Source organism: Aminobacter sp. 01T433 (assembly GCF_056398585.1).
Genome location: NZ_JBFTPR010000020.1, coordinates 1 through 56,031 on the forward strand (window position 1 = coordinate 1; position 56,031 = coordinate 56,031).

At 62.1% G+C, this 56,031-nt stretch carries 54 protein-coding genes (1 of these 54 only partly in view); 22 read left to right on the forward strand and 32 right to left on the reverse strand.

The features are described 5' to 3' along the window. Positions 1–2: 2 nt before the first annotated feature. The 10 genes from AC1DLV_RS25510 to AC1DLV_RS25555 form a co-directional block, all read right to left on the reverse strand. Positions 3–1,400: an NAD(P)(+) transhydrogenase (Re/Si-specific) subunit beta gene (locus AC1DLV_RS25510; RefSeq protein WP_476836280.1), complete on the reverse strand. Its 1,398-nt coding sequence runs from the start codon at positions 1,398–1,400 to the stop codon at positions 3–5. A gap of 1 nt (position 1,401) precedes the next feature. Then, entirely contained in the window at positions 1,402–1,827 is a 426-nt protein-coding gene (locus AC1DLV_RS25515; protein WP_476803558.1) for a proton-translocating transhydrogenase family protein, read from the reverse strand. After that, entirely contained in the window at positions 1,824–3,095 is a 1,272-nt protein-coding gene (locus AC1DLV_RS25520; protein WP_476802841.1) for a Re/Si-specific NAD(P)(+) transhydrogenase subunit alpha, read from the reverse strand. The genes AC1DLV_RS25515 and AC1DLV_RS25520 overlap by 4 nt, the downstream gene beginning before the upstream one ends. A 287-nt stretch (positions 3,096–3,382) precedes the next feature. Next, a complete protein-coding gene (locus tag AC1DLV_RS25525; RefSeq protein ID WP_476802842.1) occupies positions 3,383–3,631 on the reverse strand; it encodes an aa3-type cytochrome c oxidase subunit IV in 249 nt (82 codons plus the stop codon). A 166-nt stretch (positions 3,632–3,797) separates the two neighbouring features. After that, positions 3,798–5,108, reverse strand: coding sequence for an ABC transporter substrate-binding protein (locus tag AC1DLV_RS25530; protein ID WP_476802843.1), 1,311 nt, complete (start codon positions 5,106–5,108; stop codon positions 3,798–3,800). 47 nt (positions 5,109–5,155) lie between these two features. Beyond that, positions 5,156–5,935 (reverse strand): N-acyl amino acid synthase FeeM domain-containing protein, encoded by a 780-nt coding sequence (locus AC1DLV_RS25535; protein ID WP_476802844.1) that lies wholly within the window; start codon positions 5,933–5,935, stop codon positions 5,156–5,158. Between the two features lie 154 nt (positions 5,936–6,089). Further along, complete coding sequence (locus AC1DLV_RS25540) at positions 6,090–8,399, reverse strand: putative bifunctional diguanylate cyclase/phosphodiesterase (protein WP_476802845.1); 2,310 nt, start codon at positions 8,397–8,399, stop codon at positions 6,090–6,092. 139 nt (positions 8,400–8,538) lie between these two features. Beyond that, the gene (locus AC1DLV_RS25545) at positions 8,539–12,015 is read right to left on the reverse strand and encodes an indolepyruvate ferredoxin oxidoreductase family protein (RefSeq protein ID WP_476802846.1); all 3,477 of its coding nucleotides are present in this window, start codon (positions 12,013–12,015) and stop codon (positions 8,539–8,541) included. A 152-nt stretch (positions 12,016–12,167) separates the two neighbouring features. After that, complete coding sequence (locus tag AC1DLV_RS25550; protein WP_476802847.1) at positions 12,168–12,701, reverse strand: hypothetical protein; 534 nt, start codon at positions 12,699–12,701, stop codon at positions 12,168–12,170. Then, positions 12,694–13,293, reverse strand: coding sequence for a CGNR zinc finger domain-containing protein (locus tag AC1DLV_RS25555; protein WP_476802848.1), 600 nt, complete (start codon positions 13,291–13,293; stop codon positions 12,694–12,696). Before AC1DLV_RS25555 ends, AC1DLV_RS25550 begins: the two co-directional genes overlap by 8 nt. Before the next feature lie 95 nt (positions 13,294–13,388). Here AC1DLV_RS25555 and AC1DLV_RS25560 point away from each other — a divergent pair, with 95 nt between their 5' ends. The 3 genes from AC1DLV_RS25560 (at position 13,389) to AC1DLV_RS25570 (ending at position 16,797) form a co-directional block, all read left to right on the forward strand. Next, on the forward strand, positions 13,389–14,294 hold the full coding sequence (locus AC1DLV_RS25560) for a branched-chain amino acid ABC transporter permease (protein ID WP_476802849.1): 906 nt from the start codon (positions 13,389–13,391) through the stop codon (positions 14,292–14,294). 206 nt (positions 14,295–14,500) lie between these two features. Next, entirely contained in the window at positions 14,501–15,085 is a 585-nt protein-coding gene (locus AC1DLV_RS25565) for a TRAP transporter small permease subunit (RefSeq protein WP_476802850.1), read from the forward strand. Next, the gene (locus AC1DLV_RS25570; RefSeq protein ID WP_476802923.1) at positions 15,085–16,797 is read left to right on the forward strand and encodes a TRAP transporter large permease; all 1,713 of its coding nucleotides are present in this window, start codon (positions 15,085–15,087) and stop codon (positions 16,795–16,797) included. The genes AC1DLV_RS25565 and AC1DLV_RS25570 overlap by 1 nt, the downstream gene beginning before the upstream one ends. Positions 16,798–16,932: 135 nt before the next feature. Here AC1DLV_RS25570 and AC1DLV_RS25575 read toward each other — a convergent pair whose 3' ends face one another. Further along, complete coding sequence (locus AC1DLV_RS25575) at positions 16,933–18,042, reverse strand: TRAP transporter substrate-binding protein (protein ID WP_476802851.1); 1,110 nt, start codon at positions 18,040–18,042, stop codon at positions 16,933–16,935. 300 nt (positions 18,043–18,342) lie between these two features. Between AC1DLV_RS25575 and AC1DLV_RS25580 the strand changes: the two genes are divergently transcribed. Then, positions 18,343–19,116 (forward strand): gamma-glutamyl-gamma-aminobutyrate hydrolase family protein, encoded by a 774-nt coding sequence (locus AC1DLV_RS25580; protein WP_476802852.1) that lies wholly within the window; start codon positions 18,343–18,345, stop codon positions 19,114–19,116. A gap of 8 nt (positions 19,117–19,124) precedes the next feature. Here AC1DLV_RS25580 and AC1DLV_RS25585 read toward each other — a convergent pair whose 3' ends face one another. The 3 genes from AC1DLV_RS25585 to AC1DLV_RS25595 all read right to left on the reverse strand — a co-directional run bounded on the left by AC1DLV_RS25585 (position 19,125) and on the right by AC1DLV_RS25595 (position 22,084). Further along, positions 19,125–20,105, reverse strand: coding sequence for a 2-hydroxyacid dehydrogenase (locus AC1DLV_RS25585; protein WP_476836281.1), 981 nt, complete (start codon positions 20,103–20,105; stop codon positions 19,125–19,127). Further along, positions 20,102–21,136, reverse strand: coding sequence for a LacI family DNA-binding transcriptional regulator (locus AC1DLV_RS25590; RefSeq protein ID WP_476802924.1), 1,035 nt, complete (start codon positions 21,134–21,136; stop codon positions 20,102–20,104). The genes AC1DLV_RS25585 and AC1DLV_RS25590 overlap by 4 nt, the downstream gene beginning before the upstream one ends. A 63-nt stretch (positions 21,137–21,199) precedes the next feature. After that, complete coding sequence (locus tag AC1DLV_RS25595; protein ID WP_476836288.1) at positions 21,200–22,084, reverse strand: DMT family transporter; 885 nt, start codon at positions 22,082–22,084, stop codon at positions 21,200–21,202. Between AC1DLV_RS25595 and AC1DLV_RS25600 the strand changes: the two genes are divergently transcribed. Further along, positions 22,017–22,238: a hypothetical protein gene (locus AC1DLV_RS25600; RefSeq protein WP_476802928.1), complete on the forward strand. Its 222-nt coding sequence runs from the start codon at positions 22,017–22,019 to the stop codon at positions 22,236–22,238. The genes AC1DLV_RS25595 and AC1DLV_RS25600 overlap by 68 nt on opposite strands. On the opposite strand, the gene AC1DLV_RS25605 is transcribed toward AC1DLV_RS25600, so the two are convergent. Then, positions 22,239–22,736, reverse strand: a complete 498-nt coding sequence (locus AC1DLV_RS25605) for a MarR family winged helix-turn-helix transcriptional regulator (RefSeq protein ID WP_476802854.1) — start codon at positions 22,734–22,736, stop codon at positions 22,239–22,241. It abuts the gene before it with no gap. Positions 22,737–22,935: 199 nt separating this feature from the next. After that, positions 22,936–23,667 (reverse strand): intradiol ring-cleavage dioxygenase, encoded by a 732-nt coding sequence (locus tag AC1DLV_RS25610; protein WP_476802855.1) that lies wholly within the window; start codon positions 23,665–23,667, stop codon positions 22,936–22,938. Positions 23,668–23,848: 181 nt separating this feature from the next. Here AC1DLV_RS25610 and AC1DLV_RS25615 point away from each other — a divergent pair, with 181 nt between their 5' ends. Both AC1DLV_RS25615 and AC1DLV_RS25620 read left to right on the forward strand, forming a co-directional pair. Then, positions 23,849–24,937: a CobW family GTP-binding protein gene (locus AC1DLV_RS25615; protein ID WP_476802856.1), complete on the forward strand. Its 1,089-nt coding sequence runs from the start codon at positions 23,849–23,851 to the stop codon at positions 24,935–24,937. Positions 24,938–25,086: 149 nt separating this feature from the next. Continuing rightward, positions 25,087–26,061, forward strand: coding sequence for a WD40 repeat domain-containing protein (locus AC1DLV_RS25620; RefSeq protein ID WP_476802857.1), 975 nt, complete (start codon positions 25,087–25,089; stop codon positions 26,059–26,061). A gap of 2 nt (positions 26,062–26,063) precedes the next feature. Here AC1DLV_RS25620 and AC1DLV_RS25625 read toward each other — a convergent pair whose 3' ends face one another. After that, a complete protein-coding gene (locus AC1DLV_RS25625; RefSeq protein WP_476802858.1) occupies positions 26,064–26,516 on the reverse strand; it encodes a hypothetical protein in 453 nt (150 codons plus the stop codon). 74 nt (positions 26,517–26,590) lie between these two features. Here AC1DLV_RS25625 and AC1DLV_RS25630 point away from each other — a divergent pair, with 74 nt between their 5' ends. The 3 genes from AC1DLV_RS25630 to AC1DLV_RS25640 all read left to right on the forward strand — a co-directional run bounded on the left by AC1DLV_RS25630 (position 26,591) and on the right by AC1DLV_RS25640 (position 29,926). Then, on the forward strand, positions 26,591–27,022 hold the full coding sequence (locus tag AC1DLV_RS25630; RefSeq protein WP_476836282.1) for a MarR family winged helix-turn-helix transcriptional regulator: 432 nt from the start codon (positions 26,591–26,593) through the stop codon (positions 27,020–27,022). Between the two features lie 99 nt (positions 27,023–27,121). Beyond that, entirely contained in the window at positions 27,122–28,507 is a 1,386-nt protein-coding gene (locus AC1DLV_RS25635; protein ID WP_476802860.1) for an aspartate aminotransferase family protein, read from the forward strand. A gap of 30 nt (positions 28,508–28,537) precedes the next feature. Beyond that, complete coding sequence (locus tag AC1DLV_RS25640; RefSeq protein WP_476802861.1) at positions 28,538–29,926, forward strand: glutamine synthetase family protein; 1,389 nt, start codon at positions 28,538–28,540, stop codon at positions 29,924–29,926. 17 nt (positions 29,927–29,943) lie between these two features. On the opposite strand, the gene AC1DLV_RS25645 is transcribed toward AC1DLV_RS25640, so the two are convergent. The 6 genes from AC1DLV_RS25645 to AC1DLV_RS25670 form a co-directional block, all read right to left on the reverse strand. Then, on the reverse strand, positions 29,944–30,237 hold the full coding sequence (locus AC1DLV_RS25645) for an addiction module antidote protein (RefSeq protein ID WP_476802862.1): 294 nt from the start codon (positions 30,235–30,237) through the stop codon (positions 29,944–29,946). Between the two features lie 2 nt (positions 30,238–30,239). Further along, the gene (locus AC1DLV_RS25650) at positions 30,240–30,527 is read right to left on the reverse strand and encodes a type II toxin-antitoxin system RelE/ParE family toxin (protein ID WP_476802863.1); all 288 of its coding nucleotides are present in this window, start codon (positions 30,525–30,527) and stop codon (positions 30,240–30,242) included. Positions 30,528–30,602: 75 nt separating this feature from the next. Beyond that, positions 30,603–31,868, reverse strand: coding sequence for a glycerate kinase type-2 family protein (locus tag AC1DLV_RS25655; protein ID WP_476802864.1), 1,266 nt, complete (start codon positions 31,866–31,868; stop codon positions 30,603–30,605). Positions 31,869–31,886: 18 nt separating this feature from the next. Then, complete coding sequence (locus AC1DLV_RS25660) at positions 31,887–32,393, reverse strand: heme-degrading domain-containing protein (RefSeq protein ID WP_476802865.1); 507 nt, start codon at positions 32,391–32,393, stop codon at positions 31,887–31,889. A 60-nt stretch (positions 32,394–32,453) separates the two neighbouring features. After that, positions 32,454–33,773, reverse strand: a complete 1,320-nt coding sequence (gene guaD / locus AC1DLV_RS25665) for a guanine deaminase (protein ID WP_476802866.1) — start codon at positions 33,771–33,773, stop codon at positions 32,454–32,456. A gap of 106 nt (positions 33,774–33,879) precedes the next feature. Then, on the reverse strand, positions 33,880–35,100 hold the full coding sequence (locus tag AC1DLV_RS25670) for a urate hydroxylase PuuD (RefSeq protein ID WP_476802867.1): 1,221 nt from the start codon (positions 35,098–35,100) through the stop codon (positions 33,880–33,882). Between the two features lie 148 nt (positions 35,101–35,248). Between AC1DLV_RS25670 and AC1DLV_RS25675 the strand changes: the two genes are divergently transcribed. Beyond that, positions 35,249–36,169, forward strand: coding sequence for a LysR family transcriptional regulator (locus AC1DLV_RS25675; RefSeq protein ID WP_476802868.1), 921 nt, complete (start codon positions 35,249–35,251; stop codon positions 36,167–36,169). Positions 36,170–36,194: 25 nt separating this feature from the next. On the opposite strand, the gene AC1DLV_RS25680 is transcribed toward AC1DLV_RS25675, so the two are convergent. Both AC1DLV_RS25680 and AC1DLV_RS25685 read right to left on the reverse strand, forming a co-directional pair. Beyond that, the gene (locus tag AC1DLV_RS25680; RefSeq protein ID WP_476802869.1) at positions 36,195–37,394 is read right to left on the reverse strand and encodes a serine hydrolase domain-containing protein; all 1,200 of its coding nucleotides are present in this window, start codon (positions 37,392–37,394) and stop codon (positions 36,195–36,197) included. 180 nt (positions 37,395–37,574) lie between these two features. Beyond that, positions 37,575–38,048, reverse strand: a complete 474-nt coding sequence (locus tag AC1DLV_RS25685) for an SRPBCC family protein (protein WP_476802870.1) — start codon at positions 38,046–38,048, stop codon at positions 37,575–37,577. Between the two features lie 123 nt (positions 38,049–38,171). Between AC1DLV_RS25685 and AC1DLV_RS25690 the strand changes: the two genes are divergently transcribed. Beyond that, positions 38,172–38,684 (forward strand): winged helix-turn-helix transcriptional regulator, encoded by a 513-nt coding sequence (locus AC1DLV_RS25690; protein ID WP_476802871.1) that lies wholly within the window; start codon positions 38,172–38,174, stop codon positions 38,682–38,684. A 111-nt stretch (positions 38,685–38,795) separates the two neighbouring features. After that, positions 38,796–39,284 (forward strand): DNA starvation/stationary phase protection protein Dps, encoded by a 489-nt coding sequence (gene dps, locus AC1DLV_RS25695; RefSeq protein ID WP_476802872.1) that lies wholly within the window; start codon positions 38,796–38,798, stop codon positions 39,282–39,284. Positions 39,285–39,293: 9 nt separating this feature from the next. Here the strand turns inward: dps and xdhC are convergent, their stop codons facing one another. From xdhC to uraH, 4 genes are read right to left on the reverse strand one after another with little or no spacing between them, the layout of a single operon-like run. Continuing rightward, positions 39,294–40,187, reverse strand: coding sequence for a xanthine dehydrogenase accessory protein XdhC (gene xdhC / locus AC1DLV_RS25700; RefSeq protein WP_476802873.1), 894 nt, complete (start codon positions 40,185–40,187; stop codon positions 39,294–39,296). After that, positions 40,184–42,544: a xanthine dehydrogenase molybdopterin binding subunit gene (xdhB, locus tag AC1DLV_RS25705; RefSeq protein WP_476802874.1), complete on the reverse strand. Its 2,361-nt coding sequence runs from the start codon at positions 42,542–42,544 to the stop codon at positions 40,184–40,186. Before xdhB ends, xdhC begins: the two co-directional genes overlap by 4 nt. Before the next feature lies 1 nt (position 42,545). After that, positions 42,546–44,027 (reverse strand): xanthine dehydrogenase small subunit, encoded by a 1,482-nt coding sequence (gene xdhA / locus AC1DLV_RS25710; RefSeq protein WP_476802875.1) that lies wholly within the window; start codon positions 44,025–44,027, stop codon positions 42,546–42,548. A gap of 3 nt (positions 44,028–44,030) precedes the next feature. Next, positions 44,031–44,396, reverse strand: a complete 366-nt coding sequence (uraH, locus tag AC1DLV_RS25715) for a hydroxyisourate hydrolase (protein WP_476802876.1) — start codon at positions 44,394–44,396, stop codon at positions 44,031–44,033. Between the two features lie 181 nt (positions 44,397–44,577). On the opposite strand from uraH, the gene puuE reads away from it, so the two are divergent. The 4 genes from puuE to AC1DLV_RS25735 are packed head-to-tail and all read left to right on the forward strand — an operon-like array spanning position 44,578 to position 47,984. Further along, entirely contained in the window at positions 44,578–46,011 is a 1,434-nt protein-coding gene (puuE, locus tag AC1DLV_RS25720) for an allantoinase PuuE (RefSeq protein ID WP_476802877.1), read from the forward strand. Between the two features lie 6 nt (positions 46,012–46,017). Beyond that, a complete protein-coding gene (locus AC1DLV_RS25725; protein WP_476802878.1) occupies positions 46,018–46,863 on the forward strand; it encodes a bifunctional allantoicase/(S)-ureidoglycine aminohydrolase in 846 nt (281 codons plus the stop codon). Positions 46,864–46,885: 22 nt separating this feature from the next. Beyond that, positions 46,886–47,386 (forward strand): ureidoglycolate lyase, encoded by a 501-nt coding sequence (locus tag AC1DLV_RS25730; protein WP_476802926.1) that lies wholly within the window; start codon positions 46,886–46,888, stop codon positions 47,384–47,386. 4 nt (positions 47,387–47,390) lie between these two features. Further along, positions 47,391–47,984: a nucleoside deaminase gene (locus tag AC1DLV_RS25735; RefSeq protein ID WP_476802879.1), complete on the forward strand. Its 594-nt coding sequence runs from the start codon at positions 47,391–47,393 to the stop codon at positions 47,982–47,984. A 4-nt stretch (positions 47,985–47,988) separates the two neighbouring features. Here AC1DLV_RS25735 and AC1DLV_RS25740 read toward each other — a convergent pair whose 3' ends face one another. Together AC1DLV_RS25740 and AC1DLV_RS25745 are read right to left on the reverse strand one after the other, a co-directional pair. Then, positions 47,989–48,270, reverse strand: a complete 282-nt coding sequence (locus tag AC1DLV_RS25740; protein ID WP_476802880.1) for a type II toxin-antitoxin system RelE family toxin — start codon at positions 48,268–48,270, stop codon at positions 47,989–47,991. After that, entirely contained in the window at positions 48,260–48,508 is a 249-nt protein-coding gene (locus tag AC1DLV_RS25745) for a type II toxin-antitoxin system Phd/YefM family antitoxin (RefSeq protein WP_476802881.1), read from the reverse strand. The genes AC1DLV_RS25740 and AC1DLV_RS25745 overlap by 11 nt, the downstream gene beginning before the upstream one ends. 151 nt (positions 48,509–48,659) lie before the next feature. Between AC1DLV_RS25745 and AC1DLV_RS25750 the strand changes: the two genes are divergently transcribed. The 5 genes from AC1DLV_RS25750 (at position 48,660) to AC1DLV_RS25770 (ending at position 55,859) form a co-directional block, all read left to right on the forward strand. Beyond that, positions 48,660–50,666 (forward strand): CocE/NonD family hydrolase, encoded by a 2,007-nt coding sequence (locus AC1DLV_RS25750; protein WP_476802882.1) that lies wholly within the window; start codon positions 48,660–48,662, stop codon positions 50,664–50,666. A 141-nt stretch (positions 50,667–50,807) separates the two neighbouring features. Next, positions 50,808–52,391, forward strand: a complete 1,584-nt coding sequence (locus tag AC1DLV_RS25755; protein ID WP_476836283.1) for an ABC transporter substrate-binding protein — start codon at positions 50,808–50,810, stop codon at positions 52,389–52,391. 16 nt (positions 52,392–52,407) lie between these two features. Beyond that, on the forward strand, positions 52,408–53,367 hold the full coding sequence (locus AC1DLV_RS25760) for an ABC transporter permease (protein WP_476802884.1): 960 nt from the start codon (positions 52,408–52,410) through the stop codon (positions 53,365–53,367). Positions 53,368–53,377: 10 nt separating this feature from the next. Next, positions 53,378–54,208 carry an ABC transporter permease gene (locus AC1DLV_RS25765; RefSeq protein ID WP_476802885.1) on the forward strand — a complete coding sequence of 277 codons (831 nt, stop codon included), beginning with the start codon at positions 53,378–53,380 and terminating at the stop codon, positions 54,206–54,208. Continuing rightward, positions 54,201–55,859: an ABC transporter ATP-binding protein gene (locus AC1DLV_RS25770; RefSeq protein ID WP_476802886.1), complete on the forward strand. Its 1,659-nt coding sequence runs from the start codon at positions 54,201–54,203 to the stop codon at positions 55,857–55,859. The genes AC1DLV_RS25765 and AC1DLV_RS25770 overlap by 8 nt, the downstream gene beginning before the upstream one ends. 146 nt (positions 55,860–56,005) lie before the next feature. Here the strand turns inward: AC1DLV_RS25770 and AC1DLV_RS25775 are convergent, their stop codons facing one another. Continuing rightward, a protein-coding gene (locus AC1DLV_RS25775; RefSeq protein ID WP_476802887.1) for an alpha/beta hydrolase crosses the window boundary here: on the reverse strand, positions 56,006–56,031 show its 3' end. 916 nt of this gene lie beyond the right edge of the window; the window shows 26 of its 942 coding nt (coding positions 917–942); its start codon lies beyond the right edge, outside the window; its stop codon occupies positions 56,006–56,008.

The following is a 56,031-nucleotide window of genomic DNA, read 5'->3' on the forward strand; positions in this document are numbered from 1 at the left end:
GCTCAGTGATCCATGGCCTTGACGATTTCTTCCGTCATCTTCTTGGCGTCGCCGAGCAGCATCATGGTGCCGTCCTTGTAAAACAGCGTGTTGTCGATGCCGGCATAGCCGGAGCCGAGCGAGCGCTTGACGAACAGGCAGGTGCGGGCTTTGTCGACGTCGAGGATCGGCATGCCGTAGATCGGCGAGTTCTTGTCGTCGCGCGCCGAGGGGTTGGTGACGTCGTTGGCGCCGATGACGTAGGCAACGTCAGCCTGGGCGAACTCGGAGTTGATGTCTTCGAGTTCGAAGACCTCGTCGTAAGGCACGTTGGCTTCGGCCAGCAGCACGTTCATGTGACCGGGCATGCGGCCGGCCACCGGGTGGATGGCGTATTTGACCTCGACGCCATTGGCCTTGAGCTTGTCGGTCATCTCGCGCAGCGCATGCTGGGCCTGCGCCACCGCCATGCCGTAGCCCGGCACGATGATGACCTTTTGCGCGTTCATCATCAAGAAGGCGGCGTCGTCGGCCGAACCCTGCTTGACCGTGCGCTCGATGCCGTCGTCGGCAACAGCCGCCGTCTCGCCGCCGAAGCCGCCGAGGATGACCGAGATGAACGAGCGGTTCATGCCCTTGCACATGATGTAGCTGAGGATCGCGCCCGAGGAGCCGACGAGTGCACCGGTGATGATCAGCGCCAGATTGCCGAGCGTGAAGCCGAGTGCTGCTGCTGCCCAACCCGAATAGGAGTTGAGCATCGACACCACCACCGGCATGTCGGCGCCGCCGATCGGCACGATCAGCAACACGCCGAGCACCAAAGACACCACAACGATTAGCCAGAACACCGTCGTCGACTGGGTCGTCACCAGCATGACGATGAGCACCACAAGGGCGATGCCRAGCGCTGCGTTGATGAAGTGGCGGCCGGGCAGCATGATCGGCTTGCCCGACATGCGRCCGTCGAGCTTGAGGAAGGCGATGACCGAGCCGGTGAAGGTGATGGCACCGATGGCGACACCCAGGCTCATCTCGACCAGCGCCTGGGCGTGGATGGCACCGACAGCGCCGATGCCAAAGCTTTCCGGCGCATAGACCGCCGCTGCCGCGACCATCACGGCGGCCATGCCAACGAGGCTGTGGAAGGCTGCGACCAGCTGCGGCATCGAGGTCATGGCGATGCGGCGTGCGGTGACCGCACCAATGCCGCCGCCAATGGCGATGCCGAGCACGATCAGGCCAAGGCCGGCGGCCGAAGGCTTGGCCAGCGCCAGCGTCGTCACGATGGCAATGCCCATGCCGATCATGCCGTAGGTGTTGCCCTGGCGGGAGGTGGTCGGATGCGACAGGCCACGCAGCGCCAGGATGAACAGGATGCCGGAGACCAGATAGAGGAAGGAAGCGAGGTTGAGGGTCACGTCACTTGTCCTTCTTCTTGTACATCGCCAGCATGCGCTGGGTGACGAGGAAGCCGCCGAAGATGTTGACCGAGGCCAGCACCAGGGCGATGAAGCCAAAGCCGGTGGCAAGCCCGGAAGCCGCGATGCCGACGGCAAGCAGCGCCCCGACGACGATCACCGAGGAGATCGCGTTGGTCACCGCCATCAACGGCGTGTGCAAAGCCGGCGTCACCTGCCAGACGACGTAATAGCCAACGAAGATGGCGAGCACGAAGATGGCRAAGCGGAAGACGAACGGGTCGATCGCTCCRCCCGACAGTGCGTGCGCCGCACCACCGGCGGCCTCGGCCGCATTTTGGGCGGTGGCGAGATCCTGGACGCCGAGCCTAACGGCGGCGACCGCCTGGTCGAGCTGGTCGAGGGCTTTTTGAAGACCTTCCATCATGCGTCTCCCTGAGATGACTTCTTCGACTTGGCAGCCGGCTTCTTGGCGACAGTGGGTTTTTGGGCTTTGGCAGCGGCTACCTTTTCAGGAGCCGGTTTTGCGGACGCGGCCTTCTCAGGCGCGGCCACGGCCACAGCACTGGCGAAGTTGGGGTGAACGACGCGGCCACCATCGGTCAGCATCGTTGCCTTGACCAGCTCGTCGTCGCGGTTGATGGCGATCTGCTTGGAGGCCTTGTCGACCATGGTCTCCAGGAAAGCGAACAGGTTCTTGGCATAAAGCAGCGAGGCCGAGGCCGCGACCCGGCCCGGCACGTTGAGGTGGCCGACGATCTTGACGCCATTTTCAGTGGTCACGACCTTGCCGGCCTGAGCGCCTTCGACGTTGCCGCCACGTTCGACGGCGAGATCGACAAGCACCGAGCCCGGCTTCATCGAGGCGACCATCTGGGCCGACACCAGCTTCGGCGCCGGACGGCCCGGGATCAAGGCGGTCGTGATGACAATGTCCTGCTTGGCGATGTGCTCGGCGGTGAGCGCCGCCTGCTTGGCCTGGTATTCCTTGGACATTTCCTTGGCGTAGCCGCCGGCGGTCTCGGCCGCCTTGAACTCTTCATCCTCGACAGCAAGGAACTTGGCGCCAAGCGAGGCGACCTGCTCCTTGACCGCCGGACGCACGTCGGTGGCGGTGACGATCGCACCCATGCGCCGGGCCGTGGCGATCGCCTGCAGGCCAGCGACACCGACGCCCATGATGAACACCTTGGCCGCTGGCACCGTGCCGGCCGCCGTCATCATCATCGGCAGCGCCCGGTCATATTCGCCCGCGCCGTCGATCACCGCCTGGTAACCGGCTAGGTTTGCCTGCGACGACAAAACGTCCATCACCTGGGCACGCGTGATGCGCGGCATCAACTCCATGGCGAATGCCGTCACACCCGCCTTGGCCATCGCCGCAAGTGCAGCGTCGTTGCCATAGGGGTCCATGATGGCGAGCACGGCCGCACCTGGCTTGTAGCCCTTGAGCTCGGCGTCGCTCGGACGCCTGACCTTCAGCACGACATCGGCGCGTCCCGCATCGGCGGCCTTGCCGATGACAGCACCGACAGCGGCGAAATCGGTATCGGGAATGCGCGACAAGGTCCCTGCCCCTGTCTCGACAACCACGTCAAAACCAAGCCCCACCAGGCGTTTCACCGTATCCGGCGAAGCCCCGACACGGGTTTCAATCAATTCAAGCTCTTTGGGGATGAATATCGTCTGGCCCACCGTCACGTCCTTTCGGTTGGAACCTTACCAAACGTAAAGCGCCGGACGCACAAAGACGCGTCGGCGCCTTACCAACGAAATCTACTTTGGATACTGACGGAGAAGCCGCCGACGCACCCGAACCCACAATCTTATCAGGACCATGCCTTGCCAGACACTACACCGGCAAGGCTATTGCACGGAGCCGCTTTTGGTCCACATTCTTCTAACGAAGATCGTCTGTTCATCTCCGGCCCAAATTGACCGGAACCAAAACTGACGCGGGAGCCCGCGGCTGCGTAGAAATGTCAGCGAATATGTGTCGGTACGTCGCGCAGCAGGAAACCGCCGACGGCGCAGATAATCAGGAACAGCACCAGGCTGGAGAAAAATCCAGCAGGGGTGAAGAACCCGAACGCCATGGCGATCATCAGCGCAACGCAAGCCAGCGTGCTGTATTTGGACAGCGTAATGAACATCGAATAGGTTTTCTCGTGCTCGGCGTAGTCCATCTGCGCGCCAAGTTCGATCGGGCCGGTCGGCGTATTATCAGCCATGAGAGTCCCCTCCGGAAAACGAGTTCAAGGGCACATACCTAAATGCGCGCTGCAGGGCAATGGAAAGATTGCCCCTTTGGCTGCGACAAGATTATCAATCCCCAGCAGGGAAATCCTGGCTCATTTGATGGACCGGCGCGTTCTGGTGCCGCAGGAAAACAAAGCCCTAGTTTTTGCACGCCTCGTTGAGTGGCCACGGCGCGTGGGCCTCGGCGAATTTGCCGGCTTCCAGCTCGACCAGCGGCGCAATCATCTCGGCGTCGGCGGTCAAAAGATGGGATGTCTTGACGAACTTGGCGCCGTCCCATTCCAGCATCCAAGCCCCGCCATGGCCGGCATGGTTGGTGCAGGAAGTCGCGAACGGGCCAATCATGCCGGCCATACCGAGTGACGCCAGCCTGGCGTCGTCGATCTTGAGGTTCTCGAGGCCCCAGCGCATTTGCTCGCCATTGATCAACCTGATGTCGAAATGCTCCTGGGCGACCTTGATCGCCTCGGCCGTGAACATCGAGATCAGCACGCCGCGCTGGTAGAACAACTGGTCAAGCTCTTCCAAAGGCGTCTGCGACTTACCGGCATCGACGACATATTTGCGGATGTCCTGGATCGCTTCGGCATTTGATACCGGCAGGTTCCACGACAGCGCGCGATACCCTTTGGCGGCGTCGCCAGCCAGCTTGAGGTCATCGTCCTGAGCCGACCACCAGATGCCGACGAGCCGGTTCATCGGAAATCCTGTCTTGATCGCCTCGGCAAAGGCGCCGGCGTTCATCGCACCCCAGCCCCACAGCAGCACGAAGTCCGGGCGCTCGCTCTCGATCTTCGCCCATTGCGTCGACTGATTCTGCATTTCCTTGGCCGCGACCGGCAGGGGCACTAGCGTGAAATCGAAGCTATCGGCATAGGCTTGCAGCAGCGGGATCGGCTCCTCGCCATAAGGCGCGTCGAGATGCAGGAGCACGATCTTCTTGCCCCTGAGGCTGTCGAGATCGTCGCCCGAGATGCTCTTGAGCATCATCGAAGCACCGTCCCAATAGGTGACGGGCGGATTGAAGGCCCATGGAAAATGCTTGCCGTCGGCCATCGCCGAGAAACCGTAGCCTGGCGCCAGGACCGGCATCTTGTCGGCACTGGCCTTCGGCAGTAGTTCAAGCGTGATGCCAGGCGACCAGGGCTGCGTCACGAGGCTGGTGGTCTTGGTCCTGGCGTGGCATTCGACACCCTTGTCGGTGTTGAAGCCGGTTTCGCACTCGTCGTAGTTCAGCTTGATGCCGTTGATGCCGCCGTCGCGCTCGTTGAGCATCAGCAAATAGTCGCGCTGGCCATCCATCAGCGGCGCACCGGCTGCCGCGAACGGACCGGTACGGAAGGCCATGTTGGCGATGGAGAGCGCATCCTCGGCGAGCGCGGGTGCGGGCAGGATCAGGCCAAGCAGCAGCCCTGCCCGCAGAATGCGCTTGGTGGTCGGCGTCGTCATCGTTCCCGCGTGTTCCGGATTACAGCACCGCCGACCTTACGCGAAGCTCAGGCAGCTTCGCGATAGTATTTTGCCGTCGGCAGAATGGTCAGCGGCGCGAGTTCCCCGGACGCCGGCTTGCCGAACATCAAGCGTTGCTCCATCGGCGTCGACATGAAGAATGGGAAGCGCTCGAAGGAGCGCTCGCGGATGCTGTTCACATCGGCGCGGTAGAGAACAACCTTGTAGTTGAGCCCCGGGTAGTCGCGCAGTTCGCCGATCTGCTCGGATTTGTAGATGCGGCGGTAAAAGCCGGCATGCTCCGGTCGGATCGTCGACAGGCAGTACGGGGCCTGGAAATAGAAGCAGGCCATGCCGGCAAGACGAAGCGTCAGATAAGGAATTTGCGGATATATGCGCGACCAGTCTGGATCCGCTGCGAAGCGGCTCGGATCGACGAAATTGGCTCCGGCGGCCAGTTGCGGTCGCAATACGTCACCGTAGACCGTGGTTGACGGTGATGCCGGGGTTTCGCGGCAAGCGTGGTGAATACGCAACGTGCTGACCAGATGGCCGTCGATGTAGATGCCGAACTTGTAGCAGTTTTCGGCGTCATCCAGGTCGTCATGGATCGTATGGTCGGCGTTTTCCGACACCATATCGCTGAGTCGATACGACTTGTAGCGCAGCCGGTAGATGTCTTCGAGATCTTCGCCTTTGTCGCAACGGCGATACTCGGCCCGCTCCAAAAGGCTTGAGACGTGGCTCGCAAACGATGAGCCGGATTCCGACGCACTGCTACTCTTAGCGTCCGCGTCACCGCTGGACGCCACTTGATGGATGGTCATGGAGTTCCCCGTAATTCCGCCCAGCCGAAAAGTAGCCGAGGTCGGGGTGATGTAAAGATGAAAATCAAACTGTAGCTGTTTACCTTCCGTTAAGGTTAATAATTAACAGAAAATTAAGCATTTTCGCAATTCGGCGATGTGAGGCGTCATCGCCTCATCGACGAGCTGTGACGCGGGCGAGACCGATATCCTTGGCGAAGGGCCAGACGGTATTCGACATCGTTTCGATTCCCGACGATGACAACGCCGAACCGAACAGGAAGCCCTGAACCAGGTCTGGATGAACTTCGATGGCCAGGATCTTGAGCTGTTCGAAAGTTTCCACACCTTCCACGGTGACGGCTAGCCCGAGCGGGCGCGACAGGTCGACGATGCCCTTGAGCAATTGCAGCGAGCGAGGATTCTGGCCGACGTCGGCCAGGAAGCTACGGTCGATCTTGACCTTGTCCAGCGGCAGCTTGTGCAGGTAGCTCAGGCTGGAATAGCCGGTGCCGAAATCGTCCAGTGCGATGTGTACGCCAATGGACTTGAGCTCCTCGACGTAACTGCGCGTCAGCGACTTGTCGTCGAGCAGCGCGGTCTCGGTGACCTCGATCTCAAGACGATGTGGCGCAAGGCCCGATGCCGCCAGGGCATCCCTCACCTTGTCGACGACATCGTGATTGCGGAAATCCTTGGCGGAGAGATTGACCGAAACGCCGATCGGCGCCGGCCACTTGGCGCATTCCACACAAGCCGCCTGCAGCACGAAGGTGCTGATCTCGGAAATGATACCCATCTCTTCGGCGAGCGGAATAAAGGTGGCGGGTGACACTGGCCCAAGCTCGGGATGGTCCCAGCGGCACAATGCTTCACAGCTGGCAATGCGCATCGTGGTCATCGACACGATCGGCTGATAGACCACGCGCAAGGCACGTGCTTCGACCGCGTTGCGCAGATCTGCCTTCATGAGCTGACGGTTGCGGAAAGCGGCATCCATCACCGCCTCGAACAGATGCCAGCTGTTCTTGCCAGACTCCTTGGCCTTGTACAGCGCAAGATCGGCCTTGACGATCATCGCATCGACGTCGGACCCCCCAGCTCGCCCCAGAACCGCGCCACCGCTGGCCTGGATGCGGAGTGCGTGGCCGGCGACGTCGACGTCGCCTTGCATCTCAGCAAAAATGCCGTCCAGCATTTCGGCAAGATGGCTTTCGTCTTCGACCTTGTCGAAATAAATCATGAATTCGTCGCCGCCGAAGCGGCTGACCTTGACGCTGTCGCTGGCAAAAGCCGCAAGCCGTTCCGCCACTGCGTAAATCAACCCGTCGCCGACAGGGTGCCCGAGCGTATCGTTGACGCTTTTGAAGTCGTCCAGATCGAGTACGGCCAGCGCGCAAAACCGGTCCTTGTCACCGGCCAGGACACATTCTGCGACCGTTTCATGAAAATAGGCACGGTTCGGCAGCCCGGTAAGGCTATCGTAGCGGGCCATGAACCGGATCTTTTCTTCGGCAGCGACACGGGCCGTCACGTCTTCGAAGGTGATGACCCCAAGTTCCTGGCTGCCTTCGCGCGCCGAAAACTCCAGGCATTGCCCATTGGCAAGCGAAACCAGGACTTTGCGGTCCCTGCCCTCGCGCAGCGCGCGCGTCAATTGTGCTTCGATGTAGCGGCAGTCCTTGAGCGCAAGCTGGCCTCCCGCGACACCGCGCATCAAAAGACCGTGGATCGAGCGGCCGAGCAGCGCCTCAGGCGACTTGACCGACATCAGATTTGCAGCTTCCGCATTGGCGACCGCCACGCGTCCATCTGGCCCAAGCATGACCAGTCCATGCGACATGGTGTTGAGCGCACGATTGAAACGCTGGGCGAGATGGTTCGCTTTCTTCTCTTCCGACACGGCCGTGAACAAAACGTCGCGCACGGTGTCAGCGAACTTCCGGATCGCGAAAAGAAACGGCGCGGACAGCAACCCTAAGAAGACGTGGTAGAAGTCTCCGCGCAACAGGAAGCCGAGTGAAATCGCCCATGTCATGGTGACCGTAAAGATCATCACCATGCGGGGCGAGCCGTAATTGCGGCCTGCAATCGAGGTTGCCGACGCCAGCGTCACGCAGACAGAGGCAATCTCGGCGAAGGGGTCATGCGCGAAATAGATACCGGCAAGACAGAATGCGCCCAACGCCGCGCCATGGAGCGAGCCGTAGAGAATGTAATCGTTCTCACGCTTGCGCGCCTCTTCCCATGTCGTCGGCGAGGGCAAGCTATTGTATTTACGAAAATTTCGCAGACGCAACGTGGCGACCAGCACCATGAACAGCGCAACCAAAAGGTAGAGCGGATGGGCGGTTTTCCACCAGACGACGCCGATCAGCGCCGTTTGGGCAACCATACCAACAGCCAGCGTCGCACCGTCGCGGAAAAGGGTTTCCACGAAGGGGATGTAAACGTCGACCGGTATCTCGTTGTTTCTTCTGCGCATCCGAGGCCCGCCTGGGAGGCCAAGAAGTGCCATACTCGCCTTAAGAAAGGCTTAGAAACAGAGGCTTCAAATAGCCTTCCGGCCAATCAATTGCCTGCTACAACCCCTAATTTAGATTCAGGTAAACAAGTAATGTCGACTATTCGGCAGCTTGCAGCGCCGGATTGGACGGCGACGCGCTCAATCGCTTGACCAGCCGCTCCCGTTCACCGGCTGCCTTGTCGACGCTTGCATGCTTAACGTGACCGTAGCCGCGGATCAGCTGCGGCACCGACGCCAGTGCTGCGGCCGCTTCGATATTGTCGCTGGCAAGCGCTCCGCGGATCAGTTCGAGATCGGCCTCGTAGCGATCAAGCAGATCGCGTTCCATGCGCCGTTCTGCTGTGTAGCCAAAGACGTCGAAGGCACCGCCACGCAGCCCCTTCATCGCCGCGAGCAGCTTGAAACCCGTCATCATCCAGGGGCCGAAGCTTGATTTGCGCGGCACACCGTCAGCCCCCTTGCGGCCGAGGATCGGCGGCGCGAGATGGAACTCCAGCCGGTCGTAGCCCTGGAACTGTTTTGCCAGTTCGCGTTTGAAGGAACCGTCGGTGTAGAGCCGCGCGACCTCGTATTCGTCCTTGATCGCCATCAGCTTGAACAAGGAGCGCGCGGCGGCTTCAGCGACCACTGTCGAACCGGGCTTCGCCTTCTGTTCGGCCGCGCGGATCGAAGCGATACGTCCGACATAACGTTCCGCATAGGACGCGTTCTGGTAGGACGTCAGGAATTCGGCACGGCGCGCAATCATCTCGTCGAGCGTCTGCGCCACCGCATGCTCCTCGCCGCGGCCGGAGCGGACGAGCATCGCGCGGACGAATTCCGGCTCATGCGCGGCCCGGCGGCCCCAGCGGAAGGCGGCGACATTCATGGCCACCGCCTCGCCGTTGAGCGCGATCGCCTTTTCGACCGCCTCGGCCGACAGCGGCAGGCCGCCATGCTGGAAGGCAAAGCCGAGCATGAACATGTTGGCACCGAGTGAATTGCCAAACAGCGCGGACGCCGTCCGTGTGGCATCGAAGAAATGCGCGTTCGCCTCCCCGGCAGCCTCGCGAATGGTCTTTTTGAGCCGTTCGGTTGGCAACGAGAAATCGGCCGAACGGGTGAATTCGCCGGGCATGATCTCGGCGGTGTTGGCAACGAAGATGGTGTGGTTCTCACGGACGGCGGCCAGCACCTTCTTGGCGCCCGACACGACTAGGTCGCAGCCAAGAATCAAGTCGGCCTTGCCGGCAGATACACGGATGGCGTTGATGTCGTCAGGCGAACGGGCGATGCGGACATGGGTGAATACCGAGCCACCCTTCTGGGCGAGACCGGCCATGTCGATCATGCCACAGCCCTTGCCTTCAAGATGTGCGGCCATGCCGAGCACGGCCCCAACGGTGACCACACCGGTGCCGCCGACACCGTCGATGACCGCCGCCCAGCCGTCGCGGTTGAGCGGAAATGGCTGGGGATCGGGGACGCCATGCAAGGCCTCGCCTTTGCTGGCGATGCCCTCGGCCTTGCGGATCTTGGCGCCATGAACCGTGACGAAGGACGGACAAAAGCCGTTGACGCAGGAAAAGTCCTTGTTGCAGCTCGACTGGTCGATCTTGCGCTTGCGGCCGAACTCGGTCTCGACAGGCTGGATCGACACGCAGTTCGACTTCACGCCACAGTCGCCGCAACCTTCGCAGACCAACTCGTTGATGAACACGCGCTTGTCGGGGTCGGGGAACGTGCCGCGCTTGCGGCGGCGTCGTTTTTCAGCGGCACAGGTCTGATCGTAGAGCAGAACTGTCACGCCCTTGATGTCGCGCAATTCGCGCTGGACGAGATCGAGGTCGTCGCGGTGGTGGAACGTCGCTCCGGTCGGAAACTGCGAACGCCCGCCATATTTGTCGGGTTCGTCGGTGACGACCGCGATGCGCTCGACGCCCTCGGCGCGGACCTGGCGGGCAATCATGTCGACGGTCAGGCTGCCTTCATGCGGCTGACCGCCTGTCATGGCGACCGCGTCGTTGTAGAGGATCTTGTAGGTGATGTTGGCATCCGAGGCGAGAGCGAAGCGGATCGCCAGCGTGCCCGAATGGTTGTAGGTGCCGTCGCCGAGATTCTGGAAGATGTGCTCGCGTTTCGAAAACGGCGCCTGGCCGATCCACTGCGCCCCTTCTCCGCCCATGGCGGTGAAGCCGACAGTGCTGCGGTCCATCCACAAGGACATGAAGTGGCAACCGATACCCGCGCCGGCGATCGAGCCCTCGGGCACCTTGGTCGACGAATTATGCGGGCAGCCGGAACAGAAGAACGGCGTCCGCGAGGCCACATCCTTGGTGTCGGCAAGCATTGCTTGATATTGGCGCAGCCGGTTGACACGGGCGGCGATCTCCTCAGACGGGCCGATGACCCTAAGGATGCGCTCGCCGAGCGCGATGGCGATATCGTTGGGGTCGAGCGCGCCCTTGGCCGGAAACAGCCAGTCGCCGCGTTCGTCCTTCTTGCCGACCACCTTGGGCTGCATCGAGGTGCCGTAGAGCTCCTCGCGCACCTGGGTTTCAAGCAGCGACCGCTTCTCTTCGACGACGACGATCATCTCGAGGCCGCGGGCAAAGTCGCGGATATGCTCGATGTCGAGCGGCCACGGGCAGCCGACCTTGAACAGGCGGATGCCGATCTGGTTGGCACGCTTTTCGTCGATACCGAGATCGTCAAGCGCCTGGCGCACGTCGAGGAAACTCTTGCCGACCGTGATGATGCCGATCTTCGGCTGGCGGCCACCGGAATAGACGATGCGGTTGATGCCATTGGCGCGGATAAAGGCGGAAGCCGCAGCGCGCTTGTACTCGTGAAGCCGCGCTTCCTGGCCGAGCTGGTCGAGCTCATTGCGGATATTGAGCCCGCCGGGCGGCATGTCGAATTCGGGGATAACGATGTTGAGTCGCTCGAGCGACGCATCGACGGAAGCCGTGGATTCGATGTTGTCCTTGACGCATTTGATCGCAGCCCAGGTGCCGGCGAAGCGCGACAGGGCAAATCCATAGAGACCGTAGTCAATCAGCTCCTGCACCCCACCTGGATTGAGGATCGGGATCATCGTGTCGACGAACAGAAACTCGGTGGCATGTGCATTGGTCGAGGATTCGGCGATGTGGTCGTCGCCCATCAGGGCCAGCACGCCACCATGCTTCGACGACCCCGCAAGGTTGGCGTGGCGGAAGACGTCGCCGGAGCGATCGACGCCGGGGCCCTTGCCGTACCAGACAGAAAAGACGCCGTCGTGCTTGCCTTCGCCCAGAATTTCCGCCTGCTGCGAACCCCAGCAGGCAGTGGCGGCAAGCTCTTCGTTGAGGCCGGGCTGGAAGACGACATTGGATTGGGCGAGCTGCTTCTTGGCCTTCCACAGCTGTAGGTCGAGCCCGCCAAGCGGCGAACCGCGATACCCCGAGACAAAACCTGCCGTGTTGAGGCCGACGAGCCGGTCCCTTTCGCGCTGCATGACCAGCATACGGATGACGGCCTGCGCGCCGGAAAGGAAGATCCTCTCCTTGCCCAGATCGAACTTGTCATCGAGAGCGACGTCGTGAAGCGTCATCCGCATTTCCTGTGCCCGAACCGCCCACGATTCGGGCGGCTGACCTTGGGTAGCTTAGGGATAGCTTTTCTGTGCACGACTGTCGCGTCAAACGAATTTCTTTGCACGGGGAAAAGTACAATCGAAGATGCACCCGACCGCAGCCGGAAAGTTCAGGCCGAAGCCGGGCAGCGCACACCGCGGCCACCGGGCACATGCCCATCGGGATGCCCCTTCAGCTCGGGATTGGGATCGTAGAATGGGCCGACAGCCAGCGGCTTGTCCGGCAGCATAGACTGGTCCTGCGACGAGGCCATCGTTGTCTCCAATAGCTGCATCGCCTTGCCCTTCGCATCCTCGATGCGAATCGACACCTTGTAGGGCAGGTCCTTGACCACGCATTCGAGCGGCGGGCTTTCGATCGTGACCTTCTCGCTCATCGGCCAGATCTTCTGGTTCACGATAATAGGATCGCCGCCTGCCGGGTTTTCGAAACTCGCCACCGCAACCTCGGCCGCGCCAATCGGCTTGAGCGGCCTCAAGGTCACCACGTAGCGCACGGTGGCGACCCGGTAATTGAAGACGAACAGGCGACCGGACAGCGCGAAATACTCGCCCTCGCCGCCGCTCTCGCGGCAGCCGGCCAGCCCGAGCAAGGCGAGCGCCGATATGGCAACGACTGTGCGCAAAAATCTCCGCTCAGGCATTCGCCACCTCCTCCTTGCGCCTGTTGTAGTGGCGCCTGGCCTTCTGGCGGTTGCCGCAGACGGCCATGTCGCACCACATCCGGCTGCCGTTGCGGCTGCGGTCGGAAAACAGCCAGCCGCAGTTCGGGCAGATCCTGAGCCTAGACATAGTGTCGGACGACAGCAGCGACAGCGCCGAAACGGCGAGTGCCGCCTCAAAAGCCAATGGTTCCGGCGAAACGCCAAAGGGCGCGTCAGGGCTAAGGAACTCAAGCGAGCCAGCAAGCCCATCAGCGCAGGCATTGAGGAAATCCGGCATGTCGGCAGCGGCCAGCGCCCCGTCAACCACCGTGCGCCGGAACAGCCGATCCGTTGTCTCGCGGATAGCGATGACCCTGGCAGTGATCGCCTGCGGATCGGGCGCGGCAAGTGCCCTGCCACGAAGCTCATCGGCACGAAAGCCGGTGGCAGCGATGGCGAAACGGGCGATCTCCGCTGGATTGTCGAAACGGTCGAAGCTGCGCTCTGCATCGCTACGCAGCACAACCGTGTTGGCGGTATCGAGCGCGAGCGCGCCGCCGGAGAAGCGATGTCGGGTCCAGGCAACAGACATGCTTCAAATCTAACTGGTAAACTCAGTTTGACAAGTTAGATTTCGAAGTGCAATTTTATGCTGGCGCGGAAGGTGCCCGCCCATCCGGACAGCGCATGCTCTACTTCTTCCAACAGCTCCTCAACGGCGTGCATTCGGCGGCGATCTACGCGCTGCTTGCCTTCGGCTATGCACTCGGCAACGGCCTGCTCCAGCGCACCAACCTGGCTTATGGCGGCATCTTCGCCTTCTGCGGCCAGACGATGATCCTTGCCGCAGTCTATGGCTGGCAGGTGCTGTGGCTGACCCTGCCGGTGACCATCGCCTTCGGCATTTTCATCGCACTCGCTTACGCCGCCTTCTTCAGCCGGCTTTTGTCGCGCGCCGTCTTCGCCCGGCTTGCCAGCCGCTCGCCCAACGCGATCGTTGCGGCCTCGCTTGGCGCGCTGCTGGTACTGATGGAACTGAGCCGCATTGCCGCCGACACGCATGACTACTGGCTGCCACCGATGCTTTCGACACCGGTGGTCTTCGCCTCGGGTGGCAACTTCGTCGCGACGCTCACAGTCATCCAGCTCATCAACACGGCGATTGCAGCAGTGGTCATCATCTGCGGCGCGTTGTTGCTGGCACGGTCGAACTTCGGTCGCTTCTGGCGAGCCACAGCCGACGATCCGCTTGCCGCAAGACTCTGCGGCATCGACACGGCGTGCGTATTCCACCGCGCTCTGCTGTTCGGAGGCCTTTGCGCCGGGCTCGCCGGCGTCCTGGCCGCACTGTACTACGGCAATCTCGGCTTCGGCGCCGGCCTCGTCTACGGGCTGAAGATCCTGTTCATCACCGCGGTCGGCGGATATTACGCCCCCGGTCGCGCAGCCCTGGGTGCCGCCGCCTTCGGCCTGGCCGAGGCACTTTGGGCCGGCTACTTCCCCATCGAATGGCGCGACGCCTGGATGTATGCGCTGCTCGCAGCCATGCTAGTGTTGACCGGCGACCGTAAGGACGCGCCAAGTTCGGTCTGAAAGACTGGTTTTCACTTGCGACTTTGGTTGCATGTCGCTGCGTCACGACGCTTTTTTCCCCGGATTTGCGGCCTTTTCTGCGGTTGACGCCATAGGGCGGTTATGTTGACGCGGCCCCCACGAGGGGCATACCCATGGACGTCGGGGGATGCCGGAAAAAGAACGTCGGGGAACAGCGGCTGCCCCATCAAATCAGGGAGGAATACATGGCAGGGCTTCTCGCTCTTTCCAGAATCATTGACCGCATCAACGAGGCGATCGGCAAGACGGTATCCTGGGCGATCCTGGTTGCCATCCTGGTCAGCTCGGGCAACGCGATCATTCGCAAGACCTTCAACATGTCGTCCAACGCCTGGCTGGAACTGCAGTGGTACCTGTTCGGCGCCGCCTTCATGCTGGCTGCCGCCTACACGCTCAAGCAGAACGAACACATCCGCATCGACATCGTCTACGGCATGTTCTCGCGCCGTGTGCAGCACTGGATCGACCTGCTCGGGCACCTGCTGTTCCTGATGCCCTTCGTCATCCTGATGATCGTTTACTTCATCCCCTATGTCAGCCTGTCGTTCCGCTCGGGCGAAATGTCGTCGAGTGCCGGCGGCCTGATCCTGTGGCCGGCCAAGGCCCTGCTGCTAGTCGGTTTCGTGCAACTGGCATTCCAGGGTGTATCCGAGATCATCAAGAAGATCGCCATCATGCGCGGTGATATGGAGGACCCCACTCCGTTCATCTCTATCCATGAACAGGCCGAACTCGAAGGCAAGGCGCTCGCCGACGAGGTGCGCCCATGATGGAGTTCATCGCCCAGAACATGGCGCCGATCATGTTCTTCTCGCTCATCGTTTTCATGCTGCTTGGTTATCCGGTCGCCTTCTCACTCGCCGCCAACGGCTTGCTGTTCTTCTTCATCGGCGTCGAACTCGCACCCTATTCCAACAACTCCATCACCCTCGACTGGCCGCTGCTCTACGCATTGCCTGATCGTTTCTGGGGCGTGATGTCGAACGAAACGCTGCTGGCGATCCCGTTCTTCACCTTCATGGGCATCGTGCTCGAACGCTCGGGCATGGCCGAAGACCTGCTCGACACGATCGGCCAGCTGTTTGGGCCGATCCGCGGCGGTCTCGCCTATGCGGTGATCTTCGTCGGCGCGCTGCTGGCGGCGACTACCGGCGTGGTTGCCGCCTCGGTCATCGCCATGGGCCTCATCTCACTGCCGATCATGCTGCGTTACGGCTATGACAGGCGGCTTGCTTCTGGTGTGATCGCGGCGTCCGGCACGCTCGCCCAGATCATCCCGCCCTCGCTCGTGCTCATCGTGCTCGCCGACCAGCTCGGCCGCTCGGTCGGCGACATGTACAAGGGCGCGCTGATCCCCGGCCTGGTGCTGACCGGGCTCTACATGGGCTACATTTTTCTGATGTCGATCATCCGGCCGAAGTCGATGCCGGCACTGCCGCTCGAGGCGCGTACGCTCGGCCACGGCGTGACCTCGCTGTTCGCGGCACTGCTGCTCGCCGCGGTGATCGCCTATGCCGCTCACGTCTATCTGTCGCCAACGCACGGCGCCAATGCCGACATCCTAGGCGCCTGCGTCGGCGTCATCGTCATTTACATTGTGGCGATCACCGACCGCGGCCTCAAGATCAACATGATGTCGCGGCTGGCTCAACAGGTCATCATCGTGCTGATCCCGCCACTGGCGCTGATCTTCCTGGTGCTCGGCACTATCTTCCTCGGCATCGCCACCCCGACCGAAGGCGGCGCGATGGGCTCGGTCGGCGCTCTCGTCATGGCCGCCGCAAAAGGCCGGCTGTCTTTCGACGTAATCCGCCAAGCGCTCGCATCGACAACAAGACTTTCGTCTTTCGTCATCTTCATCCTGATCGGAGCGCGCGTCTTTTCGCTGACCTTCTACGGCGTCAACGGCCACCTCTGGGTCGAGCATCTGCTTGTGTCGCTGCCGGGCGGCGAAGTCGGCTTCCTGATCGCCGTCAACATTCTCGTCTTCCTGCTCGCCTTCTTCCTGGACTTCTTCGAGCTGGCCTTCATCATCGTGCCACTTCTGGCGCCTGCCGCCGACAAGCTCGGCATCGACCTGATCTGGTTCGGCGTGCTGTTGGGCGTGAACATGCAAACGAGCTTCATGCACCCGCCATTCGGCTTCGCGCTGTTTTACCTGCGTTCGGTCGCCGCCCGCGTTCCCTATCTCGACCGCATCACCGGCAAGAACATCCAGCCGGTGACGACAGGGCAGATCTACTGGGGTGCGGTACCCTTCGTATGCATCCAGATCATCATGATCGGGCTGACCATCGCCTTCCCTCAGATGGTCATGCACTACAAGGGCAAGGTGGTCGATCCAAACTCGGTCGACTTCAAAATGCCCGAGATGCCGGGACTTGGTGGCGGGTTAGGCCTGTCGCCGCTGGGCGCACCGGCGCCTGGCACGGCACCCGCAGCACCTGCCAACGACCTGACAAAGCCGCCGAGCTTCAATTGATCGGTCCAGCTCACGTGAAAGGGCGCCGAGAGGCGCCCTTTTCATTTTCCGCGTCGTCTTTCCCCAAAGCGGTGCAAACAAAGAAAAACCCCGAAGCAGCTGCTCCGGGGTTCGACTTGACTTTGCGCGATCAGATCAGAGCTTGCCGTTGCGCTGCTGGATCATCATGAAGGTGTCGTAGTTGTATTCGGCGATCTGTGCCCACAGATAGTGGTCCTTGCGGAACGCCTTGATCGAATCCCAGATCTTCTTGAAGGCGGGGTTGGTCGCTTCCATCTCGGCATAGACTTCGTTGGACTTTTCGAAGCAAGCCGCTAGGATTTCCGGGCTGAACGGCCGCAACTGGGCGCCATTGGCGACCAGGCTCTTGATGGCGGTCGGGTTCAGGTGGTCGTACTTCTGCAGCATGTTCGCGTCGGTTGCCTGGGCAGCCGTTCGCAGCAGCGACTTGTAGGCCGGGGTAAGTTCTTCGAACTTAGCCTTGTTGAACATGAAGTGGACGGTCGGACCGCCTTCCCACCAGCCGGGATAGTAGTAGTACGGCGCGACCTTGTGAAAGCCGAGCTTCTCGTCGTCATAAGGACCGACCCATTCGGCGGCGTCGATGGTGCCCTTTTCAAGCGCCGGATAGATGTCGCCGCCGGCGAGCTGCTGCGGCACGACGCCGAGCCTTTCCAGCACCTTGCCGGCGAAACCGCCGACGCGGAACTTGAGGCCCTGAAGGTCTGCGACGGTGTTGATCTCCTTGCGGAACCAGCCGCCCATCTGGACGCCGGTATTGCCGCCGGGCAGGCCGTACAGGCCCTGGGTGCCGAGGAATTCATTGAAGATGTCGATGCCGCCGCCATGGTAGTGCCAGGCATTGATGCCGCGCGCATTGAGCGAAAACGGAACCGCCGCACCGAGTGCCCAGGTGGGATCCTTGCCCCAGTAATAATATGCAACCGTATGGCAGGCTTCGACCGTACCGGCCGCAGCCGCGTCGGCTGCTTGCAGGCCCGGGACGATTTCACCGGCCGCAAAGGGCTGGATGGTGAAATTGCCGTCGGTGGCTTCCGACAGGTACTTCGACAGAACTTCAGCGCCGCCATAGATGGTGTCGAGCGACTTCGGGAACGACGAGGCCAGGCGCCACGTAACCTTGGGGTTGGACTGGGCAATTGCCGGTGCCGCAAGCGTCGCGGCAGCGGCAGCGGCCCCAACGCCGGTCGTGCCGGCCTTCCTTATAAATGAACGGCGATCCATCAAAATCCTCCCATACTGGACCGAAAGAAATCATGCGACGCTTCGGGAAATTATTGCCTCCCACGACTAACGCCGCGGGCATCAATACACGGCGAAGGGGGCGAGTAAAGCGCGCCAGACTGGGCGGAGAATGTTTGACTGCCTAAAACCCTACGGCAACGCAAGCATCTAAAACTATAGTCTAATCCCCGCTGCCAGGCGCATACGAGATATGCAAACTTGTGTTGGAAAAGTGCCTTGGGATCGCCTATTTTGTAGGCAAGGAAACCGCATGCTTCCCATAAGGATTTGAACGCTATCATGCACCAGCCGCTCGTTGCCGTATCGACCGATGTCAAGCAGTTCGAGAACTACACCTGGCACGCGGCGCCCCAGCAGTATCTCGAGGCGGCGATCTCGGGTGCCGGCGTGCTGCCGGTGCTGGTGCCCAATTTCGGCGACCGCCTCGACCTCGACGAGCTTTTGTCCTCCGTCGACGGCGTCATGCTGACCGGATCGAAGTCGAACGTCGATCCGCGCCTCTATGGCGAGGAAGCGACCGAGGCCAATGGTCCCTATGACTTCGCCCGCGACTCCACCACCATGCCGCTGATCCGCAAGGCGATCGAGCGCGGCGTGCCGCTGCTCGCCATTTGCCGCGGCATCCAGGAACTGAACGTGGCGCTTGGCGGCTCGCTCGCCTCCGAGATCCAGGAGCGCGAAGGCATCGCCGATCACCGCGCACCGGTCAGCGACAACCAGGACGAACGCTTCGCCATTCACCAGGTGGCAACCATCAAGCCGGGCAGCTGCCTTGCCGGTGTGTTCGGCCCAGGCGACATCATGGTCAACTCGGTCCACCGCCAGGCGGTGGAACGGCTCGGTTCGAAGCTGCAGGTCGAGGCGGTGGCGCCCGACGGCACGGTCGAAGCCGTCTCTGTCCGCGACTCGCGAGCGTTCGCCGTCGGCGTGCAGTGGCACCCGGAATACTGGGTCGGCACCGACGACGTCTCGCAGCGTATCTTCAAGGCATTCGGCGATGCCGTACGGGCCCATGCGCTCGCCCGTCAGGCCGCACGGACGGCAGCGGAATAGTCCGCCCTCTAGCCCTTGGCCGTCACATCAGCGGTCTCGGGCACTGGCGTCAGAGCCCTGCGCTCATCTGAAAACCAAGCGAAGATGTTGTCGGCCGCAAGGTCGGCCATCGCCTGTCGCGTATGAACAGTCGCCGAGGCGACATGCGGCAGGAGCGAAGCGTTGGGCAGGTCGATCAGCGCCTGCGGCACGTTCGGCTCGTCGGCGAACACGTCGAGACCGGCGGCCAGGATCGTTCCCTTCGACAGTGCCTCGACAAGTGCCGCCTCATCGACGGTTGCCCCACGGCCGACATTGACGAAGACGCCATTGTCGCCAAGAGCGGCAAAAATCTCGGCGTTGACGACCTTCTCGGTCTGGGCCGTCGCGGGCGCCACCGAGATCAGCGTGTCGACCGCCAGCGCCAGTTCCTTCAGCGTCGGATGGTAATCGTAGGCAAGACCTTCGACCTGGCGGCGATTGTGATAGGCGATCGGTAGCCCAAAGGCTTCGAGCCGGCGCGCTATAGCCAAACCGATACGGCCCATGCCGAAGATGCCGACGCGGCGGCCGCGCAGCGTAGCCGTCAGCCGATAGCCGCCGTTGTGCACCCAGCGCCCCTGCCTGAGCCAGGCCTCGGCGCGCGGCAACTCGCGCACGGCGTTGATAAGCAGGCCGATAGCCGTGTCGGCGACTTCTTCGGTCAGCACGTCTGGCGTGTTGGTGACCATGATGCCGCGTGCACCGGCATGGCGGGCGTCGACCGCGTCATAACCGACGCCAAAATTGGCGATGATCTCCAGATTGGGCAGTGCATCGATAAAGGCGGCATCGACCCGCCCCATCGAAGCGATGCCGCGAACATTTGCCTTCATCTCTTCCGTCAGCAGCGCGGGATCGCCTTCGGCGACATGAATGAGCGGAAATGCCGATTTGAGCCGCTCGGCGACATGCGGATGCAGCAGGCCGGGGATCAGGATCACCGGCGCTTCAATGTCGGAAGCGGTCATGTGCGCTCTTTGGGTTTTCCTGTGGACTGCCTGACATGCAGCTCGGGCTTGATCAGTTCTTGCGACGGCCGCACCGACTGGCCGTTGAGCTTGTCGAGAAGGGCACTTGCGGCGCGGCGGCCAACCTCGCGCTGGCCGTTCCAGACGGTTGTCAGCGCAGGTGTTGCGATCTGGGCTTCCTCAAGGTCGTCGTAGCCAGTGACCGAGACATCGATGCCGGGCACCAGGCCTGCGCGCGCGATGCCGTTCATCAGGCCAATGGCCACGAGATCGTTCCAGCAGCAAGCCGCCGTCGGCTTGTCCTTGAGCGCCAGGAACTGCGCTGCGGCTTCGAAGCCACCTTGCTTGGTGCGCGGGCCGGCGATGCGCCACGACGGCAGAACTTCGAGCCCCGCCGCCTCCATGGCGTTGAGATAACCCTCGTAGCGGTGGCGACCGGTCGAGGTCTGGTCGGTACCACCGATCATGGCAATGCGCTTGTGGCCAAGCGAGATCAAATGGTTGGTGGCAAGCGCAGTGCCATAGGCATCGTCACCACGGAAAACAGGCACTTCCACGCCGTCGACCGAACGTGCGATCAGCACCGCCGGAAGGCCGTTTTCCTCGGCCATGAGAATGTCTTCGGCCGGCGTCCCGATGGCTGGCGACATGATCACACCATCGGCGCCGAGCTGCAGCAGCGTATCGACGAAGGTGCGCTGCTTCTCAAGCTGGTCGTAGTGATTGGACAGGATGAAGGTCTGGCCGCTGCGGTCGAGCTCGCTTTCGATGGAGCGCAAGATCTCGGCGTAGAACGGGTTCATGATGTCGTGGACGACAACGCCGACGATGCCGGAGCGCGAGGTACGCAGGCTGGCGGCGCGGCGATTGTAGATGTAGCCGATCTCGCGGGCGTGCTGCTTGATGCGATCACGGGTGGCGTCAGCGACAAGCGGGCTATCGCGCAGCGCAAGCGACACGGTGGCAGTCGAAACGCCAAGTGCGTCGGCGATCGTCGAAAGCTTGATCTTCTGAGCCAGCGGGCCCTCCATCCGCAGCGAGAACAAACGGTCTTTTAAACCGTTTAAAGGCGTATGCCATTGTTCAACGGCAAATCAAAGCTTTTTTGCCAGTTCCTCGGTTTCGGCATTTGGCGCAGCACGGTTGCGGACCCTGAGCGTGTGTTCACGGTGGATGATGTAGAGGCCGCTGGAAACGATGATCGCAGCGCCCGCAAGGGTCCAGCGATCAGGCAGCTGGTCGAACACAAGCCAGCCCAGAATGATCATCCACACCATCTGGAGGTAGGGATAAGGCGCCAACGCTGTCGCCGTCGCGCGCTGGTAGGCCTTGATCAGCAGCCAATGGCCGAAGCCGCCGAACACACCGAGCCCGAACAGCACTAGCCAGTCATAGAGATGGACCGGCAACGAACCGGCCAAGGGCACCGCCGGCAGCATGAAAATCGCCGGCACCACCGCCGAGTAGAGGATCAGGCTTTCGGCCGTTTCGCGGTTGCCCATCTGCCGGGTCATGATCGTGTAGAGCGACGAGCTCAGCATGGCGCAGAGGGAAAAGACATGCCCCATGTCGAAGCCGCCGAAGCCCGGCCGGGTGATGACGATCACGCCAATGAAGCCAACGAGGACCGCGAGCCAGCGCCGCCAGCCAGCCCATTCGCCAAGCAGCGGTCCGGCAAGCGCGGTGATGACCATGGGACTGGCGAAATTGATCGACACCGTTTCGGCGAGCTGCAGCGTCTGCAGCGCCATGAAATTGAAGATCGTCGAGCCGAACATGAACACGGCGCGCAATATCTGCAGCTTCAGGCTTTGCGCCACGAGACGTTCGGGCCGTCGCCAGGCCTTGAACAGGACGATGACGATGAGCGCGTGCACGGCAAAACGCACCCAGGTGACGAAGGGTGCTGCCATGCCCGATGTCACCAGGTGCTTGGCGCTGGTGTCGAGGAAGGAGAAAATCAGGCCCGAGGCGAATATCAGCAGGATAGCCGATGAAGGCGTTGCTGTTTCTGCTGTTTTTATGGGGGACACGCTGGCAGGCCGGAAAATCGAGGACGGAGGTTACATCCAGCTCATGCGGGAAGTGCTGCCGTCCGGCAAGGCAAAACTCGTGGTCCAGCCGAAGAAGTGATCACTCCGCCGCTTCGGCTTCCACCTCAGGCTCGGCCTCGACTTCGGCAACGTCATCCTCGACGAGCGTGAGGTCCGACAGATTGGCCTCGATGCGCAGCAGAAGCTTGGAAAGCTGCTTCAGATCCTTCTTGTCGAAGCCCTTGAGCGCCTGCTTCTCGGTCTTCTTGACCGACTTCTCCACGGCGCGAATGGCGTCTGTGCCGGATTCCGTCAGGAAGATATGAGCCTGGCGGGCGTCGGTGTCGGAGGCGCGCTTTTCGAGAAAGCCCTGCGCCTGGAGCCGGTTGATGGTCTTGGTGATGGTCGGCGGACGGACACCAAGCCGCGAGGCGAGCTGGCCAGGCGTCTGGCCGTCGTCGTCGTGCAGCGAAAGCATGATCTGGTCCTGGCCGGCGTAGAAGCCATGGGCTAGCAGCCGCGCGGCGAGCGAGGTGCGCGCCAGCCTGGCCACGGAATGAAGCCGGCTCATCGCCGCGCCTTTGTTGGACTTGGACATCCGCATCTCCTGCGCCACGCCCCTCGCACCGTGATGGGCGAGAATAATTGTCGCGCGGCCTTTGGCAATCGACTTCGCGGTCACTTGTTGCCATGTCGCTTTGCCGGCAACCGACCAACCACGTGAGCGCTCTTGCCAGACGGATGTTACAGTTCGATGACAGAAACCATTCGCCGGCAAATCTTCCGGCAGAATAGCCTCATCCGGCTCTTTTTACCGCAACAATCATAGCCGCCTCATAGGCGGAAGCTTTTTCGCTCACCGCGCTCTGCAAGCCGCTGCCGGCGCGACGCAGGATGCCGTCGTCGGCGTTCATCGTGTCACGCTCGCCGCTGCGCTGGTTGTAGGGCGCGACAGTCGAAAAGATGTGCTCGCTGAGATCGTCTGGAAAGAACATCTGGCCGGTCATGACAGAGCTTTCGCCGGGGAAGGCCTTGAAATGGATGTGCGTGGTGCGGCCGCGATACCAGCCGGGATAGATGGTTCGGAAGGTGGCGATGCCGTTCTTGTCCGTACGCTGCCAGCCGCGCAGGAACTTTTCGCCTGTGGTGTCGACGTCGCGGTTGTCGCCCTGGCCTGGATAACCCGAATAGTGCCCTTGCGCATCGCAGTGCCAAAGGTCGATGCGGGCGCCTACGATCGGGCTGCAAGCCTCGTCGACGACCTGCAGGCGCACAGTCAGGCCAGCGCCTTTGCGTCCCTCGGTGATGTCGCTGCGCTCAAGCTCCGGGTCGAAATAATACGGACCTTCGGTCACTTCCGGCGTGATCGAGCAAACGCCGGCTTGCGGCATCAACAAGGGTCCAGATGGCGAGGACGCTTGCTGAGCAAACACCTGCGCAGGCACCAGCGCGCCACCGCCCGCGGTCACCGCGATCAGGCCAAGCGCCCGGCGGCGGTTGAATTTGGCGCGGAACGGATCGTCCTGCATCGGCGCCTGGCTCCTATGGGTCGGTAGCCCCCCGGCCCAAGCATCAATCTAGGCAACGGCCAACCGCCTTCCTAATGAAATTTCGGTAATGTCGGGCAGACGCTTTCGTGATGTCGTTTGAGACGTGCAAAAACGCCTTCGGCATCCTATATGGAGCCTCTATTCGATCCCGAGGACGACCATGACCGAAGCTCAGACCCAAATTCCCGTCACCGTGCTGACCGGCTATCTCGGTTCCGGCAAAACGACGTTGCTCAACCGCATCCTTTCTGAGAACCACGGCAAGCGTTACGCGGTCATCGTCAATGAATTCGGCGAGATCGGCATCGACAACGATCTGATCGTGGAATCCGACGAAGAAATCTACGAGATGAACAATGGCTGCGTATGCTGCACAGTGCGCGGCGACCTGATCCGCGTCGTCGAGGGCCTGATGCGCCGTCCCGGCCGTTTCGATGCCATCATCGTCGAGACCACGGGCCTGGCCGACCCGGTGCCGGTGGCGCAGACGTTCTTCATGGATGAAGACGTGCGCTCCAAGACCAAGCTCGATGCGGTCGTTGCCTTGGTCGATGCGAAGCATCTGCCGCTGCGCCTCAAGGATAGCCGCGAGGCAGAGGACCAGATCGCCTTTGCCGACGTCGTCGTGCTCAACAAGACCGACCTGGTCAACGCCGACGAGTTGCGCGACGTCGAGGCTGCCGTCCGCGCCATCAACCCGTCTGCCAAAATCCACCGCACCACCCGAGCGGGCGTTGCGCTCGACCAGGTGCTCGACCGTGGCGCCTTCGACTTGAAGCGCGTTCTGGCCGACGATCCGCATTTCCTTGACGCGCATGATCACGATCACGATCACGATCATGATCACGCATGTGGCCCCGATTGCGGCCACGATCACCACCACCATGATCATGACCACCATCATCACGATCACGATCGTCATGAGCACGGCGCGGTTTCGCCGATCCACGACGTAACGGTGCAGTCGGTATCGCTGCGCGGCGGCGAGATGGACTCCAAGAAGTTCTTCCCCTGGATCGAAAAGATCACCCAGATGGAAGGCCCGAACATCCTGCGCCTTAAGGGCATCATCGCCATCAAGGACGATCCGGACCGCTACGTCATCCAGGGCGTCCACATGATCATCGAGGGCGACCACCAGCGCGCCTGGAAGGACGACGAGAAACACGAGAGCCGTCTGGTGTTCATCGGCCGCGAACTTGACGCCGAGCGGCTGAAGCGCAGCTTCGAGGCCTGCCAGGCGGCGTAAACGCCAGCGTATTCACCGAAGGCCCTGCCGGCACCTTCTCTCTGTAAAACGGGGAGAAGGGACAAGCTGTGACGTCGCCCCCCTCGCCCCGTTTACAGGGAGAGGGTAAGGGTGAGAGGCAGCATAAATCTCGAATGGAATAGTCTCTTATGCCGACAGTTGCCCCGCTTGATCTCGACGGACATTGCGTCACAGCCACTTTCCTCAACGACATTCCGTTCTTCGCGCTCGCCGACGGCATGGTGCATTGGCTCGACCATGGCCAGAAGTCGGTCAAGCTGCATGACGGACTGCTGTCGGCTACGACCACCGCCAAGAACGAACTGATGATCTCAGGCGGCGAGGACGGCAAGGTGATGTCGCTGTCTTCGTCAGGCACGACCGAAGAACTGGCGAGCATCGGCAAGAAGTGGGTCACCTCTGTCGCGACAGGTCCGCAAGGTGCTGTCGCTTATGCCAGCGGGCGCAGCGCTTGGGTGCGCTTCGCCGACGGCAAGGCGAAGGAGTTTTCGCATCCGCGTTCGGTCGAAGGCATCGCCTTTTCGCCCAAGGGCATGCGCATCGGCATCGCGCGCTACAATGGCGCGACGCTGCATTTCCCCGCAGCCGATGGCACACCGGTAGAGCTTGAATGGGCCGGCGCACATACCGGCGTCACGTTTTCGCCGGACGGCGCATTCTTGGTGACGACGATGCAGGAAAACGCCCTGCATGGCTGGAAACTGGTCGATGCCAAGCACATGCGCATGACCGGCTATCCCGCCAAGGTGAAAAGCCTGTCATGGAGCGCCAAGGGCAAGTGGCTGGCAAGCTCCGGCGCGCCTGCGGCAATCGTCTGGCCCTTCGTCGGCAAGGACGGCCCGATGGGCAAGGCCCCGCTCGAGCTCGGCACGCGCGGCAACTCCATGGTGACTTCGGTCGCCTGCCATCCAAGCGAAGACATCGTCGCTATCGGTTATGAAGACGGCATGGTGATGGCTGTGCGGTTTGCCGATGCCAAGGAGGTGCTGCTGCGCCGCCCGGGCAAGGGCGCCATCACCTCCATGGCCTGGGACAAGGAAGAGCGCCGCCTCGTCTTCGGCAGTGCCGCCGGCGACTGCGGCGTCATCGATATCGCTGGCTGAGCTTAACCTGCGCGCGCCGTTCTGGCTGGCTTGCGCCGAAGTGCCAGGCCGTCACGCATGTTCAGCGACAACAGGGCGATGTTGACCGCCCCAGCCGCTAATTCCAGCGCCTGCACGGCGAAGAAGGCCGCGTCAAAACGGCCATCTTCGGCCCAGCCGGCAAGAACATAGGCCGAAGGCAGCAGCACCAGGAGGCCGTTGGCAGCGACAATGCGCATGCGGCGTTTCTTATTCTGGACAACAGGGCTCTTCCAGCCCTGGCCAAGCGAAAAACCCGAAGCACCGACGACAATCATGGCCGGGATGAGCACCACCATGCCGGCAAGCACGCCCGCCTTCACCGCGGCGATAGTGTCAGCGTGGCCGGAAAGCTCGGCGGCCGCCGTGGCAAGCCAGAAACAGCCGATTGTGAGCAAGGCGACGGCACCGGCCGCCGCATGAATCTTGGTTTTCATCGTCGCGCCTCCTCATCTACATAGCAAGCTATATATCATTGCATAGCATGCTATTCAACAGCTATCTCTTGTCCATGACTTTCCAGAAAGACCGCTCGCCCGGCTTCCTCGCCAATCAGATGGCGCGCCTTTTCGCCAAGGGCCTGCAGCAACGCATCCGTCCCCTTGGACTGGCTCCGGCCCAGTTCATGACATTGCTGGCGCTGTGGGACGAGGACGGACAGACGCAGAGCGAACTGGTGCGCCGCCTCGATGTCGAACAGGCGACAATGGCCAACACGCTGACCAGGATGGAACGCGACGGCCTGATCGAACGACGCACCAAGCCGGAAGACGGACGCTCGCAGTCCATTCACCTGACACCAAGGGCGATAGCACTGCGCGATCCCGCCACCCAAGCCGCCCGCGCGCAGAACGAAGAGGCACTGGCCGACTTCACCGAAAGCGAACGTCAGGCCTTCGTGGCCATGATGCGGCGAGCCATTGCCGCCATGCATCGCGATTGAGCGTGTGACATTGCCTGCGCCAATCGACGCTCCGCGCACGGCCAATTGAAGTTTCAGCAGCCGACTGGCTAGAGTGGCGCCTTCTATCATTCGGGAGCCATGATGAATCGCATCGAACGACCAGAAGCCAGCGAAGGCGGCGTGCCCCTGTCGCGCATATCGGAGCTTGCGGCGACCGAGGCCGAGATCTTTCGCCGGGCGCGGCCAAAATCGCAAGCTGCACTCGGCAATGGTGTCGCGGGTTTCTTCGGCGGCGTGCCGATGCACTGGATGAACGATTGGCCGACACCATTCCCGATCCTCGTCGACAAGGCGAGCGGCGCCACCATCACCGACGTCGACGGCAACAGGCTCGCCGATTTCTGCCTCGGCGACACCGGTTCAATGTTCAGCCACTCCCCTGCCCCGGTCGCCCGCGCCATCCGCCGTCAGGCTGGACGCGGCCTGACCTACATGCTGCCGTCGGAAGATTCGCTGCCCCTTGGGATGCTGCTGACCGAGCGCTTCGGCCTGCCGCACTGGCAGATCGCCACCACCGCTACCGACGCCAATCGTTTTGCCCTGCGTGTGGCCCGCGCGGTCACCGGCCGCGACAAGATCCTGGTCTTCAACGGCTGCTACCATGGTGCTGTCGACGAAACGATGGTGCGGCTGAAGGACGGCAAGCCGGTCAACCGGCCAGGCCTCGCCGGCGAATTCCGCGACCTCACGGCCCGTACCCGCATCGTCGAATTCAACGACCTGCCGGCACTTGAAGCAGCACTCGCCCATGGCGACGTTGCTTGCGTCATCACCGAGCCTGTGCTGACCAATTCCTGCATGGTGCTCCCAGAGCCCGGCTTTCTCGAAGGCGTTCGCAAGCTGACGCGCAAGACCGGCACACTGCTTTTGATCGACGAGACACACACAATCTCGACCGGCCCCGGCGGTTACACCAAAAAGCATGGCCTGGAGCCTGATCTTTTCGTGCTGGGCAAGCCTGTCGCCGGCGGCGTGCCGGCCAGCGTGTGGGGCATGAGCGAAGAGGTCGCCGCGCGCTACGCTGACTACAACAGGACCAAGGAGCCCGGCTATTCCGGCATGGGCACCACGCTTTCAGCCAACCCGCTCCAATTCGCCGCGATGCGGGCCACTCTCGAAGAGGTGATGACCGAGGAAAACTACGCCCATATGGAGCGGCTGGCCGACAGGCTGGCATCCGGCCTCGACAAGGCGATCCGCAAGAACAAGTTGCCCTGGCACGTCATGCGCGTTGGCGCTCGCGTCGAGTTCATCTGCGCGCCCGGCCCCCTGCGCAATGGCGGCGAAGCAGAGACGGCGCATACCTCGCGGCTTGAAGCTGCCGTGCATGTCGCGCTGGTCAATCGCGGCGTGCTGATCGCGCCATTCCACAACATGATGCTGGTTTCGCCGGTAACGACTGCACGTCAGGTCGACAGGCTGGTTGCGGCTTTCGGCGATATTGCCGCCACGCTTTCGGCGTGAGACAAGGTTTTTGGACAATTGAGTAAGATCATGACATCTCCTTCCGGCTCGACCATCGACGAGGCCAGAGCCTTCCTAGACGCCAATCCCGACATCGAAGCCTTCGACATCGTGCTCACCGACGCCAATGGCGTAGGGCGCGGCAAGATCATCCGGCGCCACGAACTGACGGGCTTGTACGAAGGTGGACGGCATTTGCCGATCTCCATCCTCGGCCTCGACATAACTGGCGAAGATGTCCACGAGACCGGGCTGATCTGGGACTCCGGCGACGGCGACCTCAGGGCATGGCCGATCCCGGGCACGCTGAAGCCGCTCTATGGAACGACCCCGGCACGTGGCCAGCTGCTGATGTCGATGTACCATCTCGATGGCGCGCCGATGACCTCGGACCCAAGGCTTGCGCTGCAGCGCCAAGTCGACAGGCTTGCCGAAAGAGGCCTGTATCCAGCCGGCGCTTTCGAGCTTGAATTCTTCCTGCTGTCCAACGAGCGCGACGGCGACGGCAAGGTCCAGCCGGCACGCGCGGTGCTCGACGGCCGCGCTTCGGGCAAGACCGAGGTCTATTCGGTCGACCATCTGCATGGCATGGAGCCGCTGTTTTCCGACATCTATGCCGCCGCAAAGCTGCAGGGCATTCCTGCCGAGACGGTGATCTCCGAATACGCGCCCGGCCAGTACGAGCTCACGCTGCGCTATCGCAAGGACGTCATGCAGGCCGCCGATGACCTGATCATGCTCAAGCGCATCGTCCGCGCCCAGGCGCGCCGCCACGGCGTCACCGCCTGTTTCATGGCCAAGCCGATCGAAAAATATGCCGGCTCGGGCATGCATTTCCATGCCTCGCTGCTCGACAAGGACGGCAACAACGTCTTCACAGAAGCCAAGGAAGGCGAGTGGCAGCCCAGGCTCTTGCACGCACTCGGCGGCCTGGCTGCGACCATGGCCGAATCGATGCTGGTGTTTGCGCCGCACGCCAATTCCTGGCGGCGTTTCGTATCACAATCCTATGCGCCGGTGGCGCCGACCTGGGGCGTCAACAACCGCTCTGTGGCGCTGCGCGTGCCGGCGGGCGACGCCAAGAACCGCCGCATCGAGCACCGCCCCTCGGGCGTCGATGCCAATCCCTATCTGGTGGCTGCGACCATTCTCGCCGGCATTTCGAAGGGGCTGGAAGAAAAGCTGGATCCCGGCCCCGAAACGACAGGCAATGGCTACGAGCAGGCGGCGGGCACGAACGGAGTAATGCCGGCCGATTGGCGCACGGCTATCGAGGCGGCGAAGGCGTCGGAATTCCTGCGCGAGGCGCTGGGCCACGATCTCCACCGCACCTTCACGGCGATCAAGGAAGCCGAATATTTTCGCGTGGCCCGCACGGTGAGCGAGCTGGATTATCATTTGTATTTGCACGAGGTGTGAGGCCGAACGGCCAAAGATCAGGGCTTCGGTGCCGGCTGGATCGTCACGGTCAAGCCGAGACTCTTGACGACGCCAAGGAGCGTCGTCAGCCGCGGATCGCCTTCGGCGCTGAGGGCCTTGTACAATCCCTCGCGCGTTATTCCTGCGTCCTTCGCAACCAGACTCATGCCACGAGCCCGCGCCACGACTCCCAATGCGTGCGCAATGTAGCTGGCGTCACCGGTTTCAAAAGCGTCGGAAAGCAGTTCGGCTTGCGATTCAGGCGTATCGAGATACGCCGCCGCGTCGAACGGAGTTGTCTTGAGAGACATGCTCAAACCTCCTTTGCCATTTCCAGAGCCCGCTTGATATCTCGACCTTGGGTAGACTTGTCGCCGCCACTCAACAGGATGATCACCACTCTTCCGCGCTGGACGAAATAGACGCGATAACCGGGACCCATGTCGACGCGCAATTCGCCAATACCGTCGAAGAATTTGACGTCGCCAAATAGCCCAGCCTCAAGCCGAACGACGCGTTGGGCGATCTTTCGCCGGGCCGCCAAATCCCGCAGCCCATCAAACCACTCTCGAAATGTGTCGGTTTGACGGACCTCGAACATGCGTGAACTATAGTTCACAACTCTCGATAATTCAAGATCACCATGAAATCCGTCGGCTCTCCAAGGAAGGACAGGCTACCGAACGAAAATAGCCCTCAGATCATTCACATTCGTGCCCGTCGGCCCCGGCACGAACAGGTCGCCGACTGCGTCGAATGCCGTCCATGCGTTATTGCCGGCAAGCATCGCCTTGGCGTCAACGCCAGCGGCGCGCATGCGCGCGACCGTCGTAGCGTCGGCGAAGGCGCCGGCGTTGTCTTCGGAACCATCGATGCCATCGGTGTCAGCCGCCAGCGCGTCGATGCCTGACACACCGTCGATGCCAATGGCGAAGGCGAGCAGGAATTCGCTGTTTCGCCCGCCCTTGCCTTTTGCACGCAGCGTGACAGTGGTCTCGCCACCCGAGAGGATCAGCACTGGCTTGGCGAACGGACGGTTGCGCATGGCGACTTCGCGCGCGATAGCCGCATGCACGCCGCCAACCTCGCGCGCCTCGCCCTCGATGGCGTCGGATAGGATGACGGTTTCGACACCAAGCGCCCGCGCTGCCGCAGCGGCTGCATCGAGCGATACACCTGCCGAGGCGATGACATGAACCTCGTTGCGGGCAAAGCGCTGGTCGGAAGACTGGGGCGCGTCGGCCTCCCCCGAGTTGATGTGCGCCATGACATTGGCCGGCAGCGCGATGCGATAGGTTTCGATCAGCCTGAGCGCGTCCGCGCGCGAGGCGTCGTCAGGCACCGTTGGCCCCGAGGCGACGAGTGCTGGATTGTCGCCGGGAATGTCGGAAACGACGAGCGAAACCACGCGCGCCGGATGGGCAGCGGCGGCGAGCCTGCCGCCCTTGATGGTCGAGATGTGCTTGCGAATGGTGTTCATCGCCGAAATCGGCGCGCCGGAGGCAAGCAGTGCTTCGTTGACGGCGATCTCGTCGGCAAGCGTCAGGCTACCGGCCGGCGACGGCAGCAAAGCCGAGCCGCCGCCCGAGACCAGCGCCACAACGAGGTCGTCTTCGGTGAGACCGGAGACAGCCTGGAGCAGCAGCTTGGAGGCTTCGAGGCCATTGGCGTCTGGCACCGGGTGCGACGCCTCGATGATCCTGATGCGCTCGCAAGGTGCTGAAAATCCGTAGCGGGTGACGACGACGCCTTCGAGCGGACCGTCCCACGCCTTCTCAAATGCGGCAGCCATTTGGGCCGAGCCCTTGCCGGCACCAATGACGATCGTGCGCCCCTTGGGCTTTTCCGGTAGATGGCGGCGGATGGTCAGCTCCGGATCGGCCGCCGCGACGGCGGCCTCGAAGATCTTGGTGAGGAATTGCTTCGGGTCGGTCGTGGCCATCGGGACGCTAAAACTCTTTCAGCTGTTCGAAACGGGCGGAAGGGCAAGTTCCTGCCTGGAGATGCCGAGATGGTCGCAGACTGCCGCGACCACCACCTCGTGATCCTGCCGCTCGGGCAGGCCCGATACGGCAATGGCGCCGACAACGCCCACGCCCTTCACGCGGATCGGAAAACCGCCGCCGGCCAGCACATAGTCCTCGATCGGCAGCGCGTCGCCGACAGGAAATGTGCGGTCCTCGCGCGCCTTTTTCAGCACCATGCCGTAGCTGCTGCGATGGAACATCTTGACGACGTTGATCTTGCGCCGCGCCCACTCGGTGTTGTTGACCGTCGAGCCGGGTAAGGCGCAGTAAAACAGCGCCCGATCCCACAGGCGAATGTCGACGATGATGGGGAGGTTTTCAGCCAGCCCGCGCGCACGGATCGTGGAGCCAATCTCGAAGGCAGCGGCTTCGTCGAAGCCTTCGAAGACAAGGCGCGCCTCCTGCTCGGCGATCTTCTTGATATCTTCGGCTGCTGCCATTGTCCGCTCCTCTCCCTGCGTCCACGGCTCACATGGCAGACGCGGGCGAATGACGCAAGGTCATGCGGCCTGATCCATCGCCGACTTGGCCGGCCGGCCCGCGACATAGACCTCGACCACCGCGCGGTCGTCGCCCAGCGTCTGCAGCAGGAACAGCTCTTCGGCCAGCGTGTCGATACGCTCCATCCTAAGCCGCATGCCGGGCGTCGCGCGCGCATTGAGCACGACGAGATCGGCATCGGTGCCAACCTCAAGCGTACCGACCTTGTCTGAAATCGACAAAGCTTCCGCGTTGCCGCGGGTCAATTGCCAGTAAGAGGCCAGCGGGTTCAGCTTCTCGCCATTCAGCGCGATGACCTTGTAGGCCTCGTCCATCGTGCGCAGCATCGAATAGTTGGTGCCGCCGCCGACATCGGTGGCAATGGCGATCCTGAGCGGCTTGTCGCGCTGCCGATAGCGCTGGTAGTCGAACAGGCCGGAGCCGAGGAACAGGTTCGACGTCGGGCAGAACACGGCGATGGAGCCATGTTCGGAAATCGCGTCGGACTCGCGCTCGCCAAGATGGATGCAGTGCCCCAGAAGCGTGCGTTTGCCGAGCAAGCCGTAGTGCTCATAGACATCGGTGTAGTCGCGCGACCAGGGATAAAGCTCCTGGGTGAAGGCGATCTCGGCGTGGTTTTCCGACAGATGCGTCTGGATGTGCAGGTCGGAATGCTCGCGTGCCAGTTGCCCCGCCATTTCCATCTGCTCGGGCGTCGACGTGATCGCAAAGCGTGGGGTGATGGCGACGTGCTGCCGGCCCTTGCCATGCCATTCCGATATCAGAGCCTTGGTGTCGTCATAGCTCGTCTGCGGCGTATCCAGCACACCAGCAGGCGCGTTGCGGTCCATCATCACCTTGCCGGCGATGTTGAGCATGTTGCGGTCGTGCGATTCGGCGAAGAACGCCTCGGCCGACTGCTTGTGGACCGAGCAATAGGCGGCAACGGTCGTTGTGCCCTGGCGCACCATCTCGTCAAGGAACAGGCGCGCGATGCGGCGGCCATGCTGGGCGTCGATGAATCGGGTTTCCTCGGGAAAGGTGTATTTGTTCAGCCATTCCAGCAGCTCGGCGCCATAGGCCGCGATGATCTGCATCTGCGGAATGTGGACATGCGCGTCGATGAAGCCGGGCAGGATAAGATGCGGGCGATGATCAATGACCGCAACGCCACTGCCGGCCTGGGCCGCAACCAGGGCGTAGGCGCCAACGGCGGCGATCTTGCCGCCGACCATCAGCACCGCGCCATCCTCCTCATAGGCATAGGCGGCGTGATCGTCGGCGCTGTCGGGCCAGCGCAGGAAGGACAATGTGCGGCCGCGAAGAAGGGTTGTGGTCATGGTTGAACTCTACAAGCTTTTTCTGGCGACAAAATCGCGGTCAAAACACCACGCGTCGATTTAAGCGCTCAGCAGGCGCCTTTCAGTCTGCGTCGTAGCAGGGCTGCTATTTCCGCGCCTGTTCGTACCAGGCGACCAACAACGCGCGTTCTTCCGGCGTGATCTGGGTAACGTTGGCCGGCGGCATGGCATGGCTGCGCCCGGCCTGCAGGTAGATCTCGCGCGCGTGCTGGGCAATCGCGTTGTCGGTCTCCAGCACCACGCCCTTGGGCGCATGGTAGACGCCCTCATAGGAAGGCTCATTGGCATGGCACATGGCGCAGCGGCCGAGCACCGTGTCGCGTACCGCAGGGAACTGGGCCGAGGCGACGAAGGGTGCTGTAGTCACCGCGGCATTCTTGTCCTCGCCGGTCAGCACCTTCGGCACTGTCGACAGCCACATGATGACGATGAACAGCAGGGCGGCAACGAACCAGGTCCAGTGCGGGTTGCCCCCGCGCTTGTGGATCGTGTTGAAGTAGTGGCGGATCAGCACGCCGATGATGAAGATGAGTGCGGCGATGACCCAATTGAACTCGGTGCCGAAGGCCAGCGGATAGTGGTTCGACAGCATCAGGAACACGACGGGCAGCGTCAGGTAATTGTTGTGGGTCGAACGCGTCTTGGCGATCTTGCCGTATTTCGGGTCCGGCTTGCGGCCGGCAATCAGGTCGGCGACGACGATCTTCTGGTTGGGAATGATGGTGATGAAGACGTTGGCCGACATGATGGTCGCGGTGAACGCGCCGAGATGCAGGAAGGCGGCGCGGCCTGTGAACAGCTGCGTGTAGCCCCAGCTCATGAACACCACGATGGCATAGAGGATGATCATCAACAGCGTGTCATGATCGCCGAGTTTCGACTTGCAGAGCTGGTCGTAGATCACCCAGCCGAGGCCGATCGAAGCGAGCGAAATGCCGATGGCGACGGGCGCGGAGACGTCGAGCACATTGCGGTCGATGAGGAACAGCTCGGCGCCGCCATAGTAGACGAGGCACAGAAGCACGAAGCCCGACATCCAGGTGGCGTAGGATTCCCATTTGAACCAGGTCAGGTGCTCCGGCATCTGGGCCGGCGCCACGAGATATTTCTGGATGTGGTAGAAGCCGCCGCCATGGACCTGCCACTCTTCGCCATGGGCGCCAACGGGCAGGCCGGCATGCTTCCTCAGCCCAAGGTCAAGGGCGATGAAGTAGAAGGACGAGCCGATCCAGGCCATGGCGGTGATGACATGCAGCCACCGCGCGGCGAAGCTCGCCCATTCCATGAAAAACGCCAAGTCGTACATCCGCCGTCCCTTTTCCGCACCAGCAGCGATCTTACGATGCCTCATGCATTGGGGAAGTGAAAGGATTCGCGATGACTTTCAAAAAAATCTGGAAAATACTACCGTATGGCGGCACGGCATAAGCCGGGCTAGGGAACCCTCGGCACGCATGGCTTATCTCGACAACATCGCTGTCTTCGTTCGCGTCGTGGAACTTGGCAATCTTTCTGCCGCGGGCCGCGACATGCGCATTTCGCCTGCAGTCGCGTCCAACCGCATCAAGGAGCTGGAAAAGCACCTGGGCGTTCGGCTGTTCAACCGCACCACCCGGCAGCTGATGGCGACCGAGCATGGCAACGTGTTTTACTCCGGCGCCAAGCAGGTGCTCGAAGCGATCACAGAGGCGGAAGCTGCGGTTTCAGCGCTTTCCGGCCAGCCGCGCGGCACCATCCGCGTCACTGCCCCACTCGGGCTTGGCCGTCGGCTCGTCGCCTCCGGCATCCCCGAATTCCACGACAAATACCCCGATATCGAGGTCAGGCTCAGGCTTTCGGACCACAATGTCGATATCCTCAAGGAGGGCATCGATGTCGCCTTCAGGCTCGGGCTGATCGAGGATTCGAGTCTGAGGATGCGCGGCATCCTGGAGTGCGAGCGCGTGTTGGTCGCCGCACCCAAATATCTCGAAAAGCGCGGCGAACCAGAAAGTCCCAGCGATCTGATCGGCAAGAAGCACGATTGCCTGATGCTGCGTTATCCCGGCTCCAGAGAATATTTCTGGACGCTGGAGACCCCCGCCGGGCCGACAAAATTCGAGGTCCACGGACCGTTTGATTCGGACGACGGCGACGTGCTGACCGGCTGGGCGCTGAGCGGGCGCGGTATCATCAACAAGCCGCGCTTCGAGGTCGAACCCTTCATCCGCGACCAGCGGCTGAAGATCATCCTGGCGCAGACACCGCCGACCCCGGTGCAGTTTGCCGCCGTCTATCCGCACAAGAAGCTGCAGGACCCGAAGGTCCGGCTGCTGCTCGACTTCATGGCCGACCGCTGCCACAAGCTGATCAAGGACATTCTGGCCGGAAAATGAGGCTGGCGGGGATGAGGCATGCGCCTCACCCCTCAAGCGCCTGATAGGCCGAGGTCCAGAAGTCGACAAAGTGCTTCGGCGCCTGCGGCGAATCCATCAGGCGCTGGGTCAGAAGCACACCTGCCAACCCCTCGGTCGGATCAGCGTAAGCAGACGTTCCGTAGCCGCCATCCCAGCCGAAACGGCCCGGCGAGAGCCACAGGTCGTCGCGCCGGATGGCGACCGCCATGCCGAGTCCCCAACTGGTGTTGTCGTTGAAGAACATCTTCGCACCGGCCTTCTGCTCCGGTGTCAGGTGATCCATGGTCATCAGTTCGACCGAGGCGCGCGACAGGATACGCTCGTTGCCCAGCTTGCCCTTGCCGAGCATCATCTGCTGGAAGGCGATGTAGTCATCGGCGGTCGAGACCAACCCGCCCGCCCCTGATTCGAAGGTCGCGGGCTTGGCAAACAAGCCGCCCCTGGCTTCGTCGTGCACGCTAAGCTTGCCGGTCTGGAAGTCCCTGGAATAGGCGGTGGCAAGCCTCTCGATTTTGTCGGCCGGCACGGAAAACCCCGTATCCTTCATGCCAAGCGGTCCGAAGATGCGCTCCTGCATGAACACCGACAGCGGCTGACCCGCAGCGCGCGAGATCAGCACGCCGGCAACGTCGAGCCCGGTGTGATAGAGCCAGCCCTCGCCGGGCTGGTGAACGAGCGGCAGCGAGCCGATGCGCTTCATGTAATCGTCGGGCGTGCCAAGAAAGACATCGGCGCCGGGATCCACGCCCGCCTCTTCCATGGCGTGCTGTATCGGATAGCGGATCGGGTAGACCATGATCGCGCCGAGCCCGAAGCGCAAGGTGAGCAGGTCGCGCAACGTGATCGGCCGGTGGGCCGGCACCGTGTCGTTCAGTGGACCATCGATCGCCTTCAGCACCCGGCGATTCGCCAGTTCTGGCAGCCATTCGTCAACAGGGTCATCGAGCCTGAGACGGCATTCCTCGACGAGGATCATCGCGGCGGTAGCGGTGACCGGCTTGGCCAGCGAGGCGATGCGGAAGATGCTTTCACGCCGCATCGGCGCTGCGCTGTTGAAAGCGAGCGCGCCCGCTGCCTCGACATGGGTTTCACCATTGCGGCTGACCGCCCAGACCAGACCCGGCACCTCGCCACGCTCGACATGGCCGTCCATGACCTGCCGCATCCGCTCGAGCCGGTCAGGTGCGAAGTTTCCCGTACTCATCGCCGTGCTCCTTACCGCTGAAATGCTGTTTGAAATCTGCTGTGCCGGCGCTTCCTGAGCGCCGACGCTTTTCGGCGCCAAAAGGGCCGCCGACAATGCCGCGCCTTTTATCACCCTACGCCGGTCCAATCCTGAAGACATAGGCATCTCGGCCTCCCAGAATGCTCATTTGGTCGTCGGCTACGCTAGGGTCCGGGCCTTTTCGACTTCGATGGCCAGGGTTTCGAGCAACTCCTTGCAGCCGCTCTCACGATCAGCGGAGCCATCCTGTCCGTCGAGGAACGAATCCTGCTCGGTATAGACAAGCCTTGTGCCGCTGCCTTCGGGCTTGAACTCGATGGTGGCGAGCGAAGCGGAAAAACGGTTGCCGGCAAGCGCCATGACATACGCAATGACGATGCGCTGGTTGGTAACGATGTCGAGATAGGTGGTGTCGTTGGAAATCTCGGGGCCACCCTGGAAACGGAACCGGCTGCGTTCAAAGCCGCCGACGCGGAAATCGACTGAAAATTCGTCGACCTGCCAGCCTTCGCCTTCGGCGAACCACCGGCGCTTGCGCTCGGCGTCGGAAAAGGCGGCGAACACCTCGGCGGGCGAGGCTGCGTAAAAGCGGTCGATGCTGAAGCTGGTGTGGACTGCTGCTGTTGCGGTCATTTCTCACTCCATCAGAAAGGTTGCTGACCATATCAGGAAAAGTGCAACCGGTTGCGACTACTAACCAGTTGTACGCTAGCCAAACTGCTTTTATATTGCAACTGGTTTTTTGGAGACATTTGCATGAACCAGACTCACCGGTCGGGCTGCCCGATCAACCTCACGCTCGAGGTCGTCGGCGACAAATGGAGCCTGATCGTTTTGCGCGACATGATGTTCGGCGGCCGCCGCCATTTCCGCGAACTGTTGACCCAGTCCCAGGAAGGCATCGCCTCCAACATCCTCGCCGACCGGCTGAAGCGCCTGCTTGAAGACGGGCTGCTCACCAAGGCGGACGACCCCAGCCACAAGCAAAAGGCGATCTACAGCCTGACCGAGATGGCGATCGAGCTGCTGCCGGTGTTTGCGCAGATCGGCGCCTGGGGCCGCAAATGGCTGCCTGTCAGCGAAGAACTCAGCATCCGCGCCGAGCTGCTGGAAAAGGGCGGGCCGGAAATGTGGGGCCGCTTCATGGAAGAATTGCGCGCCGAGCATCTGGGCAAGCCCCTGACCGCCAAAGCCGGGCGCATCCCCGTGCGCGCCGAGCTGCAGGCGGCCTATCTCCAGGTCGTGGCCCGCAATGCGGCTACCGAATGACACCTTGACGCAGCAGGCAGATCGGAACGGATAATGTCATCAGGCTGTTGTAGCCTGCATGGGCCGCCGGTACTTGATGGGCGGCGCGAACACCCGATCAAGGAGTACCCGATGACATCCCACCCGACGCGCAACGATCTCAAGTCCAACGCCAAGAAGGTTTCGATCGAACTCCTCAACGCCCGTCTTGCCGACGCGATTGACCTGGCGTTGATCACCAAGCAGGCACACTGGAACGTCAAGGGTCCGCAATTCATCGCCATCCATGAGATGCTGGATGGGTTTCGCACCGAGCTCGATATCCATGTCGACACCATCGCCGAGCGCGCGGTGCAGCTTGGCGGAACGGCGCTGGGCACCACCCAGGTGGTTGCGGAAGCGAGCAAGGTGAAGGCCTATCCAACCGACATTTTCAAGACCAAGGACCACCTTGAAGCGCTGATCGACCGCTTTGCCGAAGTGGCAAAGACAGTGCGCCAGGCGATCGATGAGGCCGGCGAAGCAGGCGACGCCGACACCGCCGACATCTTCACCGCCTATTCCAGGGCGCTCGACAAGTCGCTCTGGTTCCTTGAGGCGCACACCCAGGAAAACGCGTAACAACGAAAATCAGGCCGCGCTGGACACCAGCGCGGTCATGATTTCGGCAGCTGCAAGGGCAGCGATCACGGCGGGGCGCTTGTCTTTCACCGCTTCGCCGCCGATCGGACATACCAGCCGGGCAAAGACGTCCTCGCTGCCGCCGGCCGTCTTGAGAAACCAGCTCTTGAACGTCGCCTTCTTGGTCTTCGAACCGATCATGCCGACATAGGCCGCGTCATCGCGCTTCAAGGCTTCGCCGACGATCAGGAAATCGAGCGCGTGGTCATGCGTCAGCACGACGAAGGCAGCCCCGGCGGGCGCTTCCCGCACCATCTCCTCAGGCATCGGCGTGAGCCGCGTGATGACATTGTCGGGCATGCCTTCGAGAGCGTCGGCGCGGGTTTCCACGACCACAACATTGATCGGCAAAAGCGAAAAGGCCGAAGCCAGCGCGTGGCCGACATGGCCGCCGCCAAAGACATAGACACGCGGCCGCGCGGCATCCGCGGCCTCGGCTGAGGCGAGTAGCGCGGCGCGCATGGCTTCGTCGACGTTTCTGATGGCGATCTCGACACGCCCACCGCAGCACTGGCCGATCTCAGGGCCTAGCGGGATATCGAGGGTGAGGCTGCTGTCGGCCTCATGCGACTGATCCAGGAAGCGGGCCGGCATTGGGTCGCCGGTGACATGCTCCATCACCGCGCTGCGTTTGGAGGGGCCCGCCAGCATGACCCGCGCCGTATCGATGGCCATGAATTCCAGCTGGCCGCCACCGATGGTGCCAAAGATACGTTCAGGCGACACCAGCATCCACGCGCCTTTTTCGCGTGGCGTCGAGCCCTTGGCCTCGGCCACCTCGACCAGCGCCACCGAAGGTGCCGTGCCGAGAAACGCCCTGAGGCTCTTGGCCGTCGTGCTCACTTTTTTGGGGCCGCCTCGGCCCTGAGCCGCTCGACCGCCATCAGCACGCGCTCGGGCGTTGCCGGCGCATCGAGACGCGGACAGATCTTGTGGTCGGCGACACTCGCCACCGCGTCCGACAGCGCATGCAGAACGGACAAGCCAAGCGGCAGCGGCGGCTCGCCGACAGCTTTCGAGCGGTGGATGGTGGGCTCATAGGCTTCCGACCAATCGGTCAGCGCCACGTTGAAGATCTTGGGCCGGTCGGAGGCGAGCGGGATCTTGTAGGTCGACGGCGCGTGCGTGCGCAGCCGGCCCTTGCCGTCCCACCACAGCTCTTCCGTCGTCAGCCAGCCCATGCCCTGGACAAAGCCGCCCTCGACCTGGCCGATGTCGATAGCCCGGTTCAGCGAGCGTCCGACATCGTGCAGAATGTCGGTACGCTCGACCACATATTCGCCGGTCAGCGTGTCAATCGACACTTCCGAGCAGGCCGCGCCATAAGCGTAATAATAGAAGGCGTGGCCGCGGCCCTTGCTGCGATCCCAATGGATCTTCGGCGTCTTGTAGAAACCTGCCGCCGAAAGCTGGATGCGGTTGAGATAGGCTTGCTTGACCAGATCGTTGAAGCTGATCTCCTGGTTGCCGACACGCACCCGGTTGGGCAGGAAGAGCACCTGGTCGGTTGGAACCTGATACTTCTCGGCGGCGAAATCGGTCAGCCGCTTGCGGATCTGGCGCGCCGCGTCCTGTGCCGCCATGCCGTTGAGATCAGCACCCGAAGAGGCCGCCGTCGGCGCCGTGTTCGGCACCTTGGCGGTGGTCGTTGCGGTGATCTTGACCCGGTCGAGGTCGATCTGGAACTCCTCGGCCACCACCTGGGCTACCTTTAGGTGCAGGCCCTGCCCCATCTCGGTGCCGCCATGGTTCATGTGCACCGAGCCATCGGCATAGACATGCACCAGCGCGCCGGCCTGGTTGGACTCGGTCTTGGTGAACGAGATGCCGAACTTGACCGGCGTCAGCGCCATGCCGCGCTTGATGAAGCGGCTGTTGTTGTTGAAAGCCGTGATTTCGCGCCGGCGCCGCGCATAAGACGAGCTTTCCTCGAGTTCGGCCACGATCCGGTGGATGATGCTGTCTTCGACCTTCTGGTGATAGGGCGTCACGTTGCGCTCGCCTGGCGTCCCCATCGGGTCGTAGAAGTTCAGCTTGCGGATTTCGAGCGGGTCCTTGCCGAGCGCGAATGCGACCTCGTCGATGACGCGTTCGGCACCGACCATGCCTTGCGGGCCGCCGAAGCCGCGGAACGCCGTGTTGGACACGGTGTTGGTGTAGAGCGGCGCCGATTTGGCATGCACGGCCGGGTAGAAATAGGCGTTGTCGCAGTGAAACAGCGCGCGGTCGCCGACCGGTCCGGACAAGTCGGCCGAAAAGCCGGCATTCAGCGCGAACATGTAGTCGACGCCGAGAATGTTGCCTTCGTCGTCGAAGCCGACCTCGTAATCGATGGCGAAATCATGCCGCTTGCCGGTGGCGGTCATGTCCTCGTCGCGGTCGAGCCTGATCTTGACGGCGCGCTTGTGCTTCTTGGCAGCGATGGCGGCGATGGCCGCGCATTGGTTGGCCTGGGTTTCCTTGCCGCCGAAGCCACCGCCCATGCGGCGCACTTCCACCGTCACCGCATTGCTCGGCACGCCGAGCACATGGGCGACCAGATGCTGGGTTTCGCTCGGGCCTTGGGTCGAGCAATAGACGATGACCTCGTCGTCTTCGCCCGGAACGGCCAGCGAAATCTGGCCTTCCAGATAGAAGTGATCCTGGCCGCCGAGCTTCATGCGGTTCTTGATGCGGTGAGGTGCTGCGGCAATAGCCGCTGCCGCGTCGCCGCGCTTCAGCGTCAGCGGCGTCGTCACCTGTTTGTCTTTTTCGGTATCGAGATCCCAGATGCTGATGACAGCCGGCAGCTCTTCATATTCGATCTTGGCAAGCCGAGCGGCGCGGCGAGCCTGCTCGCGCGTTTCGGCGATCACGCCGAAAATCGGCTGGCCATGGAACTGCACCTTGCCCTGGGCAAAGACAGGGTCGTCATGCATGCCGCTCGGCGAAACATCGTTCTCGCCTGGCACATCGGCATAAGTGAGCACGTCAACCACGCCGGGCGCCGACCTGACCGCGGAAAGATCGACGGTCTTCAGCGTGCCATGCGCCACGTTCGACAGGCCGAGACCGACATGCAGCGTGCCCGCGGGCTCGGGCATGTCATCGATATAGACGGCGGTGCCGGCGACATGCTTGTGCGCGGAATCATGGCGCTGGTCGGTGGCGACACCGCCAGAGATTTTCGCGGCCTTGAGGTTTGGAGTGTGCTCGGTCATCTCACGCAGCCTCGTATCTCGATACTTGGAGCGGCGCCTTGGTGCCGGTCGTTTCCATGTAGAAGCGCAGCAGAAGGTTCTTCGCGGCCAGCGCGCGATATTCTGCGGTCGCGCGCATGTCTGTCAAAGGCGTGAAATCTTCGGCGTATTTAGCCATCGCCGCCTCGACCGTCTCTTCGGTCCACGGCTTGCCAACAAGTGCCGCCTCGACCGCCGAGGCGCGCTTCGGTGTCGCCGCCATGCCGCCATAGGCGATGCGAACCTCAGCCACCGTTCCGTCCCTGGCAGGCGTCAGCCAGAAAGCGCCGAGCGTAGCGGTAATGTCCTCGTCACGGCGCTTGGTGACCTTGTAGACGGCGAACTTTTCGTCCTTTTTTGGCACCGGCACATGCACGGCTTCGACGAACTCACCTGACGCACGGTCCTGCTTGCCATAGGCGATGAAGAAATCCTGTAGCGAAATGGTCCGTCGCGTCTTGCCCTTGCGCAAGGTGAGCGTCGCACCAAGCGCGATCAGCGGCGGTGGCGTGTCGCCGATCGGCGAGCCGTTGGCGATGTTGCCGCCGATGGTGCCCATGTTGCGGACCTGCTCGCCGCCGAGGCGGTCGAACAGCGGCCCAAGTGCAGGGATGCGCTTCGCCAGCGTGTCGAAGGCTTCGGTGTAGGTAACGCCAGCGCCGATCGTGATGACGCCCTTGTCTTCCGACATCCCATGCAGACCATCGATGTTGGCGATGAAGACGGCTGGCGAGATATCGCGCATGTGCTTGGTGACCCACAGGCCAACATCGGTCGAGCCGGCAACGATGGTCGCGTTGGGCTCTTTATCGAGCACGGCGGCGAGGTCGTCGACATCGGCTGGCACGACAAGACGCGACTTGCCCGAGCCGATCTCGACACGGGTGCCGTCCTTGAGAGCCACGAGCCGCGCGGTGATCGCCTTGCGCTCGGCGAGCAACGGGTCCTTGGCGACCTTGCCGTAATCGGAGATGACACGCGCGGCGCGCATGATCGCCTCGTAGCCGGTGCAGCGGCACAGATTGCCCTGCAGCGCCTTTTCGATCTCGGCGTCCGACGGCTCCGGAGACTTCATCCACAGGCCATAGAGCGACATGACGAAGCCCGGCGTGCAGAAGCCACATTGCGAACCGTGGAAGTCGACCATGGCCTGCTGCACCGGATGCAGATTGCCGTTTTCGCCCCGCAGATGTTCGACCGTGACGACATGGCAGCCGTCGAGCGAGCCCATGAAGCGGATGCAGGCATTGACGCTTTCATAGACAAGCTCGCCGGCGGAGAGGCGGCCGACCAGCACCGTGCAGGCGCCGCAGTCGCCCTCCGCACAGCCTTCCTTGGTGCCGCGCAGCGTGCGTTGCAGCCGGAGGTAGTCGAGCAAGGTCTCGGCGGGCGCAATATTGCCCAGCGCCACGTCCTCGCCGTTGAGGATGAAGCGAATCTCGTTGCGTGTCTTGACCGTCGCCATGGCTCAGCTCCCCCTATAGGTGGAATAGCCGAAGGGCGAGATCAACAGCGGCACATGATAATGTGTGCGCTCGGCCATGCCAAAGCGGATCGGCACGATGTCGAGGAAGGCCGGCTTAGGCAGGTCCGTGCCCAGACCGCGCAGATAGTCGCCGGCGGCGAAGACCAGTTCATATTCGCCGGTCAGGAATTCATCGCCAATCAACAGCGGCGCGTCGCAGCGTCCGTCGGCATTTGTCACGACTTTCTTGAGCAGGGTCTGCACGTCGCCTTCGATTCGAAACAGCGAGATCGACAGCCCCTCGGCAGGCTTTCCGGTGGCAGTATCAAGGACATGGGTGGTGAGGCGTCCGCCTTCAGCCTTTGTCATTCGCTCTCCCTATTGGCGATACGCGCCATCACTGTAGATTTTGCGCCATTTAAGGCCATTGCATAAGGTGTGGTCGAGCAGAGCACTACAAAAAGACTTTCAAATTTTTTCGAGGGAATGTCTGCCGCTCCTTTCGCTATTCTGCTCAAGTGCCCGGCAAGAGACCGAATTTCGAGGGACCATGCGTTACGTAAGAGATATGCGCGGCTACGGCGCCAATCCACCCCACCCGCAGTGGCCAGGCAATGCGAATGTCTGCGTGCAGTTCGTGGTCAACTACGAAGAGGGCGGCGAAAACAACATCCTTCATGGCGACGCCGCCTCCGAAGCGTTCCTGTCCGAGGTGATGGGGGCTGCCCCATGGCCCGGCAAGCGCCATTGGAACATGGAATCGATCTATGAATACGGCGCCCGCGCTGGCTTCTGGCGGCTGCATCGCATGTTCACCGAAGCCAATGTGCCGGTGACAGTCTATGGCGTGGCGACCGCCCTTGTGCGTTCGCCCGACCATGTCGCGGCAATGCAGGACGCCGACTGGGAAATCGCCTCGCACGGCCTGCGCTGGATCGATTATCGCGACCACGACGAAGCCGTTGAACGCGCCGACCTGCTGGAAGCGATTCGCCTTCACACCGAAGTCGTGGGCGAACGCCCCAAGGGCCTCTATCTCGGCCGCACCTCGGTCTATTCGGTTCGCCTCGCCGCTGCCGAAGGTGGCTTCGAGTGGATTTCCGACACCTATGATGACGAGCTGCCCTATTGGCTCGACCATGATGGCCACGGCAACGCGATTCCCCCGCAGCTGGTCATTCCCTACACGCTCGACGCCAACGACATGCGTTTTGCAACTGCGCAAGGCTTCAATTCGGGCGACCAGTTCTACGCCTATCTCAAGGACAGCTTCGACACGCTGTACCGCGAGGGAGCTGCCGGCCGGCCGCGCATGATGAGCATCGGTCTGCACTGCCGCCTCGTTGGCCGCCCCGGCCGCGCCGAAGCGCTGCGCCGTTTCATCGAGTATGTTCAGGGCCACGACAAGGTCTGGCTGGCCCGCCGCCAGGACATCGCCGCGCACTGGCGAGACAACCATCCTTATCAGCCGCAGGCGCTGCGCCCCTCGCGCATGGGCCGCGACGAATTCGTCCAGCGCTTCGGCTCAATCTTCGAGCATTCGCCTTGGATCGCCGAACGCGCTTTCGAACTGGAGCTCGGACCGGCCCATGACAGTGCTGGCGGCCTTCACAACGCGCTGTGCCGCGCTTTCCGCTCGGCAAGCGAAGCCGAGCGCCTCGGCGTTTTGACCGCACACCCCGACCTTGCCGGCAAGCTGGCCCAGGCCAAGCGCCTGACGGAAGAGTCAACCAAGGAGCAGGCATCCGCCGGCCTCGACGCGTTGACCGACGCCGAACGTAGCCGTTTCACCGAGCTCAACACCGCCTATGTCGAGAAATTCGGCTTCCCCTTCATCATCGCCGTGCGCGACAATGACAAAGCAAGCATTTTGAAGGCGTTTGAGACCCGCATCGCCAACAGCCGCGACCAGGAATTGAAAACCGCCTGCAAGCAGGTGGAACGCATCGCCTGGTACCGGCTTCACGACCTCCTTCCAAGCTAAGAGAACATGGCACACCGCTCCTATTACGCTCCGAAAGGCGGCTTGCCGCCCCAGACCGACCTGATCACCGACCGCGCCGTCTTCACCGAAGCCTATGCGGTGATCCCCAAGCGCGAGTTTTCGGACATCGTCACCAGCTTCCTGCCGCATTGGGACGGCACGCGGCTGTGGATTATCGCACGTCCCCTGTCGGGATTTGCCGAGACCTTCTCGCAATACATCATGGAAGTTCAGCCCGGCGGCGGCAGCGACCGTCCGGAACCGGATGCCGGTGCTGAAGGTGTGTTCTTCGTCGTCGAAGGCGAAGTGACAGTGTCGGTGGCTGGCAAGAACCATGTGCTGACGCCGGGCGGCTACGCTTATCTGCCGCCGGCCAGCAAGTGGACGGTCCGCAATGCCGGCAAGGAGGTCGCGCGCTTCCACTGGATCCGCAAGGCCTATGAATATGTCGATGGCCTCGACGCGCCTGAACCGCTGTTCCTGAACGACAATGACATCGAGCCCAACGCCATGCCGGACACGGACGGCAGGTGGGCGACCACCCGCTTTGTCGACCCCAACGACCTGCGCCACGACATGCATGTTACGGTTGTGACCTTCGAGCCGGGCGGCATCATTCCTTTCCCCGAAACCCACGTCATGGAGCACGGTCTCTATGTCTTGGAAGGCAAGGCGGTGTACCGGCTGAACAATGACTGGGTCGAGGTCGAAGCCGGCGACTTCATGTGGCTGCGCGCCTTCTGCCCGCAGGCCTGCTATGCCGGTGGCCCCGGCAAGTTCCGCTACCTGCTCTACAAGGACGTCAACCGTCACATGCAACTGGGGGCATTTTCCGCCCCGCGTCGGTCCTGAGGTGCAAGCTATGGTCGGCGTTGTGAACCGCATTGTCGCAAAGCCCCTGACCAGGGAAAGCTTCGCCGAATTCGGCGAGGTGATCGACACCAACTGCGACAGTCACTACCCGATCAATTCAGGCAAATGCGAGCGCTATCACGCGCTCGCTCGCGCCGAGGCAACAGGGCCGGACGGCCATGTCATCATCAACATCTTCAAGGGAACGCCCTATCCATTCCCGCTGAAGCTCTCGATGGTCGAGCGCCATCCCTTCGGCAGCCAGGCCTTCATTCCGCTGTCGCCACGGCCCTATCTCGTGGTCGTCTGTCACGACATCGGCGATGGCCCGGGCGAACCGCATGCCTTCGTCACCTCGCCCGGACAGGGCGTCAACTACCCGCGCAATCTGTGGCACGGGGTGCTGACGCCGATCGGCGAGAACCAGGATTTTGTCGTCGTCGACCGCGGCGGCGCGGGCTCCAACCTTGAAGAATTCCATTTCTCGCATCCTTACGAAATCGTCCTGCCCGAAGGGTTTTGACATCATGGCCGAGCTTTCCCTGATCGAACGCCTGTTCGACGTCATCGAAGACGACATCGCGCCCAAGACGGCGCAAGGCGTGGCGAAGGGCAACAAGCTGTTTGGCGCGGCACTGCTCAACAAGGGCGACCGCTCGCTGGTGCTGGCCGAAACCAACAACGAGATCGAAAACCCGCTCTGGCACGGCGAGATGCACTGCCTGAAGCGCTTCTACGAGATGCCCAAGGCCAGCCGCGCGGACACGAAGGATCTGATCTTCCTGTCGACGCACGAGCCCTGCTCGCTGTGCCTGTCGGCCATCACCTGGGCCGGCTTCGACAATTTCTACTATCTGTTCAGCCACGAGGATTCGCGCGACAGTTTCGCCATCCCGCACGACCTCAAGATCCTCAAAGAGGTCTTCACGCTCGAGCCGGGCGGCTACAACGCCGAAAACGCCTATTGGAAAAGCTATTCGCTGCGCAGGCTCGTACGCGAACTGCCCGAGCCCGACCGCAAGCGGCTGGAAGATCGCATCGCAAAAATCTCGGCGCGCTATGACGAGATGTCAGGCGCCTACCAGGCCAGCAAAAGCGACAACGACATTCCGCTGAATTGACGCGTCAGCGCTTGGTGGCCGCGGCGTAGACCTCCATGCGGTCGCGCCGGCCTATGGCGACAACGAGCACAACCACGCGCGCGTCTTCAACCTCGTAGACGAGCCTGTATCCGGCACTTTTGAGCTTGATCTTGTAGCGATCCTTCGCGCCGTGCAGCTTGGCTGAGGGAACGCGAGGGTTTTCGCAGCGCTCCTTCAGTTTCTTGCGAAACTGCTCGCGCGTGTTGGCGTCGAGCCGTTTCCATTCCTTCAAAGCCGATTCGAGGAATTCGACCTCATAGCTCATCCAGGTCGACCCGGATGCGCTTCTCGCCCTTGCGCGCATCGGCGATGGCATTGAGTTCGATGTCTTCGAGCCGTTCCATCATGGCTTCGAATGCCTTGGCCGGCACGCAATAAAAGGCTGGCTCGTTGCGGTTGAGGATCGCGACAGGAAACCCCTCGCCAGCCGCGACGGTGCCCATAGGGTTCTTCTTCAGTTCCGAAACACTGGCTGTGACTTCTGCAAGGACAGAATGTGGCATGGCGACCTCATCGTGTTATTGGTGCCACAAATAGTACCTTTAACAGGTCTTTTCAAGTTGCCGTGCATAGCGGCTGCCAATGGCGTTTCCATGCTAGCCAGCGATGATATCGGCGTGCACAAATGGCGCCACAAAGCATTGGACTGCCTCCATGAAAACAATCACCGAGTTTCCGCGCGACATCGTCGAGTTTCCCGACATGGGCATCGTCATGCCCGATGGCTGCCGCCTGTCGGCGCGGGTGTGGATGCCTGCCGATGCCGACCAGGACCCGGTGCCGGTCATCATCGAGCATCTGCCCTACCGCAAGCGCGACGGTACCACGGCGCGCGACAACCTCACCCATCCCTATTTCGCCGGCCACGGCTACGCCTGCATTCGTGTCGACATGCGCGGCAATGGCGATTCCGAGGGGCTGATGGACGATGAATATTCCGAGCAGGAGTGGCAGGACGCCTGCGACGTGATCGCCTGGGCAGCGGCCCAGCCATGGTGCAATGGCAAGGCAGGCATGATGGGTATTTCCTGGGGCGGCTTCAACGGCCTGCAGGTGGCGGCCAAGCAGCCGCCGGCACTGAAGGCGGTGATCACGCTGTGCTCGACCGACGACCGCTACGCCGACGACATCCACTACAAGGGCGGCCTTCTGCTCAACGAGAATATGGGCTGGGGTGCAACCATGCTGTCTTATTCGTCGCGGCCGCCGGACCCGGCGCTCGTTGGCGACAAATGGCGCGACATGTGGCTTGACCGTCTCGAAAATGAGCCGTTCCTGCCTGCGCTCTGGCTCAAGCACCAGACGCGCGATGCCTATTGGAAACGCGGCTCGGTCAACGAGGATTTTCCAGCGATCAAGGCAGCCGTGCTGGCAGTCGGCGGCTGGGGCGACGCTTACAAGAATACGGTGTCGAGGCTGGTCCAAGGCGTCCAGTCCCCGGTCAAGGGTATCGTCGGGCCGTGGGTCCACAAATACCCGCATTTCGCCGTGCCGAAACCGGCCATCGGCTTTCTCCAGGAAGCCCTGCGCTGGTGGGACCGCTGGCTGAAAGGTATTGAAACCGGCGTCGAAAACGACCCGGCGATGCGGCTTTACGTCATGGATTCCGAACCGCCGCGCGACTGGTATCTCGAACGCCAGGGTCGCTGGATCGCCGAGCAGCAATGGCCCTCCGCCAACATTGCCAGCAAGCACCTTGCGTTCGGCACGAACGGCCGATTGGCCGAAGCCGCTGGTCTCGGAGAACCCGTCGAGATCAACTCGTCGCAGGATTGCGGCATGGCGGGCGGCGAATATTGCGCGATTTGGCTCGGGCCTGAATTGCCAGGCGACCAGCGCGTCGACGATGAAAAATCGGCCTGCTTCGACAGCACCTCGCTCGACACCCCGCTCGATATCGTTGGCGGCCCCATCATCCGGCTCAAGCTTTCGGCAAACCGCCGGCATGGCATGGTAGCGGTGCGCCTGTGCGACGTTCAGCAGGACGGTGCGTCGACTCGCGTCACCTATGGTGTGCTCAACCTCTGCCATCGCAACGGTCATGAATTCCCCGAGGACCTTGTACCCGGCGAGACGATGGAGATTGTCCTCAAGCTCGACGACATCGCTTACCGCGTGGCCAAGGGCAACAAGCTGCGTGTGGCCGTGTCGTCGACCTATTGGCCGCTGGTCTGGCCATCACCGGAAGAGGTGACACTCACCCTGCATGAAGGCTCAATCGACCTGCCGGTGCGCCCGTCGGGCAGCGGCGACGAATGGAGCTTCGCCGAGCCGGAAGGAGCAACGCCGTGGCAGATCGAAACACTGCGCGAGAGCTCGAACAGTCGCACCGTCGCGCGCGATGAGGCGACCGGCTCGGTCAGCCTGCACATCGTCGACGATTTCGGCGAAATCCGCGACATGGACCACGCCCTGGTCATTGGCGAGATCGCCCGCGAGCTCTGGAGCATCGATCCGAAGAACCCACTGTCGGCCTATGGCGAAACCCACTGGACACAGACTTTGTCCAGAAACGACTGGGCGATCAGGACCGAAGCCTTCACCGCGATGCGCTCGGATGGGCAAAATTTCCACCTGACCGGCCGGATCGAAGCCTATGAGGGCGAGAAACTGATTTTCCAGCGCGATTTCGACGAAATCATTCCGCGCCACCACATCTGAAGTGCCGGGCCATTGGCCCAGATGCGACATGCCGATTGCGCCACTTGATGTCGCATTCGGCCTTGCCCATTCCCTTACGTTACGGTCAATATTGCTGACAGAAGTCGAACAATAACGACCGCCAGAGTGAGGAGCCTTCCAATGTCCAATGAACTGGAATTCCTGAGCCGTAGAGTCGCTGCGGGCAAGTTGAGCCGCCGCGATTTCCTAGGACGCGCCGCCGCCCTGGGTGTCGCGGCAACCTTTGCAAACTCGTTGCTGGCGAGTGCCGCCAAGGCCGAAGGCCCCGTCAAAGGGGGCATTCTGCGCGCCGGCATGCAAGGTGGCGCTGCCACCGACAGCCTCGACCCGGCATCATGGTCGAGCCAGGTGCCCTATTTCTTCGGCCGCCAGTGGGCCGAGCAGCTGGTGCAGATTTCGCCTGACGGCGTGCCGAAACCGGCACTGGCGGAAGAATGGGGCGCATCCGACGACGCCAAGGTCTGGACCTTCAAGATCCGCAAGGGCGTACAGTTCCACAACGGCAAGGAAATGACCCCGGCCGACGTCGTGGCGACCATGGAGCGCCATTCCGACGAGAAAGCAAAATCCGGCGCGCTTGGCCTGATGGGCGGCATCGCCTCGGTCAAGGCCGATGGCCAGAACGTCGTGTTCACGCTGAAGGATGCCAACGCCGACCTGCCCTTCCTGCTCGACGACTATCACCTGATGATCCAGCCCAATGGCGGCAAGGACAAGCCGGACGCGGGCATCGGCACCGGGCCTTACAAGATCACCGTCAACGAAGCCGGCGTGCGCCTCGGCGGCGAAAAGTTCGCCAATTATTGGCGCGACGATCGCGGCTTCGCCGACCAGATCGAAATCATCGTCATCAATGACGCGACCGCGCGCACGTCAGCGCTGCAGGGCGGACAGGTCGATATCATCAATCGCGTCGAGCCCAAAATCGTCGAACTGATCAAGCGCGTGCCCGGCGTCGTCATCCGTAATGTTGCCGGCCGCGGCCATTACGTCTTCATCGCTCATTGCAACACCGCCCCCTTCGACAACAACGATCTGAGGCTCGCGCTGAAATACGCGCTCGACCGCGAGGAGATGTTGCAGAAGATCCTGATGGGCTACGGCTCGGTCGGCAACGATACGCCGATCAACAAGGCCTATCCGCTGTTCACCGAGATGGAGCAGCGCAAATACGATCCCGACAAGGCAGCGTTCCACTACAAGAAGTCGGGCCACTCTGGCTCAGTGCTGCTGCGCACCTCCGACGTCGCCTTCCCGGGTGCTGTCGACGCCGCCCAGCTTTACCAGCAAAGTGCCGCAAAGGCTGGCATTACGCTCGAGGTCAAGCGCGAGCCCGGCGACGGCTACTGGTCGGAAGTGTGGAACAAGCAGCCCTTCTCGGCATCCTACTGGGGCGGCCGACCGACCCAGGACCAGATGTATTCGACCGCCTATTATTCCAAGGCCGACTGGAACGACACGCGCTTCTTCCGCGACGATTTCGACAAGATGCTGTTTGCGGCGCGCTCCGAACTGGACAACGACAAGCGCAAGAAGATCTACGCCGACATGGGCCAGATCGTGCGCGACGAAGGCGGTGTCATCACCCCTATGTTCAACGACTTCATCGACGCCACCAGCGCCAAGGTCGGTGGCTGGGTCCCCGACGGCAACCAGGAGATGATGGGCGGCTACGCGCTGTCCAAGTGCTGGCTCAACGCGTGACAACGGCGTTGTCCGCATGTCCAATCCAATCTTGAAACTGATAGCCCAGCGCATTGCGCTGGGCCTGCTCCTGCTTCTGGCCGTATCGGTCCTGATTTTCGCCGGCACGCAAATCCTGCCCGGCGACGTCGCCCAATCCATCCTCGGCCAGTCGGCGACGCCGCAGGCGCTCGCCAATTTGCGCCAGGAACTTGGCCTCAACGACCCGGCCTATGTCAGGTATTTCAGGTGGCTCGGCGGCATTTTGACCGGCGATCTCGGCACCGCCCTTTCGAGCCGGCAAGACATCGCACACGCAATCGGCGGACGCCTCTGGAACACGCTGTTCCTCGCATTCTGGGCCGCGGTTGTTTCCATTCCGCTGGCCATCATCCTCGGCCTGCTTGCCGTGCGCTACCGCAATGGCTGGATCGACAAGACCATCTCCGGCCTGGCACTTGCCTCGACGTCCCTGCCCGAGTTTTTCGTCGGCTATCTGCTCGTCTACTTCTTCGCTGTGAAGTGGCAAATATTTCCCGGCATTTCCACCGTCTATGATGGCATGCCGTTTCTCGATCGCATGAAGGCGATCGCCTTGCCGGCAACGGCACTGACGCTTGTCGTGCTCGCCCACATGATGCGCATGACGCGCGCGGCGATCCTCAACGTCATGCAGTCGGCCTATATCGAGACAGCCGAACTCAAGGGTCTTTCGCCCTTCAACATCATCCGCAAGCACGCTTTCCCCAATGCGATTGCGCCGATCATCAACGTAGTGATGCTCAACCTCGCCTTCCTCATCGTCGGCGTCGTCGTCATCGAGGTGATCTTTGTCTATCCCGGCATGGGGCAATATCTTGTCGACCATGTCGCCAAGCGCGACGTGCCGGTGGTGCAGGCGGTGGGGCTGATCTTCGCTGCGGTCTATATCGGTCTCAACATCATCGCCGACATTGCCGCTATCATCGCCAATCCGCGCCTCAGGCATCCGAAATGAGGGGCGCGCCATGCTTGATCTGAAACGCATCCCCATCGCCGCCTGGATCGGCTTGATCCTGACGACGCTTTTCCTGATCGCTGCGATCTTCGCGCCTTTGATTGCGCCCTACGGCCTTGGCGAAATCGTCGGCGACGTCTGGGCGCCAATGTCGAGCAAATTCCTGCTCGGCACCGACAATCTCGGCCGCGATCTGCTGTCGCGCATGATCTATGGCGCCCGCACGACGATCTTCATCGCCGTGATGGCGACAGCCTTGTCCTTTTCGCTCGGCGCGATCCTGGGCTTCACCGCTGCTGTCGTCGGTGGCTGGTTCGACACGGGAATGTCACGCTTCGTCGATCTGTTGATGGCGATCCCAACGCTGATCTTCGCGCTCGTCGTCTTGTCGGTACTGCCCTCGACGCTTGTGACCCTGATCCTGGTCATGGGCATCCTCGACTCGACCCGCGTCTACCGGCTGTCGCGCGCCGTCGCCGTCGACATCAACGTCATGGACTTCGTCGAGGCAGCCAAGCTGCGCGGCGAAGGCAAGGGCTGGATCATCTTCCGCGAGATCCTGCCCAATGCGCTGTCGCCCCTGGTGTCGGAACTCGGCCTGCGCTTCATCTATGCCGTGCTGTTTTTGTCTGCCTTGTCCTTCCTCGGCCTTGGCGTGCAGCCGCCAGACGCCGACTGGGGCGGCATGGTCAAGGAAAACAAGGACGGCATCGTCTTTGGAATTCCGGCGGCTTTGATCCCGGCGGCGGCGATCGCAGCCCTTGCCATCTCGGTCAACCTCGTCGCCGACTGGGTGCTCAACCGTACCACCGATCTCAAAGGAGGGCGCGGCAATGGCTAAGTCACCTGCGAACGGCTCCGAGACCTTGCTCGACATCCGCAACCTCAGGATCGAGGCCAAGGTCTATCCACCAGGCGAGGCACCCCGCACCATCACGCTGGTGCATGACGTTTCGCTTTCGCTGAAGAAAGGCAAAGTGCTTGGCCTGATCGGTGAATCCGGTGCCGGCAAATCGACCATCGGCCTGTCGGCCATGGCCTATGGCCGTGGCGGCGTGAAGATCACAGGCGGCGAGATCATCCTCAACGGCCGCGACATCCGCAAGGGCGACACCCAAGGCATCCGCGCCCTACGTGGGCGCGAGGTCTGCTACGTCGCGCAATCCGCGGCAGCTGCCTTCAACCCCGCGCATCGGCTGATGGACCAGGTGGTGGAAGCTTCGATCCTGCACGGCGTGGCGACCAGAGCCGAAGCGGAAAAGCGCGCGGTGGCCCTGTTCAAGAAGCTCAGCCTTCCCGACCCTGAAAACATCGGCAGACGTTTTCCCCATCAGGTCTCGGGTGGCCAGCTCCAGCGCGTCATGACGGCAATGGCCCTATGCTCAGAGCCCGATCTGATCGTCTTCGACGAACCAACGACAGCGCTCGACGTGACCACCCAGATCGATGTGCTGGCAGCGATCAAGGACGCTATCCGCGACACCGGCGTCGCCGCCCTCTACATCAGCCACGACCTCGCCGTGGTTGCCCAGGTCTCCGACGAGATCATGGTGCTGAGGCACGGCAAGCTGGTCGAATGGGGCGGCACGCGCCAGATCATCAAGGAACCACGCCAGGAATACACCAGCGCGCTGGTGTCGGTGCACGAGATCGAACACCAGGAAAAGAAGCCGGGCGCTGTCCCCTTCCTATCGGTCAGGAACATCACGGCGGCCTATGGCGGCGGCAAGATCAAGGTGCTGAAAAACGTCTCCGTCGACATCCTGCCCGGCCAGACGCTGGCGGTGGTCGGCGAATCCGGCTCGGGCAAGTCGACGCTGGCGCGCGCCATCACCGGCCTTTTGCCGCCCGAACAAGGCAGCATCACCTTCGCCGGCCGCACGCTTTCCAATCGCCTCGCCGACCGGAGCCGCGACGACCTGCGCGAGCTGCAAATGATCTACCAGATGGCCGACGTCGCCATGAACCCGCGCCAGACCGTCGGCACCATCATAGGGCGCCCGCTGGAGTTTTACTTCGGCATGGGCGGTTCCGAGCGCGACAAGCGCGTCGCCGAACTGCTCGACAAGATCGAAATGGGGCGCGGCTTTGCCGACCGCTATCCAGCCGAGCTTTCAGGCGGGCAGAAACAGCGCGTCTGCATCGCCCGTGCGCTCGCGGCCAAGCCCAGGCTGATCATCTGCGACGAGGTAACGAGCGCGCTCGACCCGCTGGTCGCCAACGGCATCCTCAAGCTCTTGCTCGACCTGCAGGCGGAGGAAGGCGTCGCCTACCTCTTCATCACCCATGATCTGGCAACGGTGAAGTCGATCGCCGATTCCATCGCGGTGATGTATCGCGGCGAGGTCGTGCGCTACGGGCCGAAATCGGAAGTACTGAAGCCCCCGTTCGACGCCTACACCGACCTGCTGTTGTCGTCGGTGCCGGAAATGGAAATCGGCTGGCTGGAAAAAGCGATCAAGAGCCGACGGATGGAGAGCGCGGGGAATTGAAGGAGCCCCTTCCCTCGCCCCGTTTACGGGGAGAGGGTGGCCGCGAAGCGGCCGGGTGAGGGGCAGCTCTACATTTGGAGAGGTAGGTACCGCCCCTCATCCGCCTGCCGGCACCTTCTCCCCCTAAACGGGGAGAAGGAAGCCAATCACCACACCCATTCCCCTCGCCCTA

What these genes read in the sequence shown, in the direction of transcription:
- AC1DLV_RS25555 (WP_476802848.1), bottom strand. Translation starts at nt 13,293, where the DNA reads ATGTCTGTTGCCTGGACCCGACATCGCTTCTCCGGCGGCGCGCTCGCG.
- AC1DLV_RS25625 (WP_476802858.1), bottom strand. Translation starts at nt 26,516, where the DNA reads ATGAAAACCAAGATTCATGCGGCGGCCGGTGCCGTCGCCTTGCTCACA.
- AC1DLV_RS25675 (WP_476802868.1), top strand. Translation starts at nt 35,249, where the DNA reads ATGGCTTATCTCGACAACATCGCTGTCTTCGTTCGCGTCGTGGAACTT.
- AC1DLV_RS25660 (WP_476802865.1), bottom strand. Translation starts at nt 32,393, where the DNA reads ATGGCAGCAGCCGAAGATATCAAGAAGATCGCCGAGCAGGAGGCGCGC.
- AC1DLV_RS25765 (WP_476802885.1), top strand. Translation starts at nt 53,378, where the DNA reads ATGCTTGATCTGAAACGCATCCCCATCGCCGCCTGGATCGGCTTGATC.
- AC1DLV_RS25770 (WP_476802886.1), top strand. Translation starts at nt 54,201, where the DNA reads ATGGCTAAGTCACCTGCGAACGGCTCCGAGACCTTGCTCGACATCCGC.
- xdhA (WP_476802875.1), bottom strand. Translation starts at nt 44,027, where the DNA reads ATGGCGACGGTCAAGACACGCAACGAGATTCGCTTCATCCTCAACGGC.
- AC1DLV_RS25670 (WP_476802867.1), bottom strand. Translation starts at nt 35,100, where the DNA reads ATGTACGACTTGGCGTTTTTCATGGAATGGGCGAGCTTCGCCGCGCGG.
- AC1DLV_RS25680 (WP_476802869.1), bottom strand. Translation starts at nt 37,394, where the DNA reads ATGAGTACGGGAAACTTCGCACCTGACCGGCTCGAGCGGATGCGGCAG.
- AC1DLV_RS25545 (WP_476802846.1), bottom strand. Translation starts at nt 12,015, where the DNA reads ATGACGCTTCACGACGTCGCTCTCGATGACAAGTTCGATCTGGGCAAG.
- AC1DLV_RS25565 (WP_476802850.1), top strand. Translation starts at nt 14,501, where the DNA reads ATGGCAGGGCTTCTCGCTCTTTCCAGAATCATTGACCGCATCAACGAG.
- AC1DLV_RS25615 (WP_476802856.1), top strand. Translation starts at nt 23,849, where the DNA reads ATGACCGAAGCTCAGACCCAAATTCCCGTCACCGTGCTGACCGGCTAT.
- AC1DLV_RS25600 (WP_476802928.1), top strand. Translation starts at nt 22,017, where the DNA reads ATGCCCGATGTCACCAGGTGCTTGGCGCTGGTGTCGAGGAAGGAGAAA.
- AC1DLV_RS25630 (WP_476836282.1), top strand. Translation starts at nt 26,591, where the DNA reads ATGACTTTCCAGAAAGACCGCTCGCCCGGCTTCCTCGCCAATCAGATG.
- AC1DLV_RS25735 (WP_476802879.1), top strand. Translation starts at nt 47,391, where the DNA reads ATGGCCGAGCTTTCCCTGATCGAACGCCTGTTCGACGTCATCGAAGAC.
- AC1DLV_RS25530 (WP_476802843.1), bottom strand. Translation starts at nt 5,108, where the DNA reads ATGACGACGCCGACCACCAAGCGCATTCTGCGGGCAGGGCTGCTGCTT.
- AC1DLV_RS25525 (WP_476802842.1), bottom strand. Translation starts at nt 3,631, where the DNA reads ATGGCTGATAATACGCCGACCGGCCCGATCGAACTTGGCGCGCAGATG.
- AC1DLV_RS25755 (WP_476836283.1), top strand. Translation starts at nt 50,808, where the DNA reads ATGTCCAATGAACTGGAATTCCTGAGCCGTAGAGTCGCTGCGGGCAAG.
- AC1DLV_RS25605 (WP_476802854.1), bottom strand. Translation starts at nt 22,736, where the DNA reads ATGTCCAAGTCCAACAAAGGCGCGGCGATGAGCCGGCTTCATTCCGTG.
- AC1DLV_RS25760 (WP_476802884.1), top strand. Translation starts at nt 52,408, where the DNA reads ATGTCCAATCCAATCTTGAAACTGATAGCCCAGCGCATTGCGCTGGGC.
- AC1DLV_RS25745 (WP_476802881.1), bottom strand. Translation starts at nt 48,508, where the DNA reads ATGCCACATTCTGTCCTTGCAGAAGTCACAGCCAGTGTTTCGGAACTG.
- AC1DLV_RS25690 (WP_476802871.1), top strand. Translation starts at nt 38,172, where the DNA reads ATGAACCAGACTCACCGGTCGGGCTGCCCGATCAACCTCACGCTCGAG.
- AC1DLV_RS25550 (WP_476802847.1), bottom strand. Translation starts at nt 12,701, where the DNA reads ATGCCTGAGCGGAGATTTTTGCGCACAGTCGTTGCCATATCGGCGCTC.
- AC1DLV_RS25750 (WP_476802882.1), top strand. Translation starts at nt 48,660, where the DNA reads ATGAAAACAATCACCGAGTTTCCGCGCGACATCGTCGAGTTTCCCGAC.
- AC1DLV_RS25650 (WP_476802863.1), bottom strand. Translation starts at nt 30,527, where the DNA reads ATGTTCGAGGTCCGTCAAACCGACACATTTCGAGAGTGGTTTGATGGG.
- AC1DLV_RS25580 (WP_476802852.1), top strand. Translation starts at nt 18,343, where the DNA reads ATGCACCAGCCGCTCGTTGCCGTATCGACCGATGTCAAGCAGTTCGAG.
- AC1DLV_RS25575 (WP_476802851.1), bottom strand. Translation starts at nt 18,042, where the DNA reads ATGGATCGCCGTTCATTTATAAGGAAGGCCGGCACGACCGGCGTTGGG.
- AC1DLV_RS25635 (WP_476802860.1), top strand. Translation starts at nt 27,122, where the DNA reads ATGATGAATCGCATCGAACGACCAGAAGCCAGCGAAGGCGGCGTGCCC.
- AC1DLV_RS25740 (WP_476802880.1), bottom strand. Translation starts at nt 48,270, where the DNA reads ATGAGCTATGAGGTCGAATTCCTCGAATCGGCTTTGAAGGAATGGAAA.
- AC1DLV_RS25640 (WP_476802861.1), top strand. Translation starts at nt 28,538, where the DNA reads ATGACATCTCCTTCCGGCTCGACCATCGACGAGGCCAGAGCCTTCCTA.
- puuE (WP_476802877.1), top strand. Translation starts at nt 44,578, where the DNA reads ATGCGTTACGTAAGAGATATGCGCGGCTACGGCGCCAATCCACCCCAC.
- uraH (WP_476802876.1), bottom strand. Translation starts at nt 44,396, where the DNA reads ATGACAAAGGCTGAAGGCGGACGCCTCACCACCCATGTCCTTGATACT.
- guaD (WP_476802866.1), bottom strand. Translation starts at nt 33,773, where the DNA reads ATGACCACAACCCTTCTTCGCGGCCGCACATTGTCCTTCCTGCGCTGG.
- dps (WP_476802872.1), top strand. Translation starts at nt 38,796, where the DNA reads ATGACATCCCACCCGACGCGCAACGATCTCAAGTCCAACGCCAAGAAG.
- AC1DLV_RS25645 (WP_476802862.1), bottom strand. Translation starts at nt 30,237, where the DNA reads ATGTCTCTCAAGACAACTCCGTTCGACGCGGCGGCGTATCTCGATACG.
- AC1DLV_RS25685 (WP_476802870.1), bottom strand. Translation starts at nt 38,048, where the DNA reads ATGACCGCAACAGCAGCAGTCCACACCAGCTTCAGCATCGACCGCTTT.
- AC1DLV_RS25585 (WP_476836281.1), bottom strand. Translation starts at nt 20,105, where the DNA reads ATGACCGCTTCCGACATTGAAGCGCCGGTGATCCTGATCCCCGGCCTG.
- xdhB (WP_476802874.1), bottom strand. Translation starts at nt 42,544, where the DNA reads ATGACCGAGCACACTCCAAACCTCAAGGCCGCGAAAATCTCTGGCGGT.
- AC1DLV_RS25655 (WP_476802864.1), bottom strand. Translation starts at nt 31,868, where the DNA reads ATGGCCACGACCGACCCGAAGCAATTCCTCACCAAGATCTTCGAGGCC.
- AC1DLV_RS25540 (WP_476802845.1), bottom strand. Translation starts at nt 8,399, where the DNA reads ATGCGCAGAAGAAACAACGAGATACCGGTCGACGTTTACATCCCCTTC.
- AC1DLV_RS25620 (WP_476802857.1), top strand. Translation starts at nt 25,087, where the DNA reads ATGCCGACAGTTGCCCCGCTTGATCTCGACGGACATTGCGTCACAGCC.
- AC1DLV_RS25725 (WP_476802878.1), top strand. Translation starts at nt 46,018, where the DNA reads ATGGCACACCGCTCCTATTACGCTCCGAAAGGCGGCTTGCCGCCCCAG.
- AC1DLV_RS25560 (WP_476802849.1), top strand. Translation starts at nt 13,389, where the DNA reads ATGCTCTACTTCTTCCAACAGCTCCTCAACGGCGTGCATTCGGCGGCG.
- AC1DLV_RS25610 (WP_476802855.1), bottom strand. Translation starts at nt 23,667, where the DNA reads ATGCAGGACGATCCGTTCCGCGCCAAATTCAACCGCCGCCGGGCGCTT.
- AC1DLV_RS25570 (WP_476802923.1), top strand. Translation starts at nt 15,085, where the DNA reads ATGGAGTTCATCGCCCAGAACATGGCGCCGATCATGTTCTTCTCGCTC.
- AC1DLV_RS25590 (WP_476802924.1), bottom strand. Translation starts at nt 21,136, where the DNA reads ATGGAGGGCCCGCTGGCTCAGAAGATCAAGCTTTCGACGATCGCCGAC.
- AC1DLV_RS25535 (WP_476802844.1), bottom strand. Translation starts at nt 5,935, where the DNA reads ATGACCATCCATCAAGTGGCGTCCAGCGGTGACGCGGACGCTAAGAGT.